The following is a 56290-nucleotide window of genomic DNA, read 5'->3' on the forward strand; positions in this document are numbered from 1 at the left end:
GCAGTGGGACGGCGACTGTTTGACCATCGACATCAACGAGGTGTGCGTCCCGCTGCCTCGGCGCATCCGAGGCCGTATCAAGCTGTGGCCTCAACACCTGTGCGCCTTCTCGACGCGTCTCGATGTGTTTGGCCGACACCGCTGGGGACCTTTGGCGCCAGCGTCGCGGATTGAGGTCGAGTTGAGCTCGCCCGATCTGAAGTGGCAGGGCCATGCTTACTTGGATTCGAACGAGGGCGACGAACCCATCGACCAAGGCTTTCACACCTGGGACTGGTCGCGTGCCCGCATGCGTGATGGCAGCACCTTGGTGTTCTACGACATGCAAGCCCCAAACACACAAGATCGCGTGCTCTCGCTGCGCTTCACGCCCAAAGGCAAGGTGGAAACCATCGACACGCCGCCGGTTCAACGCTTGCCCAAAACGGGTTGGCGCATTGATCGGCGTATGCGCAGTGAGCAAGCTGTTCAGGTGCAAGAGCAACTCGAAGACACGCCCTTTTACCAGCGCGCCTTGCTGCAATTTGATCACGCAGGTGAGCCCTTGCTCGCCTTCCACGAAACCTTGTCGGTGCCGCGTTTGGTGTCACCGGTGGTTCAAGCCATGCTGCCTTGGCGCATGCCGAGGCGGGCTTGAGATGAACACGCTTGAACTCGCTTTCAAGGCAACCCCATTCCTGGCCATGGTGGCCTTGAATAGCCCTCGTGCGGGCCGTGCACGTCTTCTGCAAGGAGAAAACTATGTCTAACTCAGACAAAGTCTGGCCAACGGGACTGACCGAGGCCGAATCGGAAGAGATTCACCGCAATCTCATCCAGGGCACGCAGATATTCGGCATGATTGCCGCATTTGCCCATCTGCTGGCCTACATCTATTCACCCTGGCTCAAGTAAAGGAGAACCTCATGATCTATTCGAAAATGTGGTGCGTGGTGAAACCATCGGTTGGGATCCCTGTGTTCATTGCTGCTGTGGCGATCTCGTCCTTCAGCGTGCACTTGGCGCTGACCATGAACACCAGCTGGGTGAAAAACTACCTCAACGGTGGTGCCAAAGTGGTCGCTGTTGCGCCTGCGGCGGCCGATGCCACGGTGAAGAAGTAGCGGGTGCTACCCGTCGAACGGCCAAGCGCGCAAGCGCTTGGTCTTTTCAATCTATGACCAAAACCAAAACACATGCTTCATGGGCGAATTCGCTGGCCTCGATGGGCCCGAGATTCATGCCCTTTGCAGACGCTGCCAGCGATGACTTGCCGCTGTCTCGTCTGTTGCGCTTGTCGCTGTTTCAAATCTCTGTCGGCATGGCCATGGTCATGCTGGTGGGCACCCTCAACCGCGTGATGATCGTCGAGCTCAAAGTGCCCGTCACGCTGGTGTCGTTGATGGTGGCCCTGCCTTTGCTCGTGGCGCCGTTTCGGGCGCTCATTGGATTTCGCTCAGACAACCACCGCTCACAACTGGGCTGGCGGCGTGTGCCCTACATCTGGATGGGCAGTTTGCTGCAGTTCGGTGGTTTCTCCATCATGCCCTTTGCGCTGCTGGTGTTGGCCGGTGCAGGCCAGTCGAGTCAGGCCCCCAGCTGGGTGGGTTTGGTCGGGGCTGGGGGTGCTTTTGTGTTGGTGGGCATAGGCATGCACACGGTACAAACCGCAGGTCTGGCGCTGGCCACTGACTTGGCCCCGCCCGAGAGCCAACCCAAGGTGGTGGGCCTCATGTATGTGATGCAACTGGTCGGCATGATCGGCAGCGCCTTGATGCTGGGCCATTTGCTGCGCGATTACAGCCCCGGTCAGCTGATTCGCGTGGTGCAAGCCGTGGCTGTGATGACGCTGGTGCTCAACGTGGTGGCCCTGTGGAAACAAGAGCCGCGCAGCCGCACACGCAAACCCGGCACGCCGATTGAGCACACCTTCGCCCAAGCCTGGCAACTGTTTTGTCAAGGCCCGAATACGCTGCGGCGCTTGCTGGCCGTGGGCTTGGGCACCATGGCCTTCACCATGGAAGATGTGTTGCTCGAGCCCTATGGCGGCGAGATTTTGAACCTCAGTGTCTCCACCACCACCATGCTCACCGCCACGCTGGCGCTGGGTGGTTTGATTGGGTTTGCTTGGGCCTCGCGGGTGCTCAGTCGTGGTGCAGATGCTTACCGCATGGCCAGTTGGGGTGCTTGGGTGGGCGTGCCAGCGTTTGTGGCGGTGATCGCCTCAGCCCCTTTTGATTCGCCCGTTTTGTTTGCCATGGGCATTTTCTTGATTGGCTTGGGTGGCGGTTTGTTTGCCCACGGCACACTCACGGCCACCATGCAAATGGCGCCACCCGAGCATGTCGGTTTGGCCATGGGCGCTTGGGGCGCGGTGCAGGCCACAGCCGCGGGTGTCGGCATGGCTGTGGGCGGTTTGGTGCGCGACGGCGTGGCGCTGGGCAGCAGTTCGGTGGTGGGTTACTCGGCCGTGTATGGTCTTGAAATTGGGTTGCTGGCGCTGACGTTGTGGGCCATGTCCCCATTGATACGACCTTGGCGTGCACTTGATTCAGCACAAACGCCATCCGTATAGTTGATCTATCCCCTCATTTTTTGCGACTCTTTTTATCCTCCCTCAACACAAGGAAAACACCATGGAAATCAAACACATCCTCATCATCATGTTTGTCGTTTTTTGCGCGTTTATGGTGGCCAATTGGTTGAATCGCCCCAAACGCCCATTCCATAAAACGTCGGATCACCCAAGCGAGTGATGGCGTCAGCTGCTTCTTGATAGATCGTTTTTTAAAACAAGGTTGAAACCATGAACAAATTGACAATTTCTCAAATCCGCCAAAAGTCGGGCACCTACTACGCCGTTGGCATTGCGCTGTTTTCTTCATTTTTCGTCGTGATTGCGGTGATCGCCAAGTTGATCTCAAGCAACAGCTGACCCGCGCAGAAGCTTTGCTGTGCGCACCAGCGACGGGTGACGCTCAGGGGGCCGTCATCTCAATCGGCTGACCCGTCGCCACCCAATTCAGCAGCTGCGCCATCACTTCTGTGCCAGAAGTGGCGTAGGGGTCAAAGTCAGCATGCTGCCCGTTGAGCATCGGGTCGTCCACGGGCAGCCGTATCAGTGCCATGGACCACTGGTCAAACAAACGTTCCTTGATTTCTTCGTAATGCAGCAGGTCCACTGCGTGGTGCCGTTTGTCGATACAAATGCGTCGGTATAACGCATTCACACGGCTGCGTTCGCCCTCTAGCACTTGAAAAAAGAAGCCCTGACCTTGACACAGCACGCCCGTGATGCCCAGCACCGCATTGTGTGTTTGCGCCTGTAGCAAGATGCTGGTGGTGACGGTGGTGGTTTGCGGACCCACCGCCTGGCTGACATACAGCAAACGCACCCGAATGCTGTGGCGGTCGTCTCTCATCGTTGTGGCCTCAGGCGTTAGGTCGTTTGTTGCGGGTTGTTGAGGCCCAGGCGCTCGGCTTCCCGGCGCTCAAGCAACTCGAACATCCAAGCCACGCGCTGGGGCATGGCGCGGTTTGGGAAAAAAACTTTGTGGCCTGTGAACGGCGTGGCGTTGCGGCAGCCTTGCACCATGGCGACGATGGCGCCCAACGGCTCAGGCGTGTGCTCGCTCACGCGGATCCAGTGCACTTGGGTCCAAGCGCTGGCCAGCAGCATGAGCTTGCGCGTGGTGCTGACCACGGTGCGTTTGTTGACCGAATCCAAGCCTTCGCGGCGCAGCTGATGGCCGATCTCGGCGTAGATCATGCTCGCTGCACAAATGGCCGCGCGGCAGTCGGGCGGCAAAGCGGCGATGCCCGAGTGCGCTTGCTTGTACAGGCGGTCTGCCTCATCGAGCAAGCGCGTCACCACTTGTGCAATGCCAAGCGTGAAGCTTGGCTTGGCCAACCATTCGTCGGGGTTGATGCCCGCTTCGACCAACCATTGACGCGGCAGGTACAAGCGGCCAATGCTGGCGTCGTGCCCCACGTCGCGGGCAATGTTGGTCAGCTGCATGGCCACGCCCAGCTCGCAGGCGCGTGCCAAGGTGTCCATGTTGTGTGTGCCCATGATCCAAGCCATCATCGCGCCCACACTGCCCGCCACGCGGGCACCGTAGGCATGCAGGTCTTCCATGCTCTCGTAAGTGCGCCCAGCTGCATCCCAGGCAAAGCCCTCGATCAGCGCGTCCAACAAATGGCGAGGCAGTTTGTACTGCTGCACCAACAAGCTCAAGGCGTGGTCTTCGACGTGGTCGTGTGGGGTGCCGACATAGATGGCGTCCAGCCGCGCTTGCAACACCACCAACGGCGTATCGCCGGGCGCAGCTTCGTCCACCAGGTCATCGGCCACGCGGCAAAAGGCATACAGCGCGATGGCGGCGGTGCGCACACGGGGTGGCAACAAGCGGCTGGCCGCAAAGAACGTTTTGGAGCCGCCTTGCATCATCGCCACGCAGGCTTGCAGGTCCTGCGAGCCAAAGTCGAGTTCTTTGAACACCGCAGGTTCAGCGGCCGTTGCCACGGCATACAGGTGCGGTGCTGCGCTTGGCGTGTGTGCGAGTGGTTGCGTGCGTTCAGGCCTGGACATGGGGCACCACCGTTTCCAAAGCTTTGGCTGACATCAGTACACCCGGTACACCTGCACCTGGGTGCGTGCTGGCCCCCACCACAAACAGACCCGGCACATCTTCACTGCGATTGTGCGGACGAAACCAGGCGCTTTGCAGCAGCAAAGGCTCCAAGCCAAAGCCCGCGCCTTTGTAAGACCACAAGTTGTCGTGAAAGTCCTGCGGTGTGGTGACCTTGCTGGTCACGATGCAGTTGCGCAGGCCCGGCAACACGCTGGCTTGCAGGCTCTCGGCAATGGCCGCGCGGTAGGTTTCAGCAAAGGCGGGCCAGTCGGTGCCACTGTCGAGGTGCGGCACGGGCGAGAGCACATAAAAGGTGTCGCAGCCCTCGGGCGCCAGCGAGGGGTCGGTGGCAGTGGGGCGGTGCAAATAGAGGCTGAAGTCTTTGGCCAGTTTGTGCTTTTTGAAGATGTCTTGCAGCAGACCCTCGTATCGCGGGCCCAGCACCATCATGTGATGCGGCACATCGGCGTATTGGCGCGAGGTGCCGAAGTACCAGACAAACAGGCCCATGGAGTAATGGCCCTTGTCGATCTTGCGGTCGCTCCACACGCGGCGGTGTTGGGGGGCCACCAAGTGCTTGTAGGTCCAGGCCGTGTCGGCATTGCTGACCACGATGTCGGCGGCGATGAACTCGCCCGTGTCCAACGCCACGCCACAGGCACGACCGCCCTCGATGCGGATTTGCGTGACGGGTGCGTTGCAGCGCAGCTGTACACCACGATCTTCCAGCAGGCCCACCAGGCCGCGCACGATGGCCCCAGTGCCGCCCATGGCCGAGTGCACACCCCAAGTGCGCTCCAGTGAATTGATCAGCGCATAAGCACAGGTCACGGCAAAGGGGTTGCCGCCGATCAGCAGCGGGTGAAAGCTCATCACGATGCGCAGCTTGTCGTTGCGCATGTGTTTGGCCACCAGGCTGTAGAGGCTGCGCCAGGCGCCCATGCGCAAGAAGTCGGGGATGGCCGCCATCAGGTCGCTGATCTTGTCAAAAGCCATGTCACCCATGCCTTCAAAACCCAGCGTCTTGCAGCGCTCGGCTTCTTCTAAAAAGCGTTCGTAACCCGCCAGGTCTGAGGGCTCAAAGCGCGCCACTTCAGCGCGCATGTGTTCGGGGTCGCCGTTGTAATCGAACCAAGTGCCGTCGGCAAAACGCACGCGGTAAAACGGGTCCATGGCCACCAGCTTCACGTCGTCTGCAAAGCGTTTGCCACACAGCGCCCACAGCTCTTCGAGCAAAAACGGTGCGGTGATGATGGTGGGGCCTGCGTCGAAGGTGAAGCCGTCTTGGTGGTGCACATAGGCGCGGCCCCCAGGGGCGTCGAGTTTTTCAAAGACTTTGACTTCGTAGCCTTTGACGCTCAGGCGAATGGCTGCGGCCAGCCCGCCAAAGCCGCTGCCAATGACCACCGCCACAGGGCGCTGGTGTTTGCGGCTCACTTCACCGGCATTGGCGCGGGGTGGGATGCCTGGTGTGTCAAAGCCATCGGCGCGCAGGGCGGGGGTGAGGGTCAAGGTATTCATGGGGGCCTTCAAGGGGGTGAGGTCAAAGCCGGTTTGGTGGTCTGGCCCATGGCCCAACCCCACAGCCGCTCCAGTGGCCAAGGAAAAATCATGATGACGTGTTCAACGATCGCCAGCCCCAGCAGCGTGGCCAGCATGACCCAACCGGTGGTGATGGCCACTGCACCTTGTTGGGCCAGCCAGACCAGCCAGAACCAAGTGCCCATGGCCACGCCCATGGACAGCACAAACCAGACGGTCATGTCGCGGGTGCGGAAATAACTGGCCAGGTACTTGAGGTGCGCCGGCAGGTATTGCGCGCCGTTTTGCGGCACACCAAAAAACAAATTCAATTTGGCCGACAGGCGCATGCACCACAGCAGCGCGTAGGTGCAAATGGCCACGTGGTTGTGCTCGCCTTCTTGCATCCACCACAGCACGGCGAAGTTAGCCAGCAAGGCCAGCTCGTGGTAGAGCATGACCTGCACCGATTGCACAAAACGCGGCCAGCCTTGGGCGCCCGCATCCAGCGGAGTTTTGCGTGGGCCGGTGATCCAGCCGGTGAGAAAGGTCAACTCGTGCCACCCCCACATGACGATCACGCTGCCAAAGGCCAAGTAAGCGTTGACCACGCTGACCTCGCGCATGCTGTGCGCCACACCCCAAAAACTCAAAGCCAGCAACACCGTCCAGCCCGCCAGACTGAACCGGAAGCTGCGCGCAGGCAAGCGGTCGAGCCACAGGATCACACCCGTGCCGAGCCACCAGCACAGGGCCGTGAACACGCAGGCCCAAACCACTTCATTCACCATGCGGGTTCCATGCGCACCTGAGGTGACAGGTCTTGTTGAATCACCGGCATGAAGTACAGACGGGCAAAGGTGGCAGCGGCTTGCAGGGCGCACACCCCTTGCTGAAGTTTGCCCAACACGCCGCCTCGTGCCTTGGCTTTTTCCATGGCTTGCGAAATGGTGAACAGGCGTTCCAGGCCGCGTCGGAAAGCCGGGTTGTCGGTGTCGAGCGCCAGCGGGAAGACCTGCTGCGTGATAGCGGTGGTGATACGAAACACCTGGTAGTCGTAGTCGCTCGAATCGAGGCCCATGGCCTCGTGCAGCATGGGGCGGGTGTGGTCGCGCACGTACATGGTGGCGTAGACGGCCAGCAAGAAAAAGCGAATCCACAGCTTGTTACCACCGCGCAGCAAATGCGGGTTGGCCCGCATGATCAGGGCAAAGGATTCGCCGTGGCGAAACTCGTCGTTGCACCACAGATCGAACCAGCGAAAGATCGGGTGGAAGCGTTTTTCGGGGTGCTTTTCGAGCTGGCGGAAGATGGTGATGTAGCGCGCATAACCAATTTTTTCGGACAAGTAGGTCGCGTAGTAAATGTATTTGGGCTTGAAGAAGGTGACTTTCTTGGTCCGCTTGAGGTTGCCCAGGTCGATCCCTAAATTGAAGTCGCGCAGCGACAGGTTGATGAAGCCCGCGTGGCGCGATTCGTCGCGCGCCAAGTAAGTCATCAGTCGTTTGATGTCTGGGTTGTCGACGTTCTTGCGGATCTCGTTGTAGAGCACGCAGCCCGAAAACTCCGAGGTCAGAGAGCTGACCAAAAAGTCCATGAATTCTTGGCGCATCTCGGGCGAGAGCGTGGCCATGCCCGCTGCCACTTCGTCGGCAAACGCCGCATCGCGCTGGAAGTGGTCGTGGTTGTTGTCGCCTTCGTACTCGGCCATCATCTTGTCCCACTCGGCACGCACGGGCTCGACGCTGATGCGGTCCATGGCGGCAAAGTCGGTGGTGTAAAAGCGCGGGCTGATCATGTCGCTGTGCACGGCTTTTTTGTTGGCGTCTTCCGCCGTTTCGATGGGGTGGACAGCAGTGGCGTTCATGGCAGTCTCCGTGGTGTGTGATGGGTGTTGGGCTTAACGGATTGGGGTGTCGTGGCCTGCCAAACGCAGGCCAGCAAACACGGCAGCGTTGCTGGGTCCAAAGGACTCCAGGTCGATGCGTTGTTGGGTGGTGGGGTCAAGCAAGGTCAGGCGACCATCGGTGCGGCCCATCAGCAACAGCGGTGCTTCGGGCCCAATTTTTTCGCGGTGCCGTTCACGTGCGAGCGCGCGCAGAGTGCTGCGTAAAAAACCTTGTTCACCAGAAAAACGGGCCACGCGCTTTTGGGTGTCGGCGTCGAGCACCGCGATGTCGCCATTGGGCAGGTCGCTGAATTGCAGCGCACGCTGCCATTGCACGGCGGCGTCGGGTGTGCGTGGGTCCAGACCCGACCAACGCGCCAAGCCCACCGCCACCAACACGGCCAGCAGCACCACACCAATCCAGGCCATGGGGCGGCTCAGGCCGTGGTTGTGCTGTGACCAGTGGTCGTTGTGCAAGGTGCTCATGCCAGTACCCCGTGGGAGCGATGCGCAGGTGGGGCCGAGTCGGCAGATGGTTGTTCCAAGCGCAGGCTGTCGTTGGCGCGTTCGGCACGCCACAAAGCCAGCAGCTGTTGGCCGACTGCCTCACACCCGGCCAAGCAACGCAAGGTGGGCTGGGGCTGGCTGATGTACCAAGCGCGCTGGTGCGGCCACAAGTGGGCCCAGCCAATGCGGTCCTCGGGGTGAAGCGCCAAGGCCATGTCGCCCACGCCTTTGGCGTAAGACTTGAGCGATGCACCCGCGATGCGCTTGTAGGGCAGGTTGAAGGTCAGCGTCAGCACGATGCCAATGCGCATGACCACCCGCTTGTTGGTTAGGGTGTAGAGCGTGCTGCTGGCCGACAGCCAAGCGGTGCCCAGCAGCAAACCTAAGGCAAAGGCATAAAGACTGGCTGCGACCAGCAAAGGTTTCCATGCCACCTCGGTCAGCGGCTTCCAGCCTGCGCCACTGTCGGGTGCCGTCAGGTTGATGGCTTGCAGGGCCAGCATGAACACAAAATACACAGCGATCTTGCGCACATGAAACGCATGCACCGCCAGGCTGCGCCAATCGGGCGCGCCTTGCCAGACCACGTGTTCGCCGGGGGGCAGTGCACTGGGCAAGCCAGGGGCCGCTTCCCACTCATGTTCGTGGGTGGCTTTCACAGGATGGGCTCCTGACGCTCTGGGGTGGCGTACAAGGTGCCCGCGCCGTAATAGGCGGTGATCTTTTCTTCTTCGAGCAAGGTGATTTGTTCGGGTGATTTTGTCTGTGGCACGTTCACAAACTGGTGGCTCAAGATCGCCTGCACATGCGTGCCGTCTTTCTTGATGCGCGCAAAGGTCATGGGCAACAAGACACGCTTTTCCGAGTTCACCAACTGCACTTCGGCGTAGCGAAACAGCATCTCCATGCGGTCGACCCAGAGTTCGACCACGGTGCCTGCCACGACCTTGTCAGCGCCCCAAACGGGCAAGCCACGGGGGTCCACGTCCTGTTTGGCTACCGAGTGATCAGCGGCCACGCGCAGGGGGACGATTTTGGCGTGACCATGCGGGTCCATGTCCGGGATGTCGGCGCGCATGGCCCAGGCGCCAGGGCCCACGCCGGCCAGCAGTGGGTCACCCAGCGGCTCTAGCGGTGCGCCGTTCCAGCCGTGCATGGTCTGGGCGCTGTACTCGCCGTCGGGGCGGGCCAAATCGGGAGACAAGTAGGTGTGACCGTCTTGCGTTTTAAAGACCTTGGGTGAGGGCACGGGTGGCCAGCCTTCGATCTTGGGGCCGTTCTCGCGGCCCGAATCCATGGGGTAGCCCTCGCGGTGGTTCTCACGCAAGAGGTAGTAAATCAGCCCCGCAAAAAATGCCCAAAACATGTACAAAACGATTTGGGCCACATCGATGTACTGTGTGATTGCGCCTGTTTCCATGGCTGTCTCCTTCAAAAAATCATTGCATCAGCCCGGCAGTTGTGCCAAACCAAAAGGGGTGACGGGTTGACCGGGGTTTTGGGCTTGATCGCGGGCGGCCAAACGGCTGGCGCGCAACATGGGGCCCAGCGCCACCAGCACGACAAACAACAAATACATTTCAAAGTGGTAGACGAAGCTGTAGGCGGTGATGGGGGTGACCAGCACCTCACCCAACGCGCCCGACATGGCCAGTACCGAGACCCCGTCACGCAGCGCGCCACCGAACGCCATGGCCGCACCGGCGCTGGTGGCTTGCACGGCACCCCAAGTGCCCATGACCAAACCGGCCAAGTGACCGAGCGGGCTGCCGTCTTGCGCCATGCCCATCGCGGTGACCAGCATGCCCACCGAAAACAGACCGCCGCTGAAACCAATCAGGCCCACGCCGATGCGGAACATCCAAGCCGCCTGCAGCGGACCCGAAAAAATCACCATGGCAAATGCGGGCAAGCCCAACACAATGCCTAAGCTTGCCAAGCGGCAGGCATGCAAGCCACCGACAAGCCAACGCGCCGACAAGAGAAAAGCCAACAAGGCCCCGCCCGCGCTCAGCGCCGTCAAGGCGCTGGTCATGCCCACATCGAGCTTCAGAATTTCGGCCGCATAGGGCTCGAGCACGATGTCTTGCATGTTGAAAGCGAAGGTGCCCAAGGCCAGGGTCCACAAGAAGCGGCGCATCTGTGGCTGGGCCATCAGATCGCGCCAGCTGTTGGCAAAGCCACCGGCTTCGCGTTGTCCACGCTTGGCACTGCGGGCCTCTTGCTTCCAAAGCGAAGCGAGGTTCATCACCGCCACCATCACCGCGCAGCCCTGTACCAGCTGGATCAGTTTTTGCGGGCTGAAGTCATGGAGCACCCAACCAAACACGGTGCTGCTGACGATCATGCCCACCAGCAGCATGCTGTAGAGCAAGGCCACCACGCGGGGGCGTTTGTCGTCGCTGGCCAGGTCGTGCGCCAGCGCCATGCCCGCGGTTTGGGTGACCTGGATGCCCGCACCCACCAGCACAAAGGCCAGGCATGCGCCAATTTGCCCCACCCACAGGTTGGCGCTCTCAGGCTCAGACAGCAGCAGCAAAGCAAACGGCATGATGGACAGGCCACCAAACAGCAGCAGCGTGCCCGTCCAGAGGTAGGGAATGCGCCGCAGACCCAGCGCCGAGGGGTGTGTGTCGCTGCCGTACCCAATCAGTGTGCGCAGCGGGGCAAACACCATGGGGATGGCCACCGCCAGTGCCACCCACCAGGCAGGCACTTGCAACTCCACAATCATCACCCGGTTGAGCGTGCCCACCAACAGCGCGGTGACCATGCCAATCGCCACTTGGAACAACGACAGGCGCAGCAAGCGCGCCATGGGCAGTTCAGGCGACGCCGCATCGGCAAACGGCATGAAGCGTGTGCCGTAGGCGCTGAGCCAGCGGGGGACCGGGATGTGCAGTTTCATGAACGTGTCCACTCCCACGCTTGTGAGGTGTAAAACCCACGGGCCACGCGCTGCATGCGCGCGCCTTGCCAATGGTGCAAATGGGTGTGACCTTGCATGCGACGCAGCAAGTCGGCATGCGCCACCGGCGACAGCGACGGCGAGCGGTCGCTGCGCGGAAACAGTCGGCCTGCGCGGTGCATCAAAGCCAACAGCGGCGTGCGTGGCGCGAAGGTGAAAGCCATGGAGGTGCGTGTGCGTTGCGCCAAACCGGCCAAGGCTTGGGCAATTTGGTCGCTGTCGTAATGGATGAGCGAGTCCATGCACACCACGTGGTCAAACTCGCCCAGCTCAGGGCTGAGCATGTCGCCCGACAAAAACTGCACCGAGCCAGGCAGGTGCGGGTGCTCGGCGGCCATGCGCTCGGCGGCCAGCTTGACCAGCGTGGGCGACAGGTCGATGGCCACCACCTCAGCACCGCGCAGCGCGGCTTGCAGGGCCAGCGCGCCAGTGCCGCAGCCGGCATCGAGCACGCGCAGACCGTGCATGTCTTGCGGCAGCCACGACAGCAGTGTTTCGCGCATGGTGTCGCGCCCGGCGCGCACCGTGGCACGGATGCGCCCCACGGGCTCGTTCGACGTCAGGCGGGCCCAGGCGTCGGCGGCTGTGCGGTCGAAGTAGTGTTCGATTTGGCTGCGACGTTGTTCGTAGGCGGTGGTGTTCATGGTGTGTTTCTCATGGACGAATTTCAGTCAAAACCCAGCAGGTCAAAAATGTCGCGGTCTTTCATGGGCACCGAGGGCAGGGGGTCTGAACCCAGCCACAGCGAGGCGGCCAAGCGCATGTACTCGTCTTGCACGGCTTGCACGGCGGGGCTGGGGTCAAGCTCGAACAGCGTGCACTTTTTGAGACGGCTCTTGCGGATTTCGTCGAGCATGGGGAAATGCGCCATGGTCTTGAGGCCCACCACCGCGTTGTATTTGTCGATTTGGTCGGTCGCATCGCTGCGGTTGGCGATCACGCCCCCTAAGCGCACGTTGTAGTTTTTGGCTTTGGCACCGATGGCTTGGACGATGCGGTTCATCGCGAAGATTGAGTCAAAGTCGTTGGCGGTCACGATGAGGGCGCGGTCGGCGTGTTGCAGCGGTGCGGCAAAGCCGCCGCAGACCACATCGCCGAGCACGTCAAAGATCACCACATCGGTGTCTTCGAGCAGGTGGTGTTCTTTGAGCAGCTTGACGGTCTGGCCCACCACATAGCCGCCACATCCCGTGCCTGCGGGCGGGCCCCCGGCTTCAACGCACATCACGCCGTTGTAGCCCTTGAAGACAAAGTCATCGAGGCGCAACTCTTCAGCATGGAAGTCCACAGTTTCGAGCGCATCGATCACCGTGGGCATGAGTTTTTTGGTCAGGGTGAAGGTGGAGTCGTGCTTGGGGTCGCAGCCGATTTGCAGCACCCGTTTGCCCAGTTTGCTGAAGGCCACCGACAGGTTGGACGAGGTGGTGCTTTTGCCAATGCCGCCCTTGCCATAAATGGCAAACACCTTGGCGTTGCCGATCTTGACGGAGGGGTCCATCTGAACCTGCACGCTGCCCTCGCCGTCGGCTCCTCGGCTGCGCGGGATGCTTTGCACCGGGATGCTGGTGGTTTCGATCATGCTGGGAGTCCTTCGTGTATGCCTTCAAGGCGGTCTTCAAGTTCTTCACCCGCCCGCAGCAGGGCGGATAGGGTTTCGGCGTCGGGTTGCCAGTACTGGCGGCGTGTGGCTTCCACCAAGCGGTTGGCCAATTTGGCCGAGGCAGTGGGGTTGAGCTGGGCCATGCGTTCGCGCATGGCCGGGTCGAGCACAAAGGTTTGGGCCAGTTGCTGGTAGACCCAGGGTTGAACCTGTCCGGTGGTGGCGGACCAACCCATGGTGTTGGTGAGGTGGGCTTCGATTTGGCGCACGCCCTCGTAGCCGTGTTGCAACATGCTTTCGTGCCACTTGGGGTTGAGCATGCGGCTGCGGGTTTCCAGTGCCACTTGTTCTGTCAGGCTGCGCACCACACCCTCGCCTTGGGTTTGGTCGCCAATGAAGACCGGTGGGGCTTCGGCAGCGTTGCCGTCACGCTGGTGCTTGGCTTGCAGCACAGCGCGGCTGATGCCACCCAAGGTGTCAAAGTAGGTGTCGATGCTGGTCACGCCCAGCTCCACCGAGTCCAGGTTTTGGTAGGTGAGCGACACGCTGGCCAAGGCGCTTTGCAGCACGGCGGTGTTGCGCACGGGGCGGCCTTCACGGCCATAGGCAAAGCCTTTGCGTTGGGTGAAGGCGTCGCCCAGTTCGTTTTCGTTGTCCCAGCAACTGCTGTCGATCAGGTGGTTGATGTTGGTGCCATAGGCCCCTTCGGTGTTGCCAAAGACGCGCAGCGAGGCACATTCCAGCGTGCTGCCTTCGTGCTCGGCCATGAAGGCCAGTGCGTGCTTGCGGATGAAGTTTTGTTCAGCGGGCTCGTCGGCACCGGCGGCCAGGAAAGAGGCTTCAGCCAGCAGGCGGATTTGCATGGGCAGCAAGTCGCGGAAGATGCCCGACAGGGTGATGACCACGTCAATGCGTGGGCGTCCAAGCTGGGCCAACGGCACCAGGCTGGCCCCGGCCAAACGACCGTAGCTGTCAAAGCGCGGTGCGGCCCCCATCAAGGCCAGGGCTTGGGCCAATGGGCCGCCTTCGGTCTTGAGGTTGTCGGTGCCCCACAGCACCATGGCCACGGTTTCTGGCAAGGCTTGGTGGTCTTGTGCATAGCGGGCCAACAGCTTGTCGGCCTGACGCTGGCCGTCGAGCACAGCAAAGGCCGAGGGCATGCGAAACGGGTCCAGGCCATGCAGGTTGCGTCCTGTGGGCAACACGTCGGGGTTGCGAATCAAGTCGCCGCCGGGTGCGGGCTGCAAGTAGCGGCCATCCAGTGCGCGCATGAGGCCTTGCATTTCGTGGTCTTCGCCCAGCAGTCGGTTGGTGCGCACCAGTTGGCGCAGTGATTCGGCTTGCACGGTGTCATGGGTGGACAGGCTGGCGCTGAGCTCGGCTTCGCTGGCCCCATCGACCAAAGCCTCCATCAAGTCGCTGTGGCTGTCGTGTTGTGTCAAGCCCATGGCGTCGGCCATGACCTTGAGGGTTTGCAGCCGCTGGGTGCGGGTGGGCGCTTGGCCCATGACGTGCAGACCCTCGGGGATGAGGGCGTATTCAAGCTCCAGCAATTGGTGTTGCAGCGACTCGATCCAGTGGGCGTTGTCGGTGTCTGATGCAGGGTTGAAGGCGGCGGGCACAGCCAGGTCGATGCCCTTGGCTTGCGCGTGGATCAGCTCGACGAGGCTGCTGCGGTCTTGGGCCTGATCGGGGCCCATTTGTTGCCAGCGCTCCATGGACTGTTGCAGGCTGACGAGTTCTTTGTACAGCCCTGAATGGGTCAGCGAGGGGGTGAGGTAGCTCACCAAGGTGGCGGCGCCCCGGCGTTTGGCCAGTGCGCCCTCAGACGGGTTGTTGGCGGCATACAGGTAGACATTGGGCAGCGCGCCAATCAGGCGGTCAGGCCAGCATTGGGCCGACAAACCGGTTTGTTTGCCAGGCATGAATTCGAGGGCACCGTGGGTGCCAAAGTGCAGCACCGCATCGGCGGCATAGTCGTCGCGCAGGTAGCGGTAAAACGCGCTGAAGGCGTGGGTCGGGGCGCAGCCGGTTTCAAACAACAAGCGCATCGGGTCACCTTCATAGCCAAAGCCCGGTTGCACGGTGACTACCACCTGACCAAAGGCCGCGCCCAAGATGAACAGCGACTGCCCGTTGGTCAGGTGCTTGCCGGGCGCCGGGCCCCACTGGGCTTCGATCTCAGACAGCCAGCGTTCGTGGCGCACATGGTGGTTGGTGTCCATGGCATGCAGCACATTGGCTTGGGTGCCGTATTGGCTGGCATTGCCTTGCAGCAAGCGCTCGCGCAAGTCGTCCACGCTGTCGGGCAAGTCGACCTTGTAGCCTTCGACAGACAGGCGCTGCAAGGTGTTAAAGAGCGACTGGAACACCGACAAATATGCGGCTGTGCCCACGCTGCCCGCATTGGGCGGGAAGTTGAACAACACGATGGCCAATTTGCGCTCTGCACGCGGTTTGTTGCGCAGGCCCACCAAGCGCTCTACGCGTGCGCTGAGCATCTCGGTGCGTTCGGTGCAGGTGAACATGTCTTGGCTGCGTGGGCCGCTGGGGAAGGTGCAGTGTTTGTCGCAGCCGGTGCAGGTTTGCCCAGCAGGGCCCGGGCGTCCGCCGTAGACCATGGGCAAGATGGAGCCGTCGAGTTCAGGAATGGCCACCATGATGGTGTTTTCCACGGGCAGCAGGCCGCGTGTGGAGCCGCCCCATTGTTCGATGGACTGGAACTCCAGCGGGTGTGCGGCGATGTAGGGCACATCGAGTTCGCTCAAGGCCACTTCGGCGGCGCTGGCGTCGTTGTAGGCAGGTCCTCCGACCAGTGAGAAGCCCGTGAGTGAGACGAGGGACTGGATGTTCGCCGCGCCGCCTTGTTTGAAAAAGCGGTCCATGGCGGGGCGCGCATCCAAGCCACTGGCAAAGGCCGGAATCACGCGCAGACCACGCGCTTGCAGCGAGGTGATGACGGCGTCGTAATGCGCGGTGTTGCCCGCCAGCAGGTAAGAGCGCAGCAACAGCAGGCCCACCGCAGGCTGATCTTTGCGACCATGGCCTGGCAAGTCGCTCAGGTGTTCGCTGATGCGAGGTTTCATCTGGGGGTGGTACAGGCCCACCTCGGGGTATTCGATGGGGTCTTCGGGTTGGGCCAGAGCGCGCAAAGGCTCGCGTGGTCCTTGGGCATAACGGTGCACCAGGGTTTTGACCAAGTTTTCAATGTTGTGTTCAGAGCCCGCCAGCCAATAGCGCATGGTCAAAAAGAACAGGCGCAAATCTTGTGCCGTGCCGGGGATGAAGCGCAGCAGCTTGGGCAGGCGGCGCAGCATGGCCATCTGTTTGGCCCCTGCGTTCGAGGGTGCGCCTGTGTCTTCGCCGGTTTCTTTGTTTTTGGCGCTGGGGCGCAGTTTTTTGAGCAAGGCCATGAGACCGCTGGACTCGCGGCCCATGACCAACTTGCCCATGCGTGTGAGTTGCGTCACCTGTGGCGCCGACATGATGCAGACCATGGCATCGCAAGCGGCGCGGCGCGCCTGCAGGGCGTCGAGCACGGGCAGGAAATGGTCTTCCATGAACAGCATGGTGACGACCACGATGTCGGCTTGCGCAATGGCGCTCAGGCACGTGGCCAAGGCGCTGTCACTGTCTCGCCAGGCCGATGCGCTGTGCATTTGCAAGTGCAGGCCCGGCACGTCTGTGGCCAGCCGCTCTGCGGCATGGTGGGCGGCGCTGGCCAAGTGGCTGTCCATGGTCAGCAACACCACGTTCATGCGTGGTGTGTTTGCCTGGGCCTGCTTAGCGGCTGAAATGGGCTTTGGCATCGTAGAGCGTCTCCACGGTGATGGTGGCAACACCCAGGTCCTGGGCGAATCGTTCGGTGTTGCGACGCGCTTTGCCGCGCACAAAGAACGGAATTTTTCCCAGCTCCTTCTCGGCCTCGATGCTCCAGGTGGCTTGGTTAGAAGCTGCTTGGGTGGGCAGGGCACTGGCAGGTGAGCTGGTTGGCGAGCTGGGTGGCTTGGGCGTGCTGGGTTCGCTGGGCGTCAGCGCTGCGGGTGTTTGGGGTGAAGCGGGTTGGGCAGCGCTGATGTCTGCTGCGGGGCGGGTGCTGCCCAGGTGCGAGGGGGCAGCGCCGGCGTGGAACTCAAAGTCTTCGCGGAACATGCCGATCAGGTGTTCTTCCAGCCCCATCATCAGCGGGTGCACCCAGGTGTCAAACAACACATTGGCACCTTCGAAACCCATTTGTGGGGCGTAGCGGGCGGGAAAGTCTTGCACATGCACGGGGGCCGAAATCACGGCACACGGAATGCCTTGGCGCTTGGCAATGTGGCGCTCCATTTGCGTGCCCAAAATCAGCTCGGGTTGCAGCGCTTGAATTTGGTCTTCGACTTCGAGGTAGTCGTCGGTGATCAGCGCTTCGATGCCCAGTGCCTTGGCGCAGTCGCGCACCTCGCGTGCGAATTCGCGGCTGTAGGTGCCCAAGCCCACCACCTCAAAGCCCATTTCTTGGCTGGCGATGCGCGCGGCAGCCACCGCATGCGTGGCGTCGCCGAAGATGTACACGCGCTTGCCAGTCAGGTAAGTCGAATCGACCGACTTGGCGTACCAGGTGGCGTGTGCGTTTTCAGGGTCTTGTGCAGGCTGAGTCAAGCCGGTGAGGGCGCAGACCTCGGCGATGAAGTCGCGGGTGGCGCGGCTGCCCAAGGGCACGGTTTTGGTGAAGGGCTGGTCAAACTGACGCTGCAACCACTGCGCGGCGCTGAGGCCGATTTCGGGGTAGAGCACCACGTTGAAATCGGCATTGGCCAATTGCTGGATGTCGGCCACGCTGGCGTTGAGCGGTGCCACCACAGACACATCGACACCGAGCTGGTTGAGCAGCTGGGTGATTTCTTTGACATCGTCACGGTGGCGAAACCCCAGGGCGCTGGGGCCCAAGATGTTGCAGCTGGGCCGGGCCTTGGGCTGACGCTCGGTGGGCTTGTGCACCAGGTGCCGGCAGAGTTGGTAGAAGGTTTCGCTCGCACCCCAGTTTTCTTTGCGCTGGTAAGAAGGCAGCTCCAGCGCCACCACGGGAATGGGCAGTTGCAGTGCCTGGGCCAAGCCACCCGGGTCGTCTTGGATCAGCTCGGCGGTGCAAGACGAGCCCACCAGCATGGCCGCAGGCTTGAAGCGTGCCACGGCCTTTCGGGCGGCGTCTTTGAAGAGTTCGGCGGTGTCTCCCCCGAGGTCACGCGCCTGAAATGTGGTGTAGGTCACGGGCGGGCGGCGTGGCAGCCGCTCAATCATGGTGAACAGCAAGTCGGCGTAGGTGTCGCCTTGCGGCGCGTGCAGCACGTAGTGCACATCGCGCATGGCGGTGGCCACGCGCATCGCGCCCACGTGGGGTGGGCCTTCATATGTCCAGAGCGTCAGTTGCATGGTGTGTTCCTGCGCTTTCAGGCCGCCAGCTTGGTGCGGCGTTTGAGTGGGCGGCTGAACAGACCTGCCAGATCGGCGGCTTGTTCATAACCTTGGATGGGCGTGAAGACCAACTCGATGGCCCACTTGGTGGTGATGCCTTGGGCTTCGAGGGGGTTGGCGAGGCCGAGGCCACAGACCACCAGATCGGGGGCATCGGCCAGACAGCGCTCGAGTTGGCGGTCCACGTCTTGGCCTTCACTGATGCGGGTGCCTTGGGGGAGCCAAGCCAACTCAGGCGCCATGTGTTGGCGATGCAGGTAAGGGGTGCCCACTTCCACCAAGTCCATGCCCAGTTCGCGGTGCACGAAGCGCGCCAGCGGGATTTCGAGTTGTGAGTCGGGGAAGAAAAAGATGCGTTGGCCTTGCAAGACCTGGCGCTGCACAGCCAAGGCTTTTTCGGCCCGCTGGCGTGGCGCGGCGGTGGCATTTTCAAACATCTCAGGGGCCACGCCAAATGCACTGGCAGCGGCTTGCAGCCACGCGGTGGTGCCTTCAACGCCCAAAGGGAAAGGCGCTGGCAGGTGCTGCGCGCCGTGTGATTGCAAAGCCCGCGCGGTGTCGGCCAAAAAGGGTTGAGCCAGCAAGAAGCGGGTGTTGGGCCCCACTGTTGGCATGGCTTGGCTGTTGCGCGGTGGGAAAAAGTTGACTTGCAAGCGCATGCGTTCGAGCAGGCTGCGCAGCTGGTCTTCGACCACATCGGCCAAGGTGCCTACGACCATCAGCGCGGGGGCTGTCGACGTGTCATTGCGCAGGCCTGGCACCATGGCGGCCAGACAAGCGTCTTCGCCTTGGGTGAAGGTGGTTTCGATGCCGCTGCCCGAGTAGTTCAGCACGCGCACTTTGGGGTGATGGATTTGGTTTTGCCGTTCAGCGGCACGCGAGAGGTCCAGCTTGATGACCTCTGAAGGGCAAGAACCGATCAGAAACAACAAGCGAATGTCAGGGCGGCGCGCCAACAGTTGGTTGACCACGCGGTCGAGTTCTTCGTGCACATCGGCCAGACCTGCTAAGTCACGCTCGTCGATGATGGCCGTGCCAAACCGAGGCTCGGCAAAGATCATCACCCCCGCAGCCGACTGAATCAGGTGCGCGCAGGTGCGCGAGCCCACCACCAAAAAGAAAGCGTCTTGTATTTTTCGGTGCAGCCAGATGATGCCGGTGAGTCCACAAAAGACCTCACGTTGGCCGCGTTCCACCAAAGGGGTGACGTCGGTGCAGCCCGTGGTTTCCGTGCGGATTGGAATGACGCTGCTCATGTGCTGGCCTGTGCACCCGACAAGGGCGAATTGGAATGATTTTTTTGCAGCCGCGCCATGCGCAGCTTGCGGATGTATTGCGCGGCGTTGATGCCGTAGCTCACGTAGGCGGTCAGGGCCAACAACAATTGCTCAGTGGGGTTCCACAGGCCTTGCCACCAGACCCACAGGTAAGCCGTGTGCAGAGCCAGCACACCCATGCTGACCACGTCTTCCCAGAAGAAGGCGGGCGCAAACAGGTATTGACCAAAGACCACTTTTTCCCAAATGGCACCGGTGACCATGATGGCGTAGAGAACCAGCGTCTTGACCACCACCGAACCCAAAGCCCAATCGGTGTGTTGGCCCGTTTGCAGGCTGTGCAGCACGAGGTAGAGGCTGATCAGAAATACCAAAAATTGAACGGGTGCCAACACGCCTTGCACCAGCGTCCAAGCGGTCGCGTCACGCCGGGCGCGTTGCGCTGGCGTGTACAAAAGCGAGGCGGCTGAAACGGACATGCAATACCTTGTCTGATGGCTATCTTTGGAAAGAATGTATGCCTCGATATGCAGTGTGTCAACATAAATTGACATTAATTTAGTGTTTTAGGGTTTACACCAAATAGAAATGAGAAGAATCAAATCAAACTTCAGCATGTATTTGGTTAAGGCATTGCTTGCCTTGCTGGATATGACTCTTGCGACGCGTACTCTGATCGGTTGGAGCCTGCCGCTGGTGTATCCCTTTCATGATTGGTGTTTGTCATGGCTCAGCAATTCAATTTCGACAGCGCACAGCCCACAGTCTTGGAGCCTGGGTTGACCGCTCACTTGCCTGAAGCGTTACGAAGAGACGTGCCGATAGGTCCGCGCTTGGTAGGAGGCACATCTTTCAACGGCAAATTGGCGCTGGATGGGGCGCAGGTTCATCTCTTGGCGCAAGCCTGTTTGCAGGGCTTGGATGCGGCACGACAGGTGGTGTTTGGCTGGCAAAGGCAGGGGCAATCGCTGGCTGATATCTATGTGCGGGGCATTACCCCGTGCGCCCGTTTGATCGGTGAATGGTGGACAGCGGACCGATTGGATTTTGCGATGACGACCATCGTTTCAACGCATTTGCAACAGCTGTTGCATGACTTCAGCGCCGAGTTTTTGCAAGAGGCATCGCCTCAGCGTCATGGCTTGAGCGTACTTTTGTTGACCGAGCCTGGGGCCCAGCACAGCATGGGCTTGTTCATGCTGAGCGAATTTTTCAAGCTTGAGGGTTGTGCGGTGACTTTGGGTGTACCCCAGGATGTGGCTGAATTCAAGCGTCTGTTTCAGTCCGATTGGTTTGATGCGGTGGGGGTGTCCATCAGCACCGATCGACATTTGGGCACCTTGGCCGCTTTGTTGCCGCAACTCAAGGACTGTTCGTTGAATCCGAGTATGCATATGTTTTTGGGCGGCCCCATGGCCATGCGCGAACCTGCCCGCTTGAAGTCAATTGCCGCAGACGTGGTGGCCGAAGATGCACCTACAGCCGTAAAATGGATCACGCAATGCATGCATTTAGCCTCTTTCAAGGTGTGATGAAGTGCAACTTGTATTTATTTGTATTTCAAATCCAACGCGGTTGACCATAAGGCACTTTATAAGCCTATACTTACATGACAAATTCAGGTGTCAACTTTCTGATACCTGAACACCCATGGTTTACAGTATGAAGCTTGGTTCGTTGGACCCGTCAACCTTTTCCCAATTGCTGGGTGTTGTGTCGGACATCACCTTGGTCATGGATGCACAAGGTGTGATTGAAGACGTGTCGACGGGACGCGACAAGCTTGCCTCCTTGGGGTGCCAAGCTTGGATCGGCCGACGCTGGATGGACACCGTCACCAGCGAAAGCCGCATCAAAATTCAAGAGATGTTGCAATCTCAGGACGCCTCCAATGTGATGCGCTGGCGGCATGTGAATCACATTTCCCCTTTGGGCAATGAAATCGCCTTGCAGTACGTGGTGGTGCCCTTGGGTGCGGGTCAATTGTTGGCCATCGGCCGTGACTTGGAAAGTCTGGCCGAACTCCAGCGTCGCTTGGTAGAAACCCAGCAATCCATGGAGCGTGACTATTTGCGCTTGCGCCATATCGAGGCGCGTTATCGCGTCTTGTTTGACACCTCGCCTGAGGCTGTGTTGGTGGTCGACGCGAACACCCAGAGGGTGTTGGAGGCCAATTTGGGCGCCCAATCGCTGCTCAAAGATGCGGGGAAGCGCCTCGTCGGTCGCGACGTGCGCGAATGCTTTGAAGCAGACAGCCAGGGTGAAGTGCAGTCTTTGTTGCGCATGGCTCTGGCCACAGGACGCATCGAAATGTGCGCCGCCCGTGTGGCGGGGCTGACAGCCCCTTGGACTGTGTCTGCCACGGTGTTTCGCCAAGAGGGAGGGGCGCAGTTTCTGGTGCGCTTGGTGACCCGAGAGGCCGCCCCTGAACTACGCCACGACTCGCATTCTTCTGCGGTGCTCAGTGAGGCCATGGCGCATTTTCCCGACGGTTGGTTGCTTACCGACACCTCAGGCGCGATCAAAAGCGTCAACGACGAAGGCATGGCCTTGTTAGGTCTGACCGCTTCTTCTCAGGTGGTGGGGCAGAGCTTAGAGCGTTGGTTGATAAGGGGGGCGGTGGATTGGGGGGTGCTCAATACCAGTTTGCGTCAGCAGTTGCCTGTGCGCAATTTCGCCACCGAGGTGCGAACCCTCTCGGGAATGACCTTGCCAGTTGAGGTCTCGGCCGTTTATTTGGCCCACCCCGAGCCCATGTACGCGTTCTTTGTGCGTGACATGGACCGCAGGCTGCCCGCAGGTCCATCGATGGCGAAAAACCTGGTCAACCCATTTGCCGAATTGTCCCAACTGGTGGGGCGCCGTCCGATCAAGGACATTGTGGGTGAGACGGTGGACACCATTGAGCGCATGTGCATTGAAGCTGCCCTAGAGCTGACCCACAACAACCGTGCTTCGGCGGCGGAAATGTTGGGTCTGTCCCGCCAAAGCCTCTATGTCAAGCTGCGTCGATTTGGCATGGTTGCCGAAGTCGAAATTGACAACTCCTAGCGAGAACTCTCTGATCTTGATCGTAGGTGTCAACTCTAGTTGACATTTCTAAATGTCCTATCAAAATGCAGATATGGACACCCCGCCTCTTGCTTTTGATGCAGCTCGCACCCGCCCTACGCTGGGCACGGTAGCCGAACTTCTCAAGCCCATCACCTGGTTCCCGCCCATGTGGGCTTTTGCTTGTGGCGTGGTGGCATCCGGTCAGAGCCTGAGTGCTCATTGGGGCTTGCTGCTGTTAGGCCTTGTACTCACAGGCCCTTTGGTATGTGCCAGTAGCCAAGCTGTCAACGACTGGTTTGACCGCCATGTCGACGCCATCAACGAACCTCACCGGCCCATCCCTTCGGGCCGCATGCCTGGGCGCTGGGGATTGGGGATTGCCGTGGGCTGGACGCTGCTGTCTTTGCTCTGGGCCACGCTCATGGGGCCTTGGGGTTTTGCCGCCTGCGGGTTGGCAATTGCTTTGTCGTGGGCCTACAGCGCGCCCCCTGTTCGCCTGAAAAACAACGGTTGGTGGGGTAACGCGGCTTGTGCGCTGAGCTACGAAGGGCTGGCCTGGTTGACCGGAACAGCGGTGATGCTGGGGGGGGCTTGGCCGGGGCCGCATGCTTTGGCGCTGGCTCTTCTCTACAGCATTGGTGCGCACGGCATCATGACGCTCAACGATTTCAAGGCCATTGAAGGTGATCGCCGCATGGGCATTGCATCACTGCCGGTGCAGTTAGGCGCGGTAGGCGCAGCGCGTGTGGCTTGTGTGTTCATGGGGCTGGCGCAGGTCGCGGTAGCACTGTTTTTGTGGTTTTGGCAACTGCCTTGGCATGGTGTTGCGGTGCTGGCACTGGCGTTGGCCCAGTGGCCACTGATGGCCAAATTTATGCAACAACCGGTTGAGCGTGCCTTGCAAGTCAGTGCTTTGGGGGTGCCTATGTTTGTCAGTGGCATGATGGTCAGCGCTTGGGGTCTGCGCCAACTCCAACCCTTGCAACAACTTCTGGAGGTTGCATGAGCACGCCGTATTTCGGTTGGTTTCAGATCGTCCGCCTGGGTCTGATTCAGGCGTGTTTGGGGGCTGTGGTGGTGGTCACCACCTCCACGCTCAACCGCATCATGGTGGTCGAGCTGGCGCTGCCTGCTTTGTTGCCTGGTTTTTTGGTGGCTTGGCATTACGCTGTGCAAATCGTGCGCCCGCGCATGGGCTTTGGTGCCGACAAGGGAAGACGCTGCACGCCGTGGATGATGGGCGGGATGTTGGTGCTGGGCGTGGGCGGTGTGATGGCTGCATCGGCCACCGTGTGGATGGCTATGCAACCGTTGTATGGCGCTTTGCTGGCCATGCTGTCCTTCAGCCTGATTGGACTAGGGGTGAGCGCTTGCGGCACGTCGTTACTGGCTTTGATGGCCAAGCAAGTGCCCGAAGACCAGCGCGCACCCGCCGCCACCACGGTCTGGATGATGATGATTCTGGGCTTTGCCATCACTGCGGGTGTGGTGGGCAAGCTGATTGATCCTTACAGCCCACAGGTGTTGTTGCAAGTCTCGGCGGGATTGAGTGTCTTGACCGCCTTGATCACGGCTATTTGTTTGTGGGGGCTGGAGAAGACTGTTGAGCCGGTTCAGCCTGCCTCCCCCCATGGAGCGAGCGAGCCTGTGGAAAAACAGAACTTCAACCAAGCTTTGCAGGAAGTGTGGCGTGAGCCTGCCGCGCGTAGGTTCACCGTGTTTGTGTTCATGTCCATGCTGGCATACAGCGCGCAAGATCTGATTCTTGAGCCCTTTGCGGGGGCCGTTCATGGGTTCTCTCCGGGCCAAACTACGCAGTTGTCTGGCTGGCATCACATGGGCGTATTGATTGGCATGTTGGCTGTGGCGGGCGCTGGGTCACGTCGGGTGGCTGGACGACTCGGCTCTGTACAGGATTGGATGGTGGGAGGGTGCCTGCTGTCGGCATTGGCCACTGTGGGCTTGTGCAGCTCGTCCCTGGCAGTGGGCTGGCCGCTGCGGGCGAATGTGGTGTTTTTGGGAGTGGCCAACGGTGCGTTTTCAATCGCCGCCATTGCCACCATGATGCGTCTAGCCGGTGAGGGCGGGCCCGGGCGCGAGGGGACGCGCATGGGCTTGTGGGGGGCGGCGCAGGCCGCAGCCTTTGGCTTGGGTGGTTTGCTGGGTACAGCGGCAAGTGACTTGGCCCACGCCTTGCTCGGAGAACAACGAACGGCCTATGCGGCCGTATTTGGCATGCAAGCGCTGATGTTTGCTCTGTCGGCTGCACTGGCTTGGGGCCTGCGCAACGGTGCTGCAAAACGCGAGCCTTTGCGATTTGGTCCGGTTTTTTTGCTGAAAGGCAGGTCTCGCTCATGAAGCATACCAACTACGATTTTGTTGTGGTGGGCGGCGGCCCATCGGGTGCCACGGCTGCACACGATTTAGTACGTCAAGGCTGGCGCGTCTTGCTGATTGACCGTCAGGGACGTACCAAACCCTGCGGCGGTGCGATTCCACCTCGGTTGATCAAGGACTTCGACATTCCGGACCACCTGCTGGTGGCCAAGGTGCGTTGTGCGCGCATGATCTCGCCAGCCAACAACAAAGTGGACATTCCGATCGACAACGGCTTTGTTGGCATGGTGGACCGCGACGAATTTGATGAGTTTTTGCGCGTGCGCGCCGCTCAAGCGGGCGCAGAGCGTTGCCGGGCCATCTTTGACAAGATCGAGCACGACGACAGCGGCCAATTGTGGGTGCACTACACCCCGGTCACCTCTAAAGAACATGCAGCCAGCGAACACGCCAGGTCGGTCAGAGTCAGCACGCGCATGGTGGTGGGGGCTGATGGTGCCCGCTCAGAAGTGGCGCGCCAAGCCATTCCCAATGCGCATAAAACCAAATACGTGTTCGCGTACCACGAGATCATCGAGTCGCCTGTGGGGCAACCTGGTTATGACGCAGCGCGCTGTGACGTGTATTACCAAGGCGAGGTCTCGCCCGATTTTTACGGCTGGGTGTTTCCACATGGCAAGACCATGAGTGTGGGCATGGGCAGTGCCGACAAAGGTTATTCGCTGCGCAGTGCCACGGCGCGCCTTCGTGAGATGGCAGGACTGACCCAAGCACCCACCTTGCGTCGTGAGGGCGCACCCATCCCACTCAAGCCTTTGCCGCAATGGGACAACGGACGCGATGTGGTGGTGGTGGGTGATGCCGCGGGTGTGGTGGCACCGTCTTCGGGCGAGGGTATTTATTACGCGATGGACTGCGCCAGGCGCGTCGCCAAAGCAGCACACGAGGCCTTGAAAACAGGCAACAGCGCCTGCCTCAAAGAAGGCCGAAAGAGCTTCATGAAGCAGCATGGCCGCGTGTTCTGGATCTTGGGGGTGATGCAGTACTTTTGGTACCAAAACGACCGCCGTCGCGAGAAGTTCGTCAAAATCTGTGAGGACCGTGATGTACAGCGCTTGACCTTCGAGTCTTACATGAACAAAGAACTTGCCCGTAAAGACCCGATGGCGCATGTGCGCATCTTCATCAAGGACATGGCCCACTTGCTGGGCTTGGCACGCACTTAGTGGCGCGTCGGGGTCGGCTCGGTTAGGGGGCCCCGGTGCTTACCTGTTTCTGGCGACAATGCAGAGATGAATCGACAAGCCTTCTTTCGTCTCTTTCTGGCCGTGGTGTTGAGCTACACCACCGCAGGCATTGGTGGGGCCCTGACGGATTTAGGGCCTTGGTACTACAGCTTGCGTCAACCCGACTGGAAGCCGCCAGACGCTGCCTTTGGCGTGATTTGGACCACGATCTTCACCTTGTGTGCCATCAGCGGTTGGCTGGCGTGGCAAGCGGCCAACACCCGTGCGCTTCGCCTTCGTGTGGTCATCTTGTTTGGCATCAACGCGGTGCTCAACATGGTGTGGAGTGCGCTCTATTTCAAACTCCAGCGCCCGGATTGGGCAATGGTTGAGGTGGTGTTTTTATGGCTCTCGATCGGGGCCCTGATCGTGGGTTTGTGGCGCTTGTCGCGCTTGGCCAGTGGGTTGTTGATCCCCTACTGGGTGTGGGTCTCGGTTGCGTCAGTGCTGAACCTGCAAACCATCTACCTCAATGGCCCATTCGGCACTTTTTCCTGATTTAACAGGGCGGTTAAAAGGGTAAACCCTTGATGGTTTGGCCTCTCTAGGGTTTGTCAGGCTTGATCGACAGGGCTAAAAAAATTACAAACCCATCTACAGCTGCGGACCGGAATGCTATGTTGCTGGCGGATTAACGCCCCGGTTTTTACCTTCCCCAGGGTAACGCGCACATGCTGCTAGGAACGCGTATGTCTGAGTTCAACGGCTTGGGTGGTCACTCGAATGGTTACAAACCGACCCGAAGTCTGGAGGAGGATTGCAAAGAATCTCTTCTGGCGGTGATCGAAAAGCAGATCATTCCGCGCCTGCTCAATGTTCAGCAATTCTTCACAGGCAAATCCAAAGCATTGGATGACTCGGGCTTTATTGCTGCGCAGCCTGAATACGAAGCCTTCACGCAGTCTTGCTTGAAAGGTGATTCACCCACCGCCAATGGCATCGTTGATACGCTGATGGCGAAAGGTTTGTCACAAGAGCAAATTTTTCTGGAACTGATCACACCCGCCGCCCGGCAATTGGGTGTTTTGTGGGAGCAAGACCTGTGTGACTTCACGCAAGTGACTTGCGGCCTAGCGATCATGCACCAGACGATTTACCGGCTGGGCTACGAGTCGCCAGCAAGACCTCGCGAAGACGGTGATACCGAACGGATCATGCTGGCTTGCGCGCCTGGGTCCCAGCATTTTTTGGGGCTGACCATCGTGGCTGACTTTTTCCGTAAGTCCGGGGCCGAGGTGGTGCTGGAAATCTCATCCACAGAATCGGAGTTGCTGCGCGCGGTTGCCAACGAGTGGTTTGATGTGGTTGGCATTTCGGTCGCCCTGGAGGTGCAATTGCAGGCCTTGCCCGCATTGATTCAACACATCAGGGAAAGCTCGGGGAATCCCAAAGTTCGTGTGGTGCTCGGCGGCCCCATTTTTTTGCTCAAAGAATTCAGCCCCCAAACTTTGGGTGCCGATGCCATCTTCACCGATGCACGAGAAGCCGTGGGGGCTGTCAGGCGTTTGGTTCGTGGCGCATAAATCCCTGGGTTAACAGTTGGCAGCTTGCTGACATCCAGGTGTTCATGTGGAGGTGCTCCATGTCATGACGAGTTGCGCCGTGCCGACGGGGTCCTGCTCGTGTGCCAGATGCCCCAGTGCAGTTTGCATCACCAACTTTGCTTGCGGCAAGCGCAGGCTGGCTTCATGGGCCATGGTGGGGGGAACCGTCTGGTCTTGGCTTCCTATCGCCATGAACACGGGGTTGCGGATGTTGTGCAAGCGTGCGGCCAGCGGCTTGAGCTGCCAAGCTGCCATCATCGACAACACACCGTGAACATGGCCAGAGTTCCTGAGCACGCTGCGGTAGAGCTCAATGCCTTGCACATCCAATGTGGAGCCGGTGCGCTCAATCCAACGCGCCACGGCACCTTCTTGGGCAGCCATTTTGGCGGTGGCCCAGGCCGACAGCGGGTTGAGTTGGGCCAGTTTGGCGGCAGGTCCAAACAGCCATGAGGACATGCCGGGCAATGGCAACCACGCCGGGTTGAGCCCGATCAGGGTGCTGTGCGCCAAGCTGGCGTGGCTGAGCACCATGTGTGCCCCAATCGCGGCACCCGCTGAATGGCCGACGATCACCTGAGGTGTGAGGTTGAGTTGCCGCATCAAGGCACGCAGGCCTTCGCTCATGCCAGGCAGAGACAGGGAGCCTTCAGGTCCACGACTCGAAAAAGCGTGGCCGGGCAGGTCGGGCGCAATCACCGTGAAGTGCTCAGCCAACAAGGGCAGCAGGCCTCGCCAACTGAAGTTGCCCGATCCTGTGCCGTGCAACAGCAGCATGCAGGGGCCCTGTCCCAGCATTTGCACATGCCAGTGGATGGCACCCGCTTGCACAAAGCGGCTGTGCTGGGCATGTGGCCAAGTGCCCCGGTGCGCAGCCCATGCCATGCCGGGGTAGAAGCTTTCGTACATGATCGTTCAGGTCGTTTGAAGCAAGCGTGTGCGCCGTCGCAAGCTCAACTTGCCCCCGTGCGAAGACTGTCCATCGCGTTGGCCATCCGCTGCGCCTGCACGTGCGGCATGGGCAGGTAGCCTGCACCCAGCGTGGCGGCCAGCTGTTGCGCTTGCGCGTCGGGCTGCATGCTGGTGTCGATCCACAAGGCGCGGTGACCGCTGCGTTGCCATTGCTGAGCCCAGAGCTGGGCATCGGCCTGAGCCTGGGCGCGACCACCCAGGCCTTGCAAGGTGACGTTGGCGCGGCCATCGCTGAGCACCACCAGTATCGGCGTGACACCTTGACGCTGCAATTGCAAAGCCTGCTCATGGGCCATCTTGAGCGCCAGTGCCAGCGGTGTGCCGCCGCCCCCAGGCAAGCCCGTCATGGCCCTCTTGGCGCGCACCAAGGAGCGCGTGGCTGGCAGCAGCAGTTGCGCTTGGGCGCCCCGAAAAGCCACGATGCACACGCTGTCGCGGCGCGCGTACGACTGTTGCAACAGCAGCTCGACCGCGCCTTTGGCTTCGGCCAAGCGCTGTAGCGCAGCAGAGCCCGAGGCGTCCAGCGCCAAGATCACGCAACTTGATGCGCGCTGCTGGTAGCGCTGAATGTGAAAGTCCTCGGCCCGGATGAGCACGCGGCTTCGATGGGGGGCTGGCAGGTCAGCCTGGTGCGAGGCGACGCTGCCCGTCTGGCGCAAACGTTGGCGCGGCGCGGCGGCCCGCAAGGTGGCGAGCACATGCAAGCGCGCATGCCCACCCGGTCGTCCCGGGCGAGGCGGCAGGGGCCTGCCGCGCTGTTTGCCGGCCCGCGTTTGGCCGCTGCGGCCCGAGGTGTTGCTTTGACGCGCACGGTTTTGTGCGGCCAAGGCATCCAGCATGTGCGGTGGCAAGCTGGCCAGAGCCGCCGCCACCATCATCTCTTGCAGGTCTTCGGCGCTGGGTTCGGGGGGCGTCGCCTCAGACTCGGGCGGCGAATCCGGCGGTGAATCTGGGGGCGACTCTTGGGCCGATTCAGGGGGCGAGTCTTGCGGCAATTCGGGGGCTGGGTCGGGCTCTTGGGCCTTCGGAGGCGGTGGCTCTGCCTCGGTGTTTTCTTCGGGTGGCGGCGGGTCAGACAGCGCATCGTCTGAAGGCTCGCTGGGCCACTGGGTGGCGCGTGGGGCCAACACACAACGGGCGGCAAAGCCGAGGTCTTCGTCGTCGAGGGTGCTGCGGCCGTTCACGGCCGCATGGGCACAGGCCACGCGCAAAGCCAGACTCGGTGCACGCAGGGAGCCTATCCCTAAGGCCATGGCCGAAGCACACAGCGCTTGCAGTTGTGCGTCGCTGGCTTGAATGTGAAGCAGGCGCTCGCGTGCTTGCGTCAGGGCCAGGGGGCTGAGCCGGATGTGCAGCGCATCTTCAAGGTCACCTGGCTCACCGTTGACGCTATCGGACAGTCCTAGGTCGATGTCTGAGAGCGAGAGCGCTTGCAAGTCGAGCCAAAGGCCCAGACGCTCCATCAGCGCAGCCCCCAAGCCGGGTTCATCGGGCAACGACTCGTCGAGTGCCACCACGCCAAAGCGGCTGGTGCTGGCTTGGGTGTGGTGGTGTGTGGCCGGCACTTGGTGGGTGTCGAGTGCCTGGACCAAGGGTGCCAACAGGGACGGGGGCAGGCGCTCGGCCATGGGCAGGCAGACCAGACCTTGGTCTGCTTGCTGGAGCAAACCGGCTTGCATGCGCAACTGACCGGTTTGCAGGGTGTGGGCCAAGTCAATGCCACCCAGCAGCCGTTCGGCATCGGCGGAGCCTGGAACTTTGACCAGCGGCAGTCCCAGACTTGCCAGCGCGCTGAGCCATCGGTCACGCACCGGGCCATGTGGCGCACGCAGACACACTCCGCCAAAGCCCTGCGGGTCGAGTTGCAAAATTTGCAAACTGAGCAAGGCATCGTGCCAAGCGTTCAGGGGCTCGGCAGGGGGGAGGTGGTCGCGCTTCATGGCCAGCCCGCAGACTCAGGCCGCCAGCACTTCTTGCAAACTGCGCTGCACGCGGGTGCCAGAGTCGGTGTCGTCCAGCGGGTTGCGTCGTAGCCGATGGCGCAGGGCCAAAGGCGCCATGCTTTGCAGGTGTTGGGCTTGAACGCTGGACTGACCTTGCAGCGCGGCAAAGGCCCGCGTGGCTCTGAGCAAGGTGAGCTCGGCGCGTAGGCCATCGGTGCCCAGTTGTTGGCACAGCCGTGCACACAGCATCAACATGTCGTCGCTCACGGTGACTTGGGCCAAACGTTCACGCGCTTTGACAATGCGTTTTTGCAGCTTTTGGTTGTCTTTGTGCCAGTGCGCTTTGAATGCGCTGGGGTCTCTTTCAAATTCGTCACGGCGTTTGATGATCTCGACCCGCAGCGCCAAGTCTTGTGGCGTGCGCACCTGCACCGACAGGCCAAAGCGGTCGAGCAACTGGGGGCGCAGTTCGCCTTCTTCGGGGTTGCCGCTGCCGACCAACACAAAGCGCGCGGGGTGACGCACGCTCAGGCCTTCGCGCTCGACTAGGTTTTCGCCCGAGGCGGCCACATCAATCAGCAGGTCGACCAAGTGGTCGTCCAACAGATTGACTTCGTCGATGTACAAAAAGCCCCGGTGAGCTTGTGCCAGCAAGCCCGGCGAGAACTGCTTGATGCCTTGGGACAAGGCTTTTTCCAGGTCCAGCGCGCCGACCACGCGGTCTTCGGTGGCACCCAAAGGCAGGTCTACCACGGCCACCGCTTGGCGCTCCACCACGGTTTTGACTTTCGGGTCTTTGGCCTGGCACACGGGGCAAGCTTGGGCGGGTTGGCCCGGATCGCAGCGGTAGGGGCAGCCTTTGACCACCTGGATAGGTGGCAGCAAGTCGGCCAGCGCGCGCACCGCGGTGGATTTGCCGGTGCCACGGTCACCCAGCACCAGCACGCCACCGATGGAAGGGTCGACCGCCACCACTTGGATGGCGAGTGTCATTTCGTCTTGACCGACGATGGCCGCAAAAGGAAAGGTCAATGCCATGGGGCGTTCCGCAAAGCTGTTTTCAAGTCATCATCCAAAAGAGAGTCTCAAGTGTCAAGTTAAATTTACACTTGTTGAAGTGTCAGAGTTGGTTTTGTCGGATTTTTGAGCATCATGTTCGGGTTTTAGCCCATAGCGAGCTGCCAGTGCCCAGACATGAGCCGGCAGCATGTTTTTGATTCGCGCCGGGGCTTCGCGACGCAGATGCAAGATCGATTCGATCGCCTTCATCTCGATGCGCGCGCGTGCAAACTCCAAACCGCGCGGCCCCACCCGGGGCATGAGCCAGTTGACCAGCGGCTTGATCCAAGCAGGCATGCGACGCAGTGGCAGTCCCCCGGCAGCGCGTTCGGTGTTGGCCATGAAGCCGCGCACCGGCCCCTCGCGACGGCCTTTGCTGATGGGCACGCTGGTGATGAGTTGCGTGCTGAGGCCATCGAGCATGGCCTGACCGCGGGCGTTGCGCACCAACACCCATTGCTGGCCATGTCCGCCCATGTAGCCCACCGTGATGTCCGACAGCACATTGGTGTAGTCCACGCAAGTGCGGCAGGTGAGGGGAAAGAAGTCTGGCGGGAGGGTGGACAAGGGCAGGTTCAAAAACGGAATCAGGCGCTTGTCGCCTTGGTCGGTGCGCACTTCCACCTTGTAATCGGCGCGGAACTCGACATAGCTGATGTCTTGCGGTCGGTCCGAGATCAAGCCAAGAAACTGGTGGAAGTTCTCCGTGGTGGTGTTGTCTGAGCAAGGTGTGCCAATGACGAACAGCTCTTTCAAACCCTGCTCACGCTCGAGTTGCGCTTGGATGGCCCGCAGTGCGTAAATTTGGCAGGGAATGCCAATCACCGCCAAGCGTTTGTGGCCTTGGGCCAGGGCCGGTTCGACCAAACTCAGCAAGGGCGCATAGCCCATCCGCATGCCCCGGCATTGCTGCATGTCTTGGGCGCGTGTGACCAGCACCGGGCGCGGACGCCAGCGGTCGTTGGGGTCGGCTGCCATGGCGATCACCGCGTCCACCAATCCCTGCTCAAGCAGCACCTCGGCCAGCCGGGTGGTGATGCCCGTCCATTGCGCACCCTCTGAGGGTGACTTCATGCGGGCACTCAGGATCTGCTGGTAGGGGCCAAAGAACAGCTCGTCAGACTGCGCTGTGTGTTCGGCGGTGGTTTGCTGGCGCTGGCGACCGTGGACCTGTGTCTCCAAGCCAGGGTAGTTGGGCTGAATGAATTGGCAGGCTTGGCCGCAGCGCTTGGGGTCGTCGGTGCGCGACAAGCCGCAGTCTGTGCAGAGCCTCCGGCTGGGGGCTGTATCGTGGGCAAGGGATGAAGGCGCCATGCGATCAAGGCGCGCGCATTTGGCGCGAGTGGCTGTGTACCGCCTCCACCAAGGCAGCCACATGCTCTGGCGGCGTGTATTGGCTGATGCCGTGCCCCAAGTTGAAAATGTGGGTTGGGCCGGTCGTGCTGGGGTCAGTATGGGGTTGACCAAAGCTGTCGAGCACACGGCGCACCTCGGTGGCGATTTGCTCAGGCGGTGCAAACAGCACATTGGGGTCGATGTTGCCTTGCAGTGCTTTGCCAGGGCCACCCACTGCCCCTCCAACCAAAGCGCGTGCTTTGCCCAAGTTAACGGTCCAGTCCAGGCCCAGCACTTCACAGTCCAGTTGGTTCATTTCCTCCAGCCAAAGGCCGCCTCCCTTGGTGAACACAATGCGTGGAATTTGTTGTCCTTCATGGTGGGTGTGCACATGGGCCAACACCTTGGCGGTGTATTTCAAGCTGAAGTCTTGAAATGCACCGTCGGCCAAGACGCCCCCCCAGCTGTCAAAGATCATCACGGCTTGCGCGCCGGCTTTGATTTGTTCATTCAAATAGGCTGCCACAGACAGCGCGTTGACCTCCAAGATGCGGTGCATCAGGTCAGGCCGGCTGTACATCAAGCTCTTGACCAGACGGTAGTCGTCCGACCCCCCGCCTTCGACCATGTAGCAAGCCAAAGTCCAGGGACTGCCTGAAAAACCAATCAAAGGCACGCGGCCATTCAAGGCTTTGCGGATGGAGGTCACGGCGTCAAACACATAACGCAATCGGTTCATGTCGGGCACCTGCAAGGCGGCCACAGCCGCTTCGTCGCGCACCACTTTGTCAAATTTAGGCCCTTCGCCCTGGGTAAACCGTAAGCCCAGTCCCATGGCATCGGGCACGGTCAAGATATCACTGAACAAAATGGCTGCATCCAAAGGGTATCTGTCCAGGGGCTGCAGGGTGACCTCGGTGGCAAAGTCGGTGTTGGTGGCCAGTCCCATAAAGCTGCCTGCTTTGGCTCGCGTGTCTCTGTATTCGGGTAAGTAGCGCCCTGCTTGGCGCATCAACCACATGGGGGTGTGGGTCGTGGCTTGCCGCAAGCAAGCGCGCAGGAATTGGTCATTTTCGAGTTGAGGGTGCATGTCCATTCGTCCGGGATGTGGGAGGGCTTGTTTTGAATGTCAACTAAAGAGAATGTGTAAAGTGTCAATTTAACTTGACATCTTGTCAAATGGCTGTAAATTCAAGGTCAATCAAGAAAACTTTGAGGCCGACCATGGACGCAGCGCAGGAGTGGATTGAATCGCCATCTCAACTGAGGCAGCTACCCGCTGAGCGTTTGCCTGCACTGGCGGGGGAGTTCCGCCAGCGTCTGATCGATTCGGTATCTCAAACAGGCGGGCATTTCAGCTCTAACTTGGGCACGATTGAGTTGACCATTGCCCTTCACTATGTGTTCAACACCCCAGAGGATCGCTTGATTTGGGATGTCGGCCATCAAACCTATGCCCACAAAATGTTGACGGGGCGGATGGATCGAATGGGCTCTTTGCGTCAGCGGGGTGGTTTGAGCGGTTTTCCGCATCGCGAAGAAAGTGTGTACGACGCTTTTGGCACCGCACATTCTTCCACCAGTATTTCGGCTGCATTGGGCATGGCCATGGCCGCCAAGCTCACCGGCAGCCACAGAAAAGCAGTGGCCATCATTGGGGACGGAGCACTCACCGCCGGCATGGCGTATGAAGCCATGAACAACGCAGGCACCAGTGAATCCGATCTGTTGGTGGTGCTCAATGACAACGACATGTCCATCAGTCCGCCCGTCGGGGCCTTGAATCAATACCTGTCTGAATTGATGTCTGGTCGCTTTTATGCCCAAGCCAAAAAGCTCAGCCAGCAACTGCTGCGCAATGCACCGCCGTTGTTTGCGCTGGCGCGTCATCTGGAACAACAAACCCAGCAGCTGATTCAGCCAGCCACCATTTTTGAAAAGCTCGGGTTCACCTACACCGGCCCCATCGACGGACACGATGTGCTGGGCTTGGTGCAAGCCTTAGAGAAAATTTCAAAAGAAAAAGGCCCGCAGTTTTTGCATATCGTCACCCGCAAAGGGCAGGGCTACGCGAAAGCGGAAGCGGACCCCATCAGCTACCACGGCCCCGGTAAATTTGACCCAGCGGTTGGCTTGATGCCTGCTGTACAAGGAAAAATGACATTCACCCAAGTGTTCGGGCAATGGCTGTGCGACATGGCCAACAAGGACCCGCGCTTGGTGGGCATCACCCCGGCCATGCGAGAAGGTTCAGGCATGGTGGCGTTCAGTCAACGTTTTCCTGGTCGCTACCACGATGTGGGGATTGCAGAGCAGCACGCCGTGACGTTTGCAGCAGGTTTGGCCTGTGAAGGTCTCAAGCCTGTCGTGGCCATTTACTCGACTTTCTTGCAAAGAGCCTATGACCAGTTAATTCACGATGTCGCGCTACAAAAACTGCCCGTCGTGTTTGCTTTGGATCGGGCGGGCATTGTCGGACCCGATGGCCCGACCCACGCAGGTGTGTTTGACATTGCCTACACGCGCTGCATTCCCAATATGAGTGTGGCGTGCCCAGCCGATGAAAACGAATGTCGGCAATTGCTGAGCACAGCGTATGCACATGACCGTCCTGTCACGGTGCGCTACCCCCGAGGTTCGGGTGTGGGCGTCGAGGTGCAAGCAAATTTAAGCGCACTGCCGTTTGGACAGGCAGAGATCCGCCGCGCGGGTGAAGGCACGGCAATTTTGGCTTTTGGCCCGTTACTTTATGAAGCACTCAAAGCCGCCGAGTCGTTGAACGCCACCGTCATCAACATGCGTTGGGCCAAGCCACTGGATTTGGAGATTCTGCGCCAAGCAGCGCTCACACATGATCGTTTCGTCACCATTGAAGATGGCGCCCGTATGGGTGGCGCAGGCGCTGCTGTTTTAGAGGCTATGCAAGACATGGCTATCTGCAAGCCCGTTCTGGTGATGGGCTTTGAGGATACGTTCACAGAGCATGGGGATCCCCAAGTGTTGATGCAGCACTATGGATTGACCGCGACAGGCATTCTCCAGCGTGTGGCCCAGGCTTGGCCAGATTTGTACGCCACACCCATGCTGAGACGGGTGGTCTGAATGGCAGTCTGGACCTTAGGGCTTAACCATCGAACTGCCCCCATCGATTTGCGCGAGCGGTTTGCCTTCGCGTCAGACCAACTGGTGTTGTCGTTGCAAGGTTTGCGTCGTACGTTTGAGACGCATAAAGAGGTGGCTATCTTGTCCACTTGCAACAGAACCGAAGTTTATTGTGCAGGCGACGAGGTTCAATGGCGACAAACTCTCAAGTGGTTGGCCGATACTGGCAAGGCACATGTGGATGTTTTGCAATCGCACATCTACAGACTCGAAGGTGACGCTTCGGCGCGTCATGCATTTCGTGTGGCCAGTGGTCTCGATTCGATGGTCCTTGGTGAATCTCAAATACTGGGCCAATTCAAAGATGCGGTGCGACTGGCTGCGGACTCTGGTGCGCTTGGCACCACCTTGAATCAATTGTTTCAAAGGTCATTTGCCGTTGCCAAAGAGGTACGAACATCCACGGACATCGGTGTGCACTCCATCAGCATGGCGGCAGCGAGTGTTCGCCTGGCGAGTCGAATTTTTGAAAACATCAAAGATACAAACGTGTTATTTGTGGGCGCCGGAGAAATGATTGAGCTGTGCGTCGCGCACTTTGCCGCCAAATCTCCCCGGTCCATCACCATTGCCAATCGTTCTGCGACAAGGGCAGATATGTTGGCGGCGATGCACGGTGGGCAGAGCATTTCACTGGCCGATCTGCCTGCACGCTTGCATGAGTTTGATGTGGTCATCAGTTGCACAGCCAGCACCTTGCCCCTGATTGGCCTGGGGGCAGTTCAACGGGCTCTTCGCGCACGAAAAAACCGACCCATTTTCATGGTGGATCTGGCCGTACCACGCGATATCGAACCGGAAGTCAAAGACTTGTCGGGCGTTTACCTGTACACCATCGATGACCTGACCCATGTGATCAACAGTGGTCAATCTCATCGGCAAGAAGCTGTTGCTGAGGCTGAAGCCATCATTGATGGAGGTGTTCAGAAATTCATGGCTTGGTTGGAACGCAGAAACCATGTGCCATTGATTCAAGAACTCAATCTCCAGGCAGACGCTTGGCGTCAAACAGAATTGGCCCGTGCCCGCAAACGAATAGAAAAGGGGCAGTCGGTGGACAGTGTTTTAGAGTCTCTGTCGATGGCGTTGATGAAGAAAATGCTCAACGGTCCCTTGCGCGAACTCAATCACCCGGATGGCGTTCAAAGAGAAAAAGCCCTTGAGGCGGTCCGACATATTTTTTTAAACGATTGAACGATGCGGCTGTGCCAGAACCGAGTGGTGATGCAGTGGCGCTATGCCATGCATGACCAGCGTGTGAGCCAGTTTGCATCATGACCACGCGACGTTGGGGGAAGGTGTTGCCGATCAGTGCTTTTGTGATTGCCGCCGGTCTGTATGGTGTGTGGACGCCAGATTTGGATCGTGCAGAGTTGCTGCATCGCTATGGGGCTGCCTCACAGCGCGTGCTGGAGGTCGATGGTCTTCGTGTCAACTATCAGGACTCAGGTCCGCCTGATGCCCCCGCGTTGTTGCTCTTGCACGGTTTTGGGTCGAGTCTGCAAACTTGGGATACTTGGAGTCCACAATTGGCGTCGAAGTTTCGCGTGATCCGACTCGATTTGCCTGGTTTTGGTTTAACGGGAGAGAGTCCCTCCAAGAATTACTCGGACAGTCAAGACCTCACCACGCTGATTCATTTTGTGAACAAGTTAGAGCTGACCACCTATTCAATTGTGGGTCATTCCTTGGGTGGAAAAATGGCTTGGGCCTTGGCCGCAGAACAACCAGAGCGCGTCAAGGCCTTGGTGTTGATGGCACCCGATGGTTTTGCACCTGAGGCGCAATGGGGAACCAAACCCTACGAAGTGCCCGCCATCATGGGGTTGATGAAATATTGCTTGCCCAAATACTTTGTGCGTAGCTTGATCGACACCGCATTTTCAGACCCGCAAGTGTTGACAGAGCAGATGGTCAACCGTTACCACGACATGCTGCGAGCGCCTGGTGTGAGGGCGGCTATCTTGGACAGAGCCGATCAAACGATTTACACCGACCCGAAACCTCGGTTGAAGCGAATTCAAGCGCCTACCTTGCTGATATGGGGGGCAAACGACCAAATGATCCCCAGCAGCAATGCTGCAAGTTATGCCGCAGTGTTGCAGCAGTCGTCTACTGTGGTGTTGCCCAACTTAGGACATGTGATTCAGGAGGAGCAGCCTGAGATTGGGCTGGCGCAAGTGGATGCGTTTTTAAGTACCTACTTGCTAACGAGTCCTGGTGCACCTTGATCAAGTAGGGCGCGCTAGAGTCTGCACTAAAACCACGAGGTTGTGCCAGCAACATAGAGTCAATGCGCGTACCTGTGATCCATCACCACTTAGACCTGCGCATGCGTTGTGCTTCATGGCTGCGGGTTATTCCTATGGTTTTAGTGGATATGGTGTGGTCCTATTCGCCACCCTTCAAATTCTTGAAATCAAACGGATTGCCAATTCAATGAAACGCCGCCATTTACTCTCTGCATCCGCTACGTTGACAAGTGGTCTTCTCATGACCGACCCGGCACTGTCTGCGCAGCCACGCGCTCACTCAAACTCGTCTGCGCTGGTTGGTCAGGAGCATTGGGCAACGCGACAAGCAGAGGGTGAGTCCATCAAGCTGTTCATGTGGCGTAAGCCACCACTGACAACAGCTAAGTCTCCCAATAAGGGGGTGATTCTTTTTGTACACGGTTCTTCGATGGCCGGTACCCCTGTCTTTGACTTGCAAGTGCCAGCCAAGCCGCAGTACTCAACCATGGACCACTTCGCCAAACTCGGGTTTGACACCTGGTGTTTAGACAATGAGGGGTACGGACGTTCCAGCAAGTCTCGTGCGATCAACTTCAACATCTCTAACGGTGCTGATGATTTGGCTGCGGTCAGTGAGTACATTTTGAAAACGACGGGACAAAAACAACTGATGCTGTATGGACTGTCCTCTGGTGCGCTCAAAGCGGCATTGTTCGCAGAGCGTTTTCCAGAGCGTGTCAGTCGCATTGCCTTGGACGCTTTTGTCTGGACGGGGGAGGGCAGCCCCACTTTGCAAAATCGACGTAAACGCATCGCCGATTGGACGGCTGGTAACAAACGTGCGATTGACCGTGCCATGATTCAGAGCATCTTCACACGTGACCATCCGGGGACTGCGGACATGGATGTGGTGAATGCATTTGCCGATGCCATTTTGAAATTGGATTCAGAGGTGCCTACGGGATCTTATGTGGACATGTCGATCAACTTGCCCGTGTGCCAACCCGAAAAACTGCTTGCGCCAGTCATGATCATGCGTGGCCAGTTTGATGGCATTGCCAATATTCAAGATTTGTTGAATTACTTTGCCAAGTTGCCCAACCCCGATAAGCGATTCGTTGTGATGCCCGGCATTGCGCATTCAAGTTTGCATGAGAAAAATCTGGCTATCGTCATGCGTGTGCTGGAAGGGTTCTTTGAACAACCCAAGCCGGTCTATGTGGGTTGATCAGACGAAGGAGCACCGAACAATGAATCATCGTTTTCTTTCATCTCATTTTTTATGTGCCTGCTTGATGGTGGCCTGCGGTACCGCGCAAGCCGACACCATCAAAGTGCTCACCACGGGGGCCTTCAAGCAGGTTGTTGTGGCCTTGGCGCCAGGCTATGAAGCCAAGACAGGGCATCAGCTCGACATCCAAAACGACACTGCGGGTGCCTTGTCCAAGCGGATTGCGGAGGGTGAGACTTTCGATGTGTTGGTGTTGACACCCGCAGGTCTTCAGACCCTCGCAACTCGTGGCGTGGTCGATGCAGGCAGCATCACGCCACTGGCGAAGGTTGCCATTGGTGTCGCCGTAAAAACGGGTACTCCAAAGCCTGCTATTGCCACGGCCGATGAATTCAAACAAGCCTTGATCCACGCCAAGCACGTGGCCTTTATCGATCCGAAGTCAGGTGGGTCCAGTGGTATCTATTTGGACCAGTTGTTTCAACGCATGGGCTTGAGTGATGTGGTGCGCCCCAAGGCTGTTCTTGTGCCCGGCGGTTTGGTGGCGGAACGCTTGGTCTCGGGTCAAGCGGACTTAGCGATCCATCAGATCAGTGAAATTTTGCCGGTCCAAGGTGCTGACTTGGTGGGGCCTTTGCCAGAGGCAATTCAAAACTACACCTATTACGCGGTGGCATTGAGTGCTCGCAGTCAGCAGTCACCCGCAGCCAAAGCATTCATGGCCATGCTCACACAAAAGGAAACGGCAGAGGTGATTCGTTCCAAGGGCATGATGCCTGCGCCTTGAGTGTTTGGGCAAGGTATGGGTGACCCAATAAAAAGGGTTGGCAAATTTATTTTGCCAACCCTTTTTTGATATCTCTGAGTTTTAACCGATAAATCCAACCAACCACAGGGGCACGATGGGGAAGAACAAGAACAGCAAGGTGCGCAACACGTCGCTGACCAAGAAGGGCATTACCCCTTTGTAACTCTCGGCCATGGGGACTTCTTTGGCCATGCTGTTGACCACGTAGACGTTGAGTCCCACGGGCGGCGCAATCAGTCCAAAACCGACGGTCATCAAGACCATGATGCCGAACCAAATCGCCACCATGTCTTTGGGCATGCCGAAATCCAGTCCCATGACCATGGGGAAGAAAATCGGCACGGTTAGCAGCAGCATGGACATTTCGTCCATCACAGCACCCAACAGCACGTAGAACAGCAAGATGGCGCCAATCACAGCCAGCGGTGGCAAGCCCCAGCTGCCCACCACTGCGGCCAGTTGGTTGGGCACTTGTGTCATGGCCAGTGCGGCGTTCATCAAATCGGCACCTACGAAGATCAGAAAAATCATGGCAGCGCTGGTGGCCGTTCCCAAGAAACATTCTTTGAACTTTTCAAGGGTCATTTCTCTCTTGGCCATTGCGGTGATCAGGGTGGAGGCCGCACCGACAGCCGCACCTTCGGTCGGCGTGAACAAACCCCCATAAATTCCACCAAACACCAAGGTAAAGATGATCATGATCGGCAAAACACCTACGACTTTTGCAAGTGTCAAAGGCTCACGATCCACATCCACTTCAGGCGCTTGCCCGGGCACCATGCGCACATATACAGCGACGGCAACCATGTAGCCCAACATGGCGATGATGCCCGGCACGACCGCAGCGGCAAACAACTTAGAGATGTTTTGTTCGGTCAAGATGGCATAGATCACCAACACCACCGACGGTGGCAATTGAATGCCCAGTGTGCCGCCTGCTGCCAGTGTTCCAGTCGCAAGACGTCCTGAATAGCCGTGACGGCGCATCTCGGGCAATGCCACACCCGTGATCGTTGCCGCTGTTGCGACAGATGAGCCACTGATGGCGCCAAAAGCAGCGCAAGCGAGCAAAGACGCCATCGCTAAGCCGCCTTTGAAGCCTCCCATCACGCTGGCGGCAAACGCAAACAACGATTTGCTGATGCCGCCTTTAGTGGCGAAGTTGCCCATCAAGATGAACAAGGGAATCACCGACAAGTCATAACCCGCGAATCGAGCAAAGGTTTGTGCGTTGACGAAGTTTGAAAAAGGCAGCCAGCCTGCCTGAGAGATGTAGCCAATCGCACCGGCGAGAAACATGCTGATAGCGATGGGGAAGCGAACCGCCATGAAGAACAGCATGCTGCCAAAAATTGTTGCGGTGAGTTCAAGTGGTGTCATGCCGATTGCCCCGTTGCGTTGTCAAAGCCAAAGATAGATTGATGCAGCCCGACCAGCGCACTGAGCGCAAAGGGCGGCACCATGCAGGCATACACAATCCACTCAGGAAATCCCAGCAGCATGGTTTGCGAGTTGGCTTTGTAGGCGCTCATGCCACCCAGCGTGGTGCGCCATGCCAGCAGCATGAAGACCAAAGACAAAACCAAAGCGCCCAAGCGGTCTAGCTTGGCATTGGTGGCATCGCTCACATTGGAGGTGAAAAAGTCCACGATGATGTGGCCTTGCCTGACTTGTGCCAAAGGCATGAACAAGGCGATGGCTGCGCCCGTGGCCATCGCCGTCATTTCAAAAGCGCCGGCCATGGAGTCACCGGTGGTGTTGCGCAAGATCAAATTGCCGCAGGTGATCAACGTAATGATGGTCAGCAACATCCCTGCAAGGATGGCGCAAAGGTTAGACAGTGGTTGAAGTATTCGCACTTGATGCTCCAGAGTATTTTCTAATTCGTGTGGCACTGTATACAACAAAGGGAGGTTGAACCTCCCTTTGTGTCTGTCAGGTGCAAGATGTGCTGTTACTTGGTGTATTTCTTAATCAAAGCTTGTGCGTCTTGCAGCAAAGCTTTGCCATCCAAGCCTCGCTTGTTCATGTCCGAGATCCACTCATCGTCCACGCTGTCGGAGGCTTTTTTCCAGTTTTCAAGTTCAGCTTTGGAAATCACGGTGATGGTGTGGCCCGCCGCGATCATCTTTTCCTTGCCTGGTGCATCGTTGCCAGCTTGTGTCTTGCCCAAGAACGCAGACAGTTCACGGCCCGAGTTTTTGTCGATCACTTTTTGCAGATCGGGCGGCAGTGAGTCGTACTTGGCGCGGTTCATGGGCACTACGAATACCGTGGTGTAGAGCGCGGGGGCACTACGATCTGGCTCTGCCGTGAAACGAGCCAATTCATCAATCTTGATCGATGGACCGACTTCGTAAGGAATCACTGCGCCATCAATCACGCCTTTGGACAAAGCATCGGGCACGGCAGGCACTGGCATGCCCACTGGGGTTGCGCCCATGCTCGCCAACAATTTGGTGGTCAAGCGGGTGGGGGCACGTAGCTTGAGGCCTTTGATGTCCGCCATGGTTTTGATTTGTTTCTTCGAGGTGAAGATGTTGCCTGGCCCGTGCACATGCATGGCCAGCACTTTGACGTCTTTGAATTCGTCTTGCGCGTTCTTCTCGTAATAGTCCCAAGCCGCACGGCTGGTTGCCTCGGCATTGGTCATCATGAATGGCAATTCAAAGACTTCCATTTTGGGGAATCGCCCAGCTGTGTACCCAGGCAATGTCCAGACCACATCGGCCACGCCGTCACGGGCTTGGTCATACAGCTGTGGCGGTGTGCCGCCGAGTTGCATGGATGGATAAATTTGGCACTGCAAGCGGTTGTTGGAGTCCTTGGCAATGTTGTCGCACCAGCCGCGTAACATGGCGGTGTGTTGAATGGTTTGTGCATTCAAAAAGTGGTGCACCTTCAAGGTGATGGTCTGTGCTTGAGTGGCCACCGAGGCACTCAAAATGGCTGCGGCAATCACTGCACGCTTGAAATGTTGTTTCATCTGATCGTCTCCGTGAAAAAGTTCTGCCACATATTAATCCGACCAATCGGTCGGTTAATTAAGGGAATTCCCCTGCGTGCTGAGTGCGTTCTAGACGATATCGACCTGATGGAGGCGAAATTGCTGTGTCTTCGCATCTGCAAAGTAATGCTCAAGCGTTTCTTTGACGGTTCGAAAAGCAATGTCATCCCAGGGAATTTCGTCTTCAGCAAAGAGGCGCGCTTCCATGGTTTCATGCCCCGGGTCAAATTGGTCGCTGAGTAATTTGGCGCGGTAGAAAAAATGCACTTGTCCTACACGGACCACGTTCATCAAGCTGAACAATTCTTGGATTTCAAATTGAGCGCCTGCTTCTTCTTCGGTTTCGCGTGCAGCGCCTTGGGCCACGGTCTCCCCCAGCTCCATAAAACCCGCAGGCAAAGTCCACTTGCCCAAACGAGGCTCGATGTTGCGTTTGCACAGCAGCACTTTGTCGCCCCATACAGGCACGGTGCCCACCACATTGAGAGGGTTTTCGTAATGGATGGTGTGACAGGCCGTGCACACGGCACGTTCGCGGGTATCGCCGTCATCAGGCAAGCGGTATTGAACCGCTGTGCCGCAAGCTTTGCAGTGTGCAATAGGTGTGCGGTGCAACATGCGTGCGCTCAGGCCACGTGTACTTTGAGTTGACCCAAGCCTGCCACTTCACCCACCATCGTGTCGCCTGACACGACAGCGGCCACACCTTCAGGCGTACCGGTATAGATCAAGTCACCAGGTTGTAGTTCCCACGCAGCAGACAAATGTTCAATGGTCTCGGCAATGTTCCAAATCAGCTTGTTCACGTTGCTGCGTTGGCGGTCTTGGCCATTGACTTGCACGTAAATTTCTGCGTTTTCCACATCACCAGCTTGAGCCACTGGCGTGATGGGGCCGATGGGCGCACTGTGGTCAAACGCTTTGCCAATGCACCAAGGCCGACCTTGCTTCTTCATGTCGTTTTGCAAATCGCGACGCGTCATGTCCAAGCCCACGGCGTAGCCGTAGATGTGCTGCATGGCATCGGCTGCTGCAATGTTTTTGCCACCGGTGCCAATCGCCACCACCAGCTCAATTTCATGGTGCAAGTTCTTGGTTTGACTGGGATAGGGGATGGTGCCTGTTTCACCGTCTTTGACGAACACCAACGCGTCGGCAGGCTTCAGAAAGAAGAATGGGGGTTCACGGCCTGTGAAGCCCATTTCTTTGGCGTGCTCTTCATAGTTGCGGCCCACACAGTAAATGCGGTGCACAGGAAACGCTTGCGTTTGCCCCACGACGGGCACGGACACAACGGCGGGTGGTGTGAATAAATAGCTCATGTATGTCTCTTGGCTTAGGATGATTTAGCGACCAACTCAAAGTGCTCAACGATAGGTGCTTGCGCAAAGAACGGTCCGACAATAGCGCGCCACTCTGCGAATGCCGCTGACTCGCGAAATCCGATGGTGTGATCTTCCAGTGTGGTCCAAAAGATTTGCAGCACATATCGCTCCGGAGACTCCACACCACGGTTGACTTTGAAACCTTCAAAACCCTTGGCTTTGGCGATCACGGTGTTGATGCCGCGTTGGATGGCTTCGTCAAAAGCAGCTTGTTGTCCTGCGTGAATACGAATGTCGGCCAGTTCAAGAATCATGGTGTGTGAGAACAAATTGAAACAGAAGCGCCAAGTCTAACGCCGGGTATCCTCATGCCCATGGCATCGTCAGATTTTTTGAACTGCTCATTTCCCTTGGGCGTACACGCTTGGTGCTCGACACGCCAGGGGGGAGTCTCATTGCCCCCGTTCGACAGCTTGAATTTAGGAGACCATGTCGGCGACGATCCAATGGCTGTCATGGCCAATCGACAGCGACTGACTGCACAACTGGGTTCAGCACGGCCTATTTTTTTGAAACAAGTACACGGCGTGGATGTGGTCACATTGAATGCCGATACCTCCGACGGCACGGTTGCCGATGCTTGTGTGACCACGCAACCGAATCTGGCGTGCACCATCATGGTGGCTGATTGCTTGCCCGTTTTGTTGACCGATACACATGGTCGTGCGGTCGCTGCTGCACACGCTGGGTGGCGTGGCTTGATGTCCGGTGTGATTGAGAACACGGTCCAAGCCCTGTGTGATCAGGCGGCCGTCCAGCCGTCTCAGTTGCAAGTTTGGCTTGGGCCTTGCATTGGTCCTTCTGCGTTTGAAGTGGGGCAGGAAGTTCGAGCAGCATTTATGGCGCATGACGCGCAATCGATGGCGTACTTTGCGCCTCATCCACACCATGCGGGCAAGTGGCTGGCTCATTTGAGTGGTTTGGCCCGTCAACGCTTAACGGGTTTGGGCGTCCAGGCCATTGCTGGTAACGATGGCAGTTTGGCGTGGTGTACGGTGCATGAGCGCTCAAGGTTCTTTTCTTACCGGCGTGATGGCGTGACTGGCCGCTTCGCTGCCTGCATCTGGCGCACGGGCTGACGAGGTGGCAGCTTGTTCTTGTTCTGCCGCTTCTTGGGCTTGGCGTCGACGTTTGCGGGCGGGTGTGCCCATGATGTAGCCCAGCACAGCCATCGGCAATGCGCCGTAGAGCAGAAAAGTGATGACCGCCCCCAAGAGGCTACCCACTTGGCTGGTGGCTTCTGCCACGGCCATCATCAATGCCACATAGAACCAAGCGATCAAGACCAAATACATATATCAAGAACCTTATTTTTTTTGATGTTTGTCAGAAAATCGAAGGCTAATCGCTGTCATACTCGCGACAGCGAAGAAGCACAAATTTCAAGCCATCGGAGACAACATGAGCCAGGATTCTGCCCAGTTTTTGACGGGCGCTGCACAAGAGTTTCAAAAGAGTTTTGCGGACAACTGGAGCAAGGCCTTGGCCTCCTTTCAAACTTTGGGGGGTGCATCCAGCGGGGCTCCCAAGCTGAGTTTTTCACCGGAAAGACTTGAAGAATTGCAAAAGCAGTACTTGACGGAAGCGACGGCTTTGTGGAATCAAAGTCTTCAAGCGATTCCAGAAGTCAAGGACCGTCGATTCGCAGGTGAGGCCTGGCGCCACAACCCGATGTCCGCTTTTGCGGCTGCGGTGTATTTGCTCAACACTCGCACCTTGATGGGTTTGACGGATGCGGCTGATACCGATCCGAAAACCAAAGCGCGCATTCAGTTTGCGATTGAACAATGGGCGGCTGCCACGGCGCCCAGCAATTTCTTAGCTTTCAATGCCGATGCGCAGCAAAAAGCCATCGACACCCATGGGGAGAGTATTTCAAAGGGCATTCAAAATTTGCTCCACGACATACAACAAGGCCATGTGTCCATGACCGATGAGAGTTTGTTTGAAGTGGGCAAGAACGTCGCGACCAGCGAAGGTCGCGTGGTGTTTGAAAACGAATTTTTCCAGTTGCTCGAATACAAGCCTTTGACTGCCAAGGTGTACGAGCGTCCGTTTTTGTTGATCCCGCCGTGCATCAACAAGTTTTATATCTTGGACTTGCAGCCAGAAAACTCTCTCATCCGTTATGCCGTGAGTCAAGGGCATCGCACGTTTGTGGTGAGCTGGCGCAACCCCGATGAGTCACTGAAAAACACCACATGGGATGACTATGTAGAAGATGTCGCCATCAAAGCTATCTCGGTGGTGCAAGAAATTGGCGGTACCAAGCAAATCAACGCGCTGGGCTTTTGTGTGGGTGGAACCATCTTGTCCAACGCCTTGGCTGTGTTGGCCGCACGTGGTGAAAAGCCTGTGGTCAGCGCCACCTTTCTCACCACCTTGATTGACTTTCAAGATACGGGGGTGTTGGATGTGTTCATTGACGAGAACTTTGTCAAATACCGCGAAGGACAGTTTGCCAACGGCGGGTTGATGAAGGGCAAAGACATGGCGTCGACCTTCAGTTTTTTGCGCCCCAACGATTTGGTGTGGAACTACGTGGTGGGCAACTACCTCAAAGGCGAAACCCCTCCTCCGTTTGATTTGCTCTACTGGAACAGTGACTCCACGAATTTGCCGGGGCCCATGTACGCCTGGTACTTGCGCAACACCTACCTTGAAAACAATCTGGTGAAGCCCGGAAAGATCAAGGTTTGCGGGCAAAAACTCGACCTGAGCAAAGTGGATATCCCCGTCTACATTTACGGTTCTCGTGAAGACCACATCGTGCCTATCGGTGGTGCTTATGCTTCGACCCAGGTCTTGCCGGGCAAAAAGCGTTTTGTCATGGGTGCTTCAGGGCATATCGCAGGCGTTATCAATCCACCAGCCGCTAAGAAGCGTTGCTATTGGACGGGCAGCGAAACCACATTCCCCAAAGACGTCAACCAATGGATTGGCAAAGCCAAAGAGCATGCAGGCAGTTGGTGGCCCGATTGGGCCGATTGGCTCAAGGCGCATGCGGGCAAGCAAATTGCCGCGCCAAAAACCTACGGCAAAGGTCGCTACAAAGCCATTGAAAATGCACCAGGGCGCTATGTCAAAGAACGCGCTGGCAAGTAAATTTTTCTATAACTAAAACTTTTCTGGAGATCTCATGGAAGACATCGTCATCGTTTCAGCAGCTCGCACCGGTGTGGGCAGGTTCGGCGGCTCATTGGCCAAAATTGCAGCGACTGAGTTGGGCTCAATCGTGATTCGTGAGGCTTTGGCGCGCGCCAAGCTCGACCCTGCGCTGGTGGGTGAAGTCATCATGGGCCAGGTCTTGGCGGCAGGTGCCGGGCAAAACCCAGCCCGCCAAGCCTTGATGAAATCCGGTGTGCCCAAAGAAGTGCCCGCTTTGACCATCAACGCCGTGTGTGGCTCTGGTCTGAAGGCCGTGATGTTGGCCGCCCAAGCGGTGGCTTATGGCGACAGCGAAATCGTCGTTGCTGGTGGCCAAGAAAATATGAGTGCCTCGCCCCACGTGCTACTGGGCTCACGCGATGGCCAGCGCATGGGCAACTGGAACATGGTCGACTCCATGATCGTGGATGGCCTGTGGGATGTGTACAACCAGTACCACATGGGCATCACGGCAGAGAACGTGGCCAAAGCCCATGGCATCACCCGTGATATGCAAGACGCGCTGGCCTTGGCCAGCCAGCAAAAAGCCTCTGCTGCACAAGATGCTGGCAAGTTCAATGACGAAATCGTCTCGGTGTCGATTCCACAGCGCAAGGGCGACCCACTGATTTTCAACAGCGACGAATACATCAACAAGAAAACCAGTGCCGAAGCGCTGGCTGGCTTGCGTCCAGCCTTCGACAAAGCAGGGTCTGTGACCGCAGGCAATGCGTCGGGCATCAATGATGGCGCTGCCGCTGTGGTGGTGATGACAGCCAAAAAAGCCGCCGCTTTGGGCCTGAAACCTCTGGCGCGCATTGCCGCGTTTGGCACCAGTGGTTTGGACCCAGCCCTCATGGGCATGGGCCCCGTGTCCGCATCGCGCAAGGCTTTGCAACGCGCCGGCTGGAATGCCGCCGATGTCGACTTGTTTGAACTCAACGAAGCCTTTGCAGCGCAAGCTTGCGCGGTGAACCAAGAGTTGGGCATCGATCCTGCGAAGGTCAACGTCAATGGTGGCGCCATCGCCATTGGCCATCCCATTGGTGCATCCGGCTGCCGCATTTTGGTGACCTTGCTGCACGAGATGCAGCGCCGTGACGCCAAAAAAGGTTTGGCGGCACTGTGCATCGGTGGCGGCATGGGGGTTTCTTTGGCCTTGGAGCGTTGAGGCCTTGCGTTAAATTTTTCAGTCAGTAAATAACTCATACAACAGGAGACAAGTGATGAGCAAGAAAGTAGCGTATGTAACAGGTGGTATGGGTGGCATTGGTACCGCGATTTGCCAACGTCTGCACAAAGACGGTTTCACCGTGATTGCCGGTTGCGGCCCCACGCGTGACTTTGACAAATGGCTGGCCGAACAAAAAGCATTGGGCTACACCTTTTACGCCTCGGTGGGCAATGTGAGCTCATGGGAATCGACCGTCGATGCATTCGCCAAGGCCAAAGCGGAGCACGGCCCGATTGATGTGTTGGTCAACAACGCCGGTATCACCCGCGACCGCATGTTCTTGAAGATGACCCGTGACGACTGGGACGCGGTGATCGACACCAACCTCAACTCCATGTTCAACGTCACCAAGCAAGTGGTGGCAGACATGGTGGAGCGCGGCTTTGGTCGCATTGTGCAAATCTCATCCGTCAATGGTGAAAAAGGCCAATCGGGTCAAACTAACTACTCGGCTGCCAAAGCCGGCATGCACGGTTTCACCATGGCCTTGGCCCAAGAGTTGGCTAGCAAGGGCGTGACGGTCAACACCGTGTCCCCAGGCTATATCGGTACCGACATGGTCCGCGCCATCCGTCAAGATGTGCTCGACAAAATCGTCGCCACCATTCCTGTCAAGCGCTTGGGCACCCCTGAAGAAATTGGCTCCATCGTGGGCTGGTTGGCTGGTGAGGACTCGGGCTTCACTACTGGCGCAGACTTCTCGTGCAACGGTGGTTTGCACATGGGCTGATGCGGTCACGTACTTGGCATGAAAAAACCCGCCGCGGCGGGTTTTTTCATGGGGCATGGAGATGCGCAACTCGATGCAGGTCATTCCACCTTGGTGCCGGTTTCTTTCACCACCTTGGCCCATTTGGCCAATTCAGCTTTCAAATAGTCAGCAGCTTCTTTGGTGCTACCCCCTACAGGCTCAAAGCCCACGCCTGCAAGCTTGGCTTGAAAGTCTGCGCTGCGCAAAATCTTGTTGATCTCGCTGTTGAGGTGCTGCACCACATCCGGCGGTGTTTTGCTGGGTGCGAACACGCCGACCCAGGTGTAGTCCTCAAACCCTGGAAAGCCTGATTCGGCCACGGTGGGGACATCGGGCAAAGCCGCCACACGTTTGTTACTGGTCACGGCCAAACCGCGCACCTTGCCGCCTTTGACCATTTCCACCGCAGCCGGCAGAGCCACGCTGGCCATTTCCACTTGTCCGCCCATGGTGGCGTTGAGTGCTGGGCCTGCGCCTTGGAAGGGGATGTGCGTCACATCTACTTTGGCCAGCACCTTGAACAGGTATTCGGCGGTCAGGTGTGGCGTGGTGCCTGCGCCTGCGGTGCCGTAGTTGAGCTTGCCCGACTTGGCTTCGGCCACGATCTCTTGCAGATTCTTGGCTTTGAGCCCAGGGTAGGCCACCAACAGGTTGGGGCTAGACGCCACCACGCTGGCCAAGGTGAAGTCTTTTTCGGCATCGAAGCCTGGGTTCTTGGACAAGCTCACGTTCACCGCCAACGAGCTGGTGTTGATCATCAACGTGTAGCCATCGGGCGCCGCTTTGGCCACGATGCCGCTGGCCACGTTGCCACCCGCACCGGCTCGGTTTTCCACCACCACAGGCTGCCCCAATGACTCGCTCAGGCGTTGGCCCAACAGGCGTGCAATGATGTCTGCGGGTCCGCCGGGCGCGAAGGCCACCACAAACTTCACAGGCTTGGTCGGGTAGCTGTTTTGGGCATGCGCACCTGCGCTGATACCTAACAACAGGGCAGTGCTCAAACAAACGAGGGTGCGACGGTGCAACATGGGGTTTCCTGTCATGGTGAGGGGTGAGCTTGGGTGCAGAGACTCAAGCAGCGGTTTGGCTCAACACGTACTTGGCCATTTCTTCGCGGGTGGTCACCCACACATCCGAATGCTGGGCCACGATGGCCATGATTTCGTCATACACCCAAGCACCTGAGGCGCGGCCCATCACATGGGTGTGGGCGGTGACGTCCAGCATCAGCGGCGCGTGTTCGCGCTCACGCATGGCGGTGAAGGTGTCGACAAAGGTGTCGAGCATGTGGCGCGGACCTTGGCCATAGCGGATGCAAGTGGGCAAGTCGTTCACATCCATCGTCAGTGGGATGCCGACGATGCGGCGTCCACCAAAGTCCATCACATAAGGGCGATCGTCGTCGTTGCAGTCGCCGTGGTGCAGGTAGCCGGCTTCGGCCAAGAGGCGCGATGAGATGGGGCTGCCCGTGCCGCGTGGGCTGATCCAGCCGGTGGGCTTGATGCCTGCCACGCGGGTCAAGATCTCGTCGTTCTTTCGGATGTTCTCGCGCTCTTGGGCCTCGTCAAAGTAGACAGGAATCACATCCATGCCCCATGAGTGATTGACGATTTCGTGGCCCCGCGTGTGCAGCGACTTGACGGTGTCGGGGTCGCGTTCGGCCAGCACGCCGTTGACCATGATGCTGGTTTTCACGCCCCGTTTGTCGGCGTAGTCGAGCAAGCGGTGGATGCCGCGCACCATGCCAAAGCTGGCCCATGAATGGGCGTTGGTGTCAAAGAAGCCGGGCTTGAGCACATTGCCCATGGGCCCAATGCCCGGGGCTTGTCCATCCGACCAAGCTTCGTAGGCAATGTTGAAAATCACGGCTACGCGGCGGCCACCAGGCCAGCGGAAGTCGTCGGACAGTCGGGTGATGTGAGGTGTGTGGTTCATGGGGTAGGGCTTCGGGTGACGTTGAATCGGTGGGGGTGTTTCAGAGCGTGCTGTTCAAAATGATGCCAGCGGTTTTTTCATAGTGGCCCGCCAGGGCTTGGCAAGCGGCGTTGGCGTCACCGGCCAGCACGGCATCCACCATGGCTTTGTGTTCGTCGAGTTCGTGGCGGCGCTTGTACGACTTTTTCACCGCCAACTGGCGGTAGCGGTGGGCCTGGTCGTAGAGCTGTTCGCAAAAACCAATCAGCCAGCGCGAGCCGCATTGAGAGACCAACACCTGATGAAACTCTCGGTGTAGTTTTTCCCAGGCGGGGTTTTCGACGTAGCGGTCGGCATACAAAGAGCGCGGTGTTTTGGACAAGCGGTGCAAGGCCAGTACCAAGCGTTCTTCCCACTCAGGGGTGCGCGCTTGCAGGCCTTGGGTCAGGGCCAAGGTTTCCACCCATACCCGAGTCTTGGCCAACTCACGCAGTGCGTCTTCGCTGACCGAGGCCACGGCAAACCCGCGCTGCTCCAAGTGCTGCACCCAGCCTTCGGCCGCCAAGCGGTTGAGGGCTTCGCGCACAGGTGTGGCGCCTGTGCCGTAGTGGGCACGCAAGGCCTCAATGCCCAGCTTGCTGCCAGGCGTCCAATGACCGTTGAGCACATCAGCGCGCAAGCGCTCATAAGTGCTAGCGGTCAGTGATGCGGTGGTTTCAGGCGCGGTGGCAGTGTTCATAAGGCGACATGATTCATCGATAAAAATTTATCTAAGCTTGAATTATCGATATTATCCGACCATCTCTTTTTCCCTTGAAGGATTAAAAATGCGTTTGCTGAGTTTTCAAGAACAGGGCCAATCGGGCGTCGGCTGGGTTGCCAACGCACAAGCCACCGAGTTTGTCGATCTGGCGTTGACCGGTGCCAATCTGCCCCGTGACATGCTGACCTTGTTGTCCACACCGGGTGCCTTGGCTGCCGCCCATGCCGCCGCACAAAAAGCACCGGCCTCTGCCATCAAACCTTTGGCGAGCGTGAGCTTGTTGCCTGTGGTTCCCAACCCCAGCAAGATCGTGTGCATGGGCTTGAACTACGCCGACCACGCCGCCGAAGGCGGCAACGCCAGGCCCGACTACCCCAGCTTTTTCTTGCGTGGTCCAAGCTCCATGGTGGGCCACCTGGCACCGCTGGTGCGCCCCAAAGCCTCCACCAAGCTCGACTACGAGGCCGAGTTGGCCGTCATCATCGGCAAACGTGCGCGTCACCTGACCGCTGCCAATGCTTTGGACTGCGTCGCGGGTTACTCGTGTTTCAACGACGGCAGTTTGCGCGACTATCAGCGCAAGTCCGGCCAGTGGACGATTGGCAAAAACTTTGACGACAGCGGCCCCTTTGGCCCTTGGCTGGTCACGCCCGACGAGCTGCCACCGGGTGGCGCAGGTCTGCGCATCCAGTCACGTCTGAACGGCAAGGTCATGCAAGACGCCAACACCAAAGATTTTTTGTGGGACGTGGTCGAGTCCTTGCGCATCATCACCGAGTGCATGACGCTCGAACCCGGCGACGTCATCATCACCGGCACCCCGGCAGGCGTGGGCTATGCCCGCAACCCACCCGTGTGGATGGCACCTGGCGATGTGTGCGAGATCGAGATCGAGGGCATTGGCATCTTGTCCAATCCCATCATCGACGAGCAATAAAAAATTCAAGGAGACACCCGTGATCAGCTTCAAACTCAATGGCCAATCGGTGCGCAGCCCGGCGGCAGAGGCCACGCCTTTGCTCACCGTGCTGGCCAACGATTTTCAAATCAATGGCAGCAAGTTCGGGTGTGGCAAAGCCCAATGCGGCGCTTGTGCTGTCTTGGTCGATGGCAACCCGGTGCGCAGTTGCGCCGCACCGCTGTCGTCGGTGGCAGGTCGCGCGGTGACCACCTTGGAAGGCTTGAAAGATGGCCAGCAACCCAGCCGCTTGCAACAGGCCTTCATTGACGAGCAAGCTGCCCAGTGCGGTTACTGCACCTCGGGCATGATCATCCAAGCCCAGGCCTTGTTAGACCGCAACCCCAAACCCACCGACGCCGAAGTGCGCTCGGCCTTGGACGGCAATTTGTGCCGCTGCGGTGCCCACAACCGCATCGTGCGTGCCGTGCTGCGTGCGGCGAAGGGAGCTTGATCATGAACCACACACTCACCTCTAGCCGCCGTGGTTTTTTGAAGGCTACCGGCTATGTCTCCTTAGCCTTTGGCATTCCTTTGGATGCCGCTTTGTCCCAAACCGCTGCGGTCAACACCAAACCGCGCTTGCCAGGATCCCTCAACACCCACCGCAAACTCAATGCGTGGCTGCGCGTCAACGCCAACCAGACCGTCACCTTGTTGGTCGGCAAGGTGGAGCTGGGGCAGGGCATCTTGACCGCCGTCACGCAAATTTGTGCCGACGAACTCGACATCGACTTGTCGCGTGTGCAGGTCATCTCGGGCGACACCGCCTTGGTGCCCAACGAGGGCGTGACTGCCGGCTCGTTCTCCATGCCCAACTGCGGCACTGCCGTGCAATACGCCTCTGCCGAAGTGCGCGCCATCCTGCTCGACTTGGCAGCTGAAAAACTCAAACAACCCCTCGACACCTTGAGCGTGCACGACGGCCTGGTCAGCGCCATCGGTGGTGAGCAAGTGGCGTATTGGGACTTGGTCTCGGGCGAGGCCCTCAACCGCGAGGCCACCGGCCAAGTCAAACCCAAGCCGGCACACCGCCACCGCTACATCGGCCACTCCGTGAACCGGGTAGATCTGACGCCCAAGATGTTGGGCCAAGCCATGTTTGTGCAAGAACAGCGTCCTGCGGGCATGTTGTTTGGCCACATCGTGCGCCCGCCCACCTACCAAGCCAAGCTGCTGTCGGTCAATCTGGCGGCGGTGCAAAAAATGCCGGGCGTGGTCAAGGCCGTGCGCAATGGCAGCTTCTTGGGTGTGGTGGCCAAGCGCGAAGAACAAGCGCTGGCTGCTGCCAAAGCCATGGCCGCTTCGGCCAAGTGGCAGGTCGACAAAGTGTTGCCTGGGCATGAGGGCATCTTTGAATGGCTGCGCAAAACCAAGCCTAACAAACTCATCGATACCAAAACACAAGTGCGTGCCGGTGGCGAGCCCGTGGCGAAAACCATGCAGGCCACCTACCAGCGCCCGTACCACATGCATGCGTCCATCGGTACCTCGGCGGCCATTGCCACCTTGGGTGCAGATGGGGTGATGTTGATTCAAACCCACAGCCAGTCGGTGTTTGAAACCAGCGTGGCGATTGCCAAGATGCTCGGCATGGAGCCCGCCAAGGTGCGCTGCCAACACATGCAAGGCGCTGGTTGCTACGGTCACAACCTGGCCGACGACGCTGCTGCCGATGCCGCGCTGTTGGCGGCAGCCGTACCCGGCAACCCTGTGCGCTTGCAATACACCCGCGAGCAAGAGCACACCTGGGAGCCCTATGGCTCGGCCATGGAAATTCAGGTTCAAGCGGGCCTGGATGTCCAAGGCCATGTGCTCGATTGGGACTTGCAAGTTTGGTCCACGCCACACGGCACACGCCCCAGTGGCGAGCCGGGCAATTTGTTGTCGGCGCGCTATCTGGAAAAGCCTTTCACCTTACCAGTGCCCGTCAATGGTGGTCCGCCCAATTACGCGGCTGACCGCAACGCCATTGCCTTGTATGACTTCCCCGGCCACAAGGTGTTGACCCACTTCATCACCGACATGCCGCTGCGAGCCTCGTCCACCCGAGGTCTGGGGGCGTATGCCAACGTGTTTGCCATCGAGTCGTTCATCGACGAATTGGCAGCGGCTGCCAAAGTCGATCCGGTGGAGTACCGTTTGCGCTTTTTGAAGGATGAGCGCGCTCGCGATACTTTGGTCAAAGCGGCCAAAGCCTTTGGCTGGGCCGATTGGAAAAAGACCGAAGGCCGTGGACGCGGCATCGCCTTTGCCCGCTACAAAAACATCGCGGGCTACTGCGCCGTGGCTCTAGAGGTCGAAGTCAACCGTCGTAATGGCCGCATTCGTGTGC

The 56290-nt window shown here is 58.7% G+C and carries 54 protein-coding genes (2 of these 54 cut by a window edge); 24 read left to right on the forward strand and 30 right to left on the reverse strand.

Translation table 11 applies throughout. The features are described 5' to 3' along the window. The 5 genes from B9Z39_RS01390 to B9Z39_RS17215 all read left to right on the forward strand — a co-directional run. Positions 1-637: the 3' portion of a carotenoid 1,2-hydratase gene (locus B9Z39_RS01390; protein WP_108300463.1), read on the forward strand. Its footprint begins 227 nt before the window's first position; only the last 637 of its 864 coding nucleotides appear in the window; the start codon falls outside the window, past its left edge; it ends in the stop codon at positions 635-637. Between the two features lie 104 nt (positions 638-741). Beyond that, on the forward strand, positions 742-894 hold the full coding sequence (gene pufB / locus B9Z39_RS01395) for a light-harvesting antenna LH1, beta subunit (RefSeq protein WP_019429105.1): 153 nt from the start codon (positions 742-744) through the stop codon (positions 892-894). 11 nt (positions 895-905) lie between these two features. Beyond that, positions 906-1103 (forward strand): light-harvesting protein, encoded by a 198-nt coding sequence (locus B9Z39_RS01400; RefSeq protein WP_100146159.1) that lies wholly within the window; start codon positions 906-908, stop codon positions 1101-1103. A 53-nt stretch (positions 1104-1156) separates the two neighbouring features. Then, entirely contained in the window at positions 1157-2554 is a 1398-nt protein-coding gene (locus B9Z39_RS01405; protein ID WP_100146158.1) for a PucC family protein, read from the forward strand. 231 nt (positions 2555-2785) lie between these two features. Continuing rightward, complete coding sequence (locus B9Z39_RS17215) at positions 2786-2914, forward strand: hypothetical protein (protein WP_255408407.1); 129 nt, start codon at positions 2786-2788, stop codon at positions 2912-2914. A gap of 43 nt (positions 2915-2957) precedes the next feature. Here the strand turns inward: B9Z39_RS17215 and B9Z39_RS01410 are convergent, their stop codons facing one another. Genes B9Z39_RS01410 through bchF form a run of 15 tightly spaced genes read right to left on the reverse strand, consistent with a single transcriptional unit; the run spans position 2958 to position 20307 of the window. Further along, entirely contained in the window at positions 2958-3401 is a 444-nt protein-coding gene (locus B9Z39_RS01410) for a BLUF domain-containing protein (RefSeq protein ID WP_108300464.1), read from the reverse strand. A gap of 17 nt (positions 3402-3418) precedes the next feature. Next, complete coding sequence (locus B9Z39_RS01415; RefSeq protein WP_108300465.1) at positions 3419-4570, reverse strand: phytoene/squalene synthase family protein; 1152 nt, start codon at positions 4568-4570, stop codon at positions 3419-3421. Beyond that, positions 4557-6134 carry a phytoene desaturase gene (locus B9Z39_RS01420; RefSeq protein WP_100146245.1) on the reverse strand — a complete coding sequence of 526 codons (1578 nt, stop codon included), beginning with the start codon at positions 6132-6134 and terminating at the stop codon, positions 4557-4559. The genes B9Z39_RS01415 and B9Z39_RS01420 overlap by 14 nt, the downstream gene beginning before the upstream one ends. Positions 6135-6142: 8 nt before the next feature. Next, positions 6143-6925, reverse strand: coding sequence for a putative photosynthetic complex assembly protein PuhE (puhE, locus tag B9Z39_RS01425; RefSeq protein ID WP_100146155.1), 783 nt, complete (start codon positions 6923-6925; stop codon positions 6143-6145). After that, positions 6919-8001, reverse strand: coding sequence for a magnesium-protoporphyrin IX monomethyl ester (oxidative) cyclase (acsF, locus tag B9Z39_RS01430; RefSeq protein WP_100146154.1), 1083 nt, complete (start codon positions 7999-8001; stop codon positions 6919-6921). The genes puhE and acsF overlap by 7 nt, the downstream gene beginning before the upstream one ends. A 33-nt stretch (positions 8002-8034) precedes the next feature. Next, on the reverse strand, positions 8035-8508 hold the full coding sequence (gene puhC, locus B9Z39_RS01435; protein WP_108300466.1) for a photosynthetic complex assembly protein PuhC: 474 nt from the start codon (positions 8506-8508) through the stop codon (positions 8035-8037). Further along, a complete protein-coding gene (puhB, locus tag B9Z39_RS01440; protein ID WP_108300467.1) occupies positions 8505-9188 on the reverse strand; it encodes a photosynthetic complex putative assembly protein PuhB in 684 nt (227 codons plus the stop codon). The genes puhC and puhB overlap by 4 nt, the downstream gene beginning before the upstream one ends. Then, positions 9185-9949, reverse strand: a complete 765-nt coding sequence (puhA, locus tag B9Z39_RS01445) for a photosynthetic reaction center subunit H (RefSeq protein WP_108300468.1) — start codon at positions 9947-9949, stop codon at positions 9185-9187. Before puhA ends, puhB begins: the two co-directional genes overlap by 4 nt. A 27-nt stretch (positions 9950-9976) precedes the next feature. Next, positions 9977-11437, reverse strand: a complete 1461-nt coding sequence (locus B9Z39_RS01450) for a BCD family MFS transporter (protein WP_100146150.1) — start codon at positions 11435-11437, stop codon at positions 9977-9979. After that, positions 11434-12141 (reverse strand): magnesium protoporphyrin IX methyltransferase, encoded by a 708-nt coding sequence (gene bchM / locus B9Z39_RS01455; protein WP_108300469.1) that lies wholly within the window; start codon positions 12139-12141, stop codon positions 11434-11436. The genes B9Z39_RS01450 and bchM overlap by 4 nt, the downstream gene beginning before the upstream one ends. Before the next feature lie 23 nt (positions 12142-12164). Then, on the reverse strand, positions 12165-13076 hold the full coding sequence (bchL, locus tag B9Z39_RS01460; protein ID WP_100146148.1) for a ferredoxin:protochlorophyllide reductase (ATP-dependent) iron-sulfur ATP-binding protein: 912 nt from the start codon (positions 13074-13076) through the stop codon (positions 12165-12167). Then, complete coding sequence (locus tag B9Z39_RS01465) at positions 13073-16906, reverse strand: magnesium chelatase subunit H (RefSeq protein ID WP_108300470.1); 3834 nt, start codon at positions 16904-16906, stop codon at positions 13073-13075. The genes bchL and B9Z39_RS01465 overlap by 4 nt, the downstream gene beginning before the upstream one ends. After that, a complete protein-coding gene (gene bchB / locus B9Z39_RS01470; RefSeq protein WP_108300471.1) occupies positions 16881-18509 on the reverse strand; it encodes a ferredoxin:protochlorophyllide reductase (ATP-dependent) subunit B in 1629 nt (542 codons plus the stop codon). Before bchB ends, B9Z39_RS01465 begins: the two co-directional genes overlap by 26 nt. Positions 18510-18526: 17 nt before the next feature. Further along, on the reverse strand, positions 18527-19807 hold the full coding sequence (locus B9Z39_RS01475; RefSeq protein ID WP_108300472.1) for a ferredoxin:protochlorophyllide reductase (ATP-dependent) subunit N: 1281 nt from the start codon (positions 19805-19807) through the stop codon (positions 18527-18529). Beyond that, a complete protein-coding gene (gene bchF, locus B9Z39_RS01480) occupies positions 19804-20307 on the reverse strand; it encodes a 2-vinyl bacteriochlorophyllide hydratase (protein WP_108300473.1) in 504 nt (167 codons plus the stop codon). Before bchF ends, B9Z39_RS01475 begins: the two co-directional genes overlap by 4 nt. A 246-nt stretch (positions 20308-20553) precedes the next feature. Between bchF and B9Z39_RS01485 the strand changes: the two genes are divergently transcribed. The 7 genes from B9Z39_RS01485 (at position 20554) to B9Z39_RS01515 (ending at position 28028) form a co-directional block, all read left to right on the forward strand. Further along, a complete protein-coding gene (locus B9Z39_RS01485) occupies positions 20554-21360 on the forward strand; it encodes a B12-binding domain-containing protein (RefSeq protein WP_233248890.1) in 807 nt (268 codons plus the stop codon). Between the two features lie 130 nt (positions 21361-21490). Continuing rightward, complete coding sequence (ppsR, locus tag B9Z39_RS01490; RefSeq protein ID WP_108300474.1) at positions 21491-22879, forward strand: transcriptional regulator PpsR; 1389 nt, start codon at positions 21491-21493, stop codon at positions 22877-22879. A gap of 73 nt (positions 22880-22952) precedes the next feature. Then, a complete protein-coding gene (gene chlG, locus B9Z39_RS01495) occupies positions 22953-23888 on the forward strand; it encodes a chlorophyll synthase ChlG (protein WP_100146142.1) in 936 nt (311 codons plus the stop codon). Continuing rightward, positions 23885-25240, forward strand: a complete 1356-nt coding sequence (locus B9Z39_RS01500; RefSeq protein ID WP_100146141.1) for a BCD family MFS transporter — start codon at positions 23885-23887, stop codon at positions 25238-25240. The genes chlG and B9Z39_RS01500 overlap by 4 nt, the downstream gene beginning before the upstream one ends. Beyond that, on the forward strand, positions 25237-26445 hold the full coding sequence (locus tag B9Z39_RS01505) for a geranylgeranyl diphosphate reductase (protein ID WP_100146140.1): 1209 nt from the start codon (positions 25237-25239) through the stop codon (positions 26443-26445). The genes B9Z39_RS01500 and B9Z39_RS01505 overlap by 4 nt, the downstream gene beginning before the upstream one ends. A gap of 66 nt (positions 26446-26511) precedes the next feature. Next, entirely contained in the window at positions 26512-27003 is a 492-nt protein-coding gene (locus tag B9Z39_RS01510) for a TspO/MBR family protein (RefSeq protein ID WP_100146139.1), read from the forward strand. A 191-nt stretch (positions 27004-27194) separates the two neighbouring features. Then, positions 27195-28028, forward strand: a complete 834-nt coding sequence (locus tag B9Z39_RS01515; RefSeq protein ID WP_233202552.1) for a B12-binding domain-containing protein — start codon at positions 27195-27197, stop codon at positions 28026-28028. A 42-nt stretch (positions 28029-28070) separates the two neighbouring features. On the opposite strand, the gene bchO is transcribed toward B9Z39_RS01515, so the two are convergent. From bchO to hemE, 5 genes are all read right to left on the reverse strand, one after another. Continuing rightward, positions 28071-28958 (reverse strand): alpha/beta fold hydrolase BchO, encoded by an 888-nt coding sequence (gene bchO, locus B9Z39_RS01520; protein WP_100146137.1) that lies wholly within the window; start codon positions 28956-28958, stop codon positions 28071-28073. A 44-nt stretch (positions 28959-29002) separates the two neighbouring features. Next, the gene (locus tag B9Z39_RS01525) at positions 29003-30961 is read right to left on the reverse strand and encodes a VWA domain-containing protein (RefSeq protein ID WP_100146136.1); all 1959 of its coding nucleotides are present in this window, start codon (positions 30959-30961) and stop codon (positions 29003-29005) included. A 15-nt stretch (positions 30962-30976) separates the two neighbouring features. Then, positions 30977-32002, reverse strand: a complete 1026-nt coding sequence (gene bchI / locus B9Z39_RS01530; protein WP_100146135.1) for a magnesium chelatase ATPase subunit I — start codon at positions 32000-32002, stop codon at positions 30977-30979. 54 nt (positions 32003-32056) lie between these two features. After that, complete coding sequence (locus tag B9Z39_RS01535) at positions 32057-33274, reverse strand: Coenzyme F420 hydrogenase/dehydrogenase, beta subunit C-terminal domain (protein WP_233202550.1); 1218 nt, start codon at positions 33272-33274, stop codon at positions 32057-32059. 67 nt (positions 33275-33341) lie between these two features. Next, entirely contained in the window at positions 33342-34448 is a 1107-nt protein-coding gene (gene hemE / locus B9Z39_RS01540) for a uroporphyrinogen decarboxylase (RefSeq protein WP_108300622.1), read from the reverse strand. 134 nt (positions 34449-34582) lie between these two features. Between hemE and dxs the strand changes: the two genes are divergently transcribed. The 5 genes from dxs to B9Z39_RS01565 all read left to right on the forward strand — a co-directional run bounded on the left by dxs (position 34583) and on the right by B9Z39_RS01565 (position 40772). Beyond that, on the forward strand, positions 34583-36460 hold the full coding sequence (gene dxs, locus B9Z39_RS01545; RefSeq protein ID WP_108300475.1) for a 1-deoxy-D-xylulose-5-phosphate synthase: 1878 nt from the start codon (positions 34583-34585) through the stop codon (positions 36458-36460). Then, positions 36461-37714 carry a glutamyl-tRNA reductase gene (gene hemA / locus B9Z39_RS01550; protein ID WP_100146131.1) on the forward strand — a complete coding sequence of 418 codons (1254 nt, stop codon included), beginning with the start codon at positions 36461-36463 and terminating at the stop codon, positions 37712-37714. It abuts the gene before it with no gap. Positions 37715-37794: 80 nt separating this feature from the next. Beyond that, a complete protein-coding gene (locus tag B9Z39_RS01555) occupies positions 37795-38751 on the forward strand; it encodes an alpha/beta fold hydrolase (protein WP_108300476.1) in 957 nt (318 codons plus the stop codon). 115 nt (positions 38752-38866) lie between these two features. Then, the gene (locus B9Z39_RS01560; RefSeq protein ID WP_233248891.1) at positions 38867-39982 is read left to right on the forward strand and encodes an alpha/beta fold hydrolase; all 1116 of its coding nucleotides are present in this window, start codon (positions 38867-38869) and stop codon (positions 39980-39982) included. 22 nt (positions 39983-40004) lie between these two features. Continuing rightward, positions 40005-40772 carry an extracellular solute-binding protein gene (locus B9Z39_RS01565; RefSeq protein ID WP_233248892.1) on the forward strand — a complete coding sequence of 256 codons (768 nt, stop codon included), beginning with the start codon at positions 40005-40007 and terminating at the stop codon, positions 40770-40772. Positions 40773-40853: 81 nt separating this feature from the next. Here B9Z39_RS01565 and B9Z39_RS01570 read toward each other — a convergent pair whose 3' ends face one another. The 6 genes from B9Z39_RS01570 to B9Z39_RS01595 form a co-directional block, all read right to left on the reverse strand. Then, positions 40854-42173 (reverse strand): TRAP transporter large permease, encoded by a 1320-nt coding sequence (locus B9Z39_RS01570; protein ID WP_100146125.1) that lies wholly within the window; start codon positions 42171-42173, stop codon positions 40854-40856. Then, positions 42170-42604, reverse strand: a complete 435-nt coding sequence (locus tag B9Z39_RS01575) for a TRAP transporter small permease (RefSeq protein ID WP_233202548.1) — start codon at positions 42602-42604, stop codon at positions 42170-42172. The genes B9Z39_RS01570 and B9Z39_RS01575 overlap by 4 nt, the downstream gene beginning before the upstream one ends. A 143-nt stretch (positions 42605-42747) precedes the next feature. Next, the gene (locus B9Z39_RS01580; protein ID WP_100146123.1) at positions 42748-43779 is read right to left on the reverse strand and encodes a TRAP transporter substrate-binding protein; all 1032 of its coding nucleotides are present in this window, start codon (positions 43777-43779) and stop codon (positions 42748-42750) included. 90 nt (positions 43780-43869) lie between these two features. After that, positions 43870-44418, reverse strand: coding sequence for an NUDIX hydrolase (locus B9Z39_RS01585; RefSeq protein ID WP_100146121.1), 549 nt, complete (start codon positions 44416-44418; stop codon positions 43870-43872). Between the two features lie 8 nt (positions 44419-44426). Next, a complete protein-coding gene (locus tag B9Z39_RS01590) occupies positions 44427-45122 on the reverse strand; it encodes a fumarylacetoacetate hydrolase family protein (protein ID WP_100146119.1) in 696 nt (231 codons plus the stop codon). A 14-nt stretch (positions 45123-45136) separates the two neighbouring features. After that, positions 45137-45439, reverse strand: coding sequence for an antibiotic biosynthesis monooxygenase (locus B9Z39_RS01595; RefSeq protein WP_100146117.1), 303 nt, complete (start codon positions 45437-45439; stop codon positions 45137-45139). A 60-nt stretch (positions 45440-45499) separates the two neighbouring features. Between B9Z39_RS01595 and pgeF the strand changes: the two genes are divergently transcribed. Continuing rightward, complete coding sequence (pgeF, locus tag B9Z39_RS01600; RefSeq protein ID WP_199172946.1) at positions 45500-46264, forward strand: peptidoglycan editing factor PgeF; 765 nt, start codon at positions 45500-45502, stop codon at positions 46262-46264. Here pgeF and B9Z39_RS01605 read toward each other — a convergent pair. Beyond that, on the reverse strand, positions 46193-46480 hold the full coding sequence (locus tag B9Z39_RS01605; RefSeq protein WP_100146113.1) for a hypothetical protein: 288 nt from the start codon (positions 46478-46480) through the stop codon (positions 46193-46195). The two genes, pgeF and B9Z39_RS01605, sit on opposite strands and share 72 nt — an antisense overlap. A gap of 106 nt (positions 46481-46586) precedes the next feature. On the opposite strand from B9Z39_RS01605, the gene B9Z39_RS01610 reads away from it, so the two are divergent. Genes B9Z39_RS01610 through phbB form a run of 3 tightly spaced genes read left to right on the forward strand, consistent with a single transcriptional unit; the run spans position 46587 to position 50296 of the window. Beyond that, the gene (locus tag B9Z39_RS01610; protein WP_100146111.1) at positions 46587-48290 is read left to right on the forward strand and encodes an alpha/beta hydrolase; all 1704 of its coding nucleotides are present in this window, start codon (positions 46587-46589) and stop codon (positions 48288-48290) included. Between the two features lie 34 nt (positions 48291-48324). Then, complete coding sequence (locus B9Z39_RS01615; RefSeq protein WP_100146109.1) at positions 48325-49503, forward strand: acetyl-CoA C-acetyltransferase; 1179 nt, start codon at positions 48325-48327, stop codon at positions 49501-49503. A gap of 55 nt (positions 49504-49558) precedes the next feature. After that, positions 49559-50296 carry an acetoacetyl-CoA reductase gene (gene phbB, locus B9Z39_RS01620; protein WP_100146107.1) on the forward strand — a complete coding sequence of 246 codons (738 nt, stop codon included), beginning with the start codon at positions 49559-49561 and terminating at the stop codon, positions 50294-50296. Positions 50297-50376: 80 nt separating this feature from the next. On the opposite strand, the gene B9Z39_RS01625 is transcribed toward phbB, so the two are convergent. From B9Z39_RS01625 to B9Z39_RS01635, 3 genes are read right to left on the reverse strand one after another with little or no spacing between them, the layout of a single operon-like run. Next, positions 50377-51348: a tripartite tricarboxylate transporter substrate binding protein gene (locus B9Z39_RS01625; RefSeq protein ID WP_108300623.1), complete on the reverse strand. Its 972-nt coding sequence runs from the start codon at positions 51346-51348 to the stop codon at positions 50377-50379. 43 nt (positions 51349-51391) lie between these two features. Beyond that, a complete protein-coding gene (locus B9Z39_RS01630; RefSeq protein ID WP_108300479.1) occupies positions 51392-52255 on the reverse strand; it encodes a polysaccharide deacetylase family protein in 864 nt (287 codons plus the stop codon). A 40-nt stretch (positions 52256-52295) separates the two neighbouring features. Continuing rightward, on the reverse strand, positions 52296-52973 hold the full coding sequence (locus B9Z39_RS01635) for a GntR family transcriptional regulator (protein ID WP_100146101.1): 678 nt from the start codon (positions 52971-52973) through the stop codon (positions 52296-52298). Between the two features lie 88 nt (positions 52974-53061). Between B9Z39_RS01635 and B9Z39_RS01640 the strand changes: the two genes are divergently transcribed. The 3 genes in view from B9Z39_RS01640 to B9Z39_RS01650 are tightly spaced (at most 19 nt apart) and all read left to right on the forward strand, a layout consistent with a single transcriptional unit that may run on beyond the window. Then, entirely contained in the window at positions 53062-53934 is an 873-nt protein-coding gene (locus B9Z39_RS01640; RefSeq protein ID WP_108300480.1) for a fumarylacetoacetate hydrolase family protein, read from the forward strand. 19 nt (positions 53935-53953) lie between these two features. Continuing rightward, complete coding sequence (locus B9Z39_RS01645; protein ID WP_233248893.1) at positions 53954-54409, forward strand: (2Fe-2S)-binding protein; 456 nt, start codon at positions 53954-53956, stop codon at positions 54407-54409. 2 nt (positions 54410-54411) lie between these two features. Next, on the forward strand, positions 54412-56290 hold the 5' portion of the coding sequence (locus B9Z39_RS01650) for a molybdopterin cofactor-binding domain-containing protein (RefSeq protein WP_108300482.1). It continues 362 nt past the right edge of the window; only the first 1879 of its 2241 coding nucleotides appear in the window; the start codon lies at positions 54412-54414; its stop codon lies beyond the right edge, outside the window.

Source organism: Limnohabitans sp. JirII-29, assembly GCF_003063395.1.
GTDB lineage: Bacteria > Pseudomonadota > Gammaproteobacteria > Burkholderiales > Burkholderiaceae_C > Limnohabitans.

Coding starts and splice junctions, on each gene's coding strand:
- B9Z39_RS01560 (WP_233248891.1), top strand. CDS start 38,867: ATGGCTGCGGGTTATTCCTATGGTTTTAGTGGATATGGTGTGGTCCTA.
- B9Z39_RS01555 (WP_108300476.1), top strand. CDS start 37,795: ATGACCACGCGACGTTGGGGGAAGGTGTTGCCGATCAGTGCTTTTGTG.
- B9Z39_RS01605 (WP_100146113.1), bottom strand. CDS start 46,480: ATGTATTTGGTCTTGATCGCTTGGTTCTATGTGGCATTGATGATGGCC.
- B9Z39_RS01525 (WP_100146136.1), bottom strand. CDS start 30,961: ATGAAGCGCGACCACCTCCCCCCTGCCGAGCCCCTGAACGCTTGGCAC.
- B9Z39_RS01505 (WP_100146140.1), top strand. CDS start 25,237: ATGAAGCATACCAACTACGATTTTGTTGTGGTGGGCGGCGGCCCATCG.
- puhC (WP_108300466.1), bottom strand. CDS start 8,508: ATGAGCACCTTGCACAACGACCACTGGTCACAGCACAACCACGGCCTG.
- bchF (WP_108300473.1), bottom strand. CDS start 20,307: ATGTCCGTTTCAGCCGCCTCGCTTTTGTACACGCCAGCGCAACGCGCC.
- B9Z39_RS01590 (WP_100146119.1), bottom strand. CDS start 45,122: ATGAGCTATTTATTCACACCACCCGCCGTTGTGTCCGTGCCCGTCGTG.
- B9Z39_RS01595 (WP_100146117.1), bottom strand. CDS start 45,439: ATGATTCTTGAACTGGCCGACATTCGTATTCACGCAGGACAACAAGCT.
- chlG (WP_100146142.1), top strand. CDS start 22,953: ATGGACACCCCGCCTCTTGCTTTTGATGCAGCTCGCACCCGCCCTACG.
- B9Z39_RS01485 (WP_233248890.1), top strand. CDS start 20,554: ATGGCTCAGCAATTCAATTTCGACAGCGCACAGCCCACAGTCTTGGAG.
- B9Z39_RS01465 (WP_108300470.1), bottom strand. CDS start 16,906: ATGCCAAAGCCCATTTCAGCCGCTAAGCAGGCCCAGGCAAACACACCA.
- bchO (WP_100146137.1), bottom strand. CDS start 28,958: ATGTACGAAAGCTTCTACCCCGGCATGGCATGGGCTGCGCACCGGGGC.
- B9Z39_RS01565 (WP_233248892.1), top strand. CDS start 40,005: ATGAATCATCGTTTTCTTTCATCTCATTTTTTATGTGCCTGCTTGATG.
- B9Z39_RS01510 (WP_100146139.1), top strand. CDS start 26,512: ATGAATCGACAAGCCTTCTTTCGTCTCTTTCTGGCCGTGGTGTTGAGC.
- pufB (WP_019429105.1), top strand. CDS start 742: ATGTCTAACTCAGACAAAGTCTGGCCAACGGGACTGACCGAGGCCGAA.
- B9Z39_RS01580 (WP_100146123.1), bottom strand. CDS start 43,779: ATGAAACAACATTTCAAGCGTGCAGTGATTGCCGCAGCCATTTTGAGT.
- puhA (WP_108300468.1), bottom strand. CDS start 9,949: ATGGAAACAGGCGCAATCACACAGTACATCGATGTGGCCCAAATCGTT.
- pgeF (WP_199172946.1), top strand. CDS start 45,500: ATGGCATCGTCAGATTTTTTGAACTGCTCATTTCCCTTGGGCGTACAC.
- B9Z39_RS01515 (WP_233202552.1), top strand. CDS start 27,195: ATGTCTGAGTTCAACGGCTTGGGTGGTCACTCGAATGGTTACAAACCG.
- B9Z39_RS01635 (WP_100146101.1), bottom strand. CDS start 52,973: ATGAACACTGCCACCGCGCCTGAAACCACCGCATCACTGACCGCTAGC.
- B9Z39_RS01640 (WP_108300480.1), top strand. CDS start 53,062: ATGCGTTTGCTGAGTTTTCAAGAACAGGGCCAATCGGGCGTCGGCTGG.
- B9Z39_RS01405 (WP_100146158.1), top strand. CDS start 1,157: ATGACCAAAACCAAAACACATGCTTCATGGGCGAATTCGCTGGCCTCG.
- B9Z39_RS01500 (WP_100146141.1), top strand. CDS start 23,885: ATGAGCACGCCGTATTTCGGTTGGTTTCAGATCGTCCGCCTGGGTCTG.
- bchL (WP_100146148.1), bottom strand. CDS start 13,076: ATGATCGAAACCACCAGCATCCCGGTGCAAAGCATCCCGCGCAGCCGA.
- B9Z39_RS01420 (WP_100146245.1), bottom strand. CDS start 6,134: ATGAATACCTTGACCCTCACCCCCGCCCTGCGCGCCGATGGCTTTGAC.
- hemA (WP_100146131.1), top strand. CDS start 36,461: ATGGCAGTCTGGACCTTAGGGCTTAACCATCGAACTGCCCCCATCGAT.
- hemE (WP_108300622.1), bottom strand. CDS start 34,448: ATGCACCCTCAACTCGAAAATGACCAATTCCTGCGCGCTTGCTTGCGG.
- bchI (WP_100146135.1), bottom strand. CDS start 32,002: ATGGCATTGACCTTTCCTTTTGCGGCCATCGTCGGTCAAGACGAAATG.
- B9Z39_RS01575 (WP_233202548.1), bottom strand. CDS start 42,604: ATGTTGCTGACCATCATTACGTTGATCACCTGCGGCAATTTGATCTTG.
- ppsR (WP_108300474.1), top strand. CDS start 21,491: ATGAAGCTTGGTTCGTTGGACCCGTCAACCTTTTCCCAATTGCTGGGT.
- bchB (WP_108300471.1), bottom strand. CDS start 18,509: ATGCAACTGACGCTCTGGACATATGAAGGCCCACCCCACGTGGGCGCG.
- B9Z39_RS01610 (WP_100146111.1), top strand. CDS start 46,587: ATGAGCCAGGATTCTGCCCAGTTTTTGACGGGCGCTGCACAAGAGTTT.
- B9Z39_RS01615 (WP_100146109.1), top strand. CDS start 48,325: ATGGAAGACATCGTCATCGTTTCAGCAGCTCGCACCGGTGTGGGCAGG.
- B9Z39_RS01630 (WP_108300479.1), bottom strand. CDS start 52,255: ATGAACCACACACCTCACATCACCCGACTGTCCGACGACTTCCGCTGG.
- B9Z39_RS01585 (WP_100146121.1), bottom strand. CDS start 44,418: ATGTTGCACCGCACACCTATTGCACACTGCAAAGCTTGCGGCACAGCG.
- B9Z39_RS01410 (WP_108300464.1), bottom strand. CDS start 3,401: ATGAGAGACGACCGCCACAGCATTCGGGTGCGTTTGCTGTATGTCAGC.
- B9Z39_RS01570 (WP_100146125.1), bottom strand. CDS start 42,173: ATGACACCACTTGAACTCACCGCAACAATTTTTGGCAGCATGCTGTTC.
- puhE (WP_100146155.1), bottom strand. CDS start 6,925: ATGGTGAATGAAGTGGTTTGGGCCTGCGTGTTCACGGCCCTGTGCTGG.
- B9Z39_RS01475 (WP_108300472.1), bottom strand. CDS start 19,807: ATGAGCAGCGTCATTCCAATCCGCACGGAAACCACGGGCTGCACCGAC.
- acsF (WP_100146154.1), bottom strand. CDS start 8,001: ATGAACGCCACTGCTGTCCACCCCATCGAAACGGCGGAAGACGCCAAC.
- B9Z39_RS17215 (WP_255408407.1), top strand. CDS start 2,786: ATGAACAAATTGACAATTTCTCAAATCCGCCAAAAGTCGGGCACCTAC.
- dxs (WP_108300475.1), top strand. CDS start 34,583: ATGGACGCAGCGCAGGAGTGGATTGAATCGCCATCTCAACTGAGGCAG.
- B9Z39_RS01625 (WP_108300623.1), bottom strand. CDS start 51,348: ATGTTGCACCGTCGCACCCTCGTTTGTTTGAGCACTGCCCTGTTGTTA.
- bchM (WP_108300469.1), bottom strand. CDS start 12,141: ATGAACACCACCGCCTACGAACAACGTCGCAGCCAAATCGAACACTAC.
- B9Z39_RS01400 (WP_100146159.1), top strand. CDS start 906: ATGATCTATTCGAAAATGTGGTGCGTGGTGAAACCATCGGTTGGGATC.
- B9Z39_RS01450 (WP_100146150.1), bottom strand. CDS start 11,437: ATGAAACTGCACATCCCGGTCCCCCGCTGGCTCAGCGCCTACGGCACA.
- B9Z39_RS01415 (WP_108300465.1), bottom strand. CDS start 4,570: ATGTCCAGGCCTGAACGCACGCAACCACTCGCACACACGCCAAGCGCA.
- phbB (WP_100146107.1), top strand. CDS start 49,559: ATGAGCAAGAAAGTAGCGTATGTAACAGGTGGTATGGGTGGCATTGGT.